Origin of the sequence: Amaricoccus sp. W119, from assembly GCF_047275745.1 — a bacterium.
Classification (GTDB): Bacteria; Pseudomonadota; Alphaproteobacteria; order Rhodobacterales; family Rhodobacteraceae; genus Amaricoccus.
In genome coordinates, this window is sequence record NZ_JBKQWU010000015.1 from 1 (window position 1) to 57039 (window position 57039).

A 57039-nucleotide genomic window follows, 5' to 3' on the forward strand; every position below is an offset into this window, starting at 1 on the left:
TCCCCTGTCCCTCCTGCGTTCAATGCAGAAGGGAAATAGGTGGCCGGATTTTACTCCGCCCGCGGCCGGACTATCCCGCCGCTACCGTGGCCGGTTTTTGCACCGCCGCTCTCAGAGACGCGGGTGACGGGGGCTCCACCGGCGCGCGCTCCTCTTCGGCGCTCCTGCCGACCGAGAACTCGTAACTCCCCTGCGCCTCCAGGAACCGCAGGTACGCCGTCAGATGGTCCCGGCGGGCTATCCTGATCTCGTTCAGCAGCGTCGGGCCGCGCGTGGTCGCCAGCGAGGCAGGCATGCCCAACCGCTCGCAGTAGCCGGGAAGACCGCTCTGGCCGCCCGTCTCGGGGTCCATGAGATCCCAGTAATCCGCTGTGGTTTCGCCGCCGCAGAAAGCGAGGTCGTCCCGCAAACGCGCGATGCGCTCTTCCGAGGGTGGCCCGACATCCTCCACGTGGGCAACCTGCTGCTCAAGGCAGCGCTGGTGGTACGCCTTGATTCGCGCTCTGATATCTGTGTGACGCATGCTTCTCGACTCAGGATTCTGAGTGAGCGTCAGCGCAAAAGATGAAAGATGTCTGGCCGTGGATCCAGCGATCCGGCGGCAGCGGGTTCCAAGAGACAGCCGGATCGTCGTGCGGCGTCCGGGCTGATCGGGAAGGCACTGAAAGGGCCAGCGGAAGTAGAAGATTCCATGTCGTGACCGCGAGAGATGGGCGTCCAGTTTCGTCCTTGTGTCTCACTTGCGTGTCACACCGGAATTCACCGACTCAAGTCATTGATATCTCAGGAGATGGTAGGCCCGGAGGGATTTGAACCCCCAACCAAAGCGTTATGAGCGCTCTGCTCTAACCGTTGAGCTACAGGCCCGGCCCGCCTTCTGCTAGACGGCGGCGCCGTTCGGGTCAAGCGGCGCCGGTGAGGATGCGGCTCAGCACCTCGACGATCTCGGTGGCATCGTAGGGCTTGCGGACCAGCGCGCCCTCTCGGTCCTCGCCCGGCAGCGTCGTCAGGTCGTTGTACCCGGTCGCGAAGGCGTAAGGCACCCCCCGCGCGCGGAGCGCCTCGGCCACCGGCAGCGAGTTCTCGCCACCGAGATTGACGTCGAGCACCGCGACATCCGGCGCCCGGGTCTCCAGCATCCTGAGCGCCTCGGCGGTGGATCGCGCGACGCCCATCACCGCCATCCCGGCGTCCTGCAGGATCGTCTCCAGATCCATGGCGATCAAGAGCTGGTCCTCGACGATGAGCGCGACCTTGCCGGTCAGGTCGGTCTCGACGCTCTTTCGCCGCGTCCGGACCTTCGGCGCCGCGACACGACTGCCGCGCGGAACGCCCACGAAGCGCGCGGGAACGCAGAAGCGTCCCTCGATGCCTTCCGGGGCATAGGTCACTTCGCTCTCGCCGCCGAGATCATAGGGAATGCTGCGATCGATCAGCGTGGTCCCGAACCCCGCCCGCGTCGGGGGACGCACCACCGGACCGCCGGTTTCGCGCCATAAGAAGGTGCAGGACCCGTCCTCGTTCAGCTCCCAGCTCACATGCACCGCGCCGCCGGGCCGCGACAGCGCCCCGTATTTCGCTGCGTTCGTGGTCAGTTCGTGAATGACAAGCGCCATCACCGAATAGGCCCGAGCCTCCAGCCAGACGGGTGGCCCGTCGATCTCCACCCGTGTGGCACTCGTCCGGTAGGGAGAAAGCTCGGCGGCGAAGAGCTCGACCGGCTCGCCTCCGCCGTCGCCCCGGATCACCTGGTCATGCGCGAAGGCGAGCGACTGGATGCGCGCCCGCAGGGTTCCGACATATTCGCGCAGTTCGTCACCGCCGCGCTGTTCGGAGGCGACGATGGACTTCACCGCTGCGAGAATGTTCTTCACGCGGTGGTTCAATTCGTCATTGAGCACGCGCTGGCGCGTCGCGGCCTTCTCGCGCTCGTCGGCCAGAAGCTCGCTCTGACGCAACAGGATCTCGGTCAGCGCGATGCGCGCCGCCTCGGCGAAGTGGCGTTCCTCGTCGGACCAGGGCTCCGACTGGCCGTGTACCGTTTCCTTCCAGAGGGCGAAGCTCTTGCGCGGCGTCAGCCGGTCGCCAAGCGGTCCGGACTCCCGCGCCTTCTCGGGGATGCCCGCCCAGTCCACCGTCCGCGTCACCTCCCGCCGGAAGAAGAAGAGGTAATCGCCCGGCCGGCTCGACAGCGGAATGATCAGCACGCCGGCCACCTGATCCGCGTAGCGCGCCGCCGCGGGCAACGGTTGGGACAGGCAATGCGTCGCCCAGACCGCGCCATCGGCGACGTTGGCCGCGAAGGCGGTGATCGCGGCGATCTCGCTCGCGGGCGGCGTGACACCTTCCGTCACCCACTGGCCGCCGATCCAGATCCCCGCCCCGTCGCAGCGGATGAGGCGTGCGAGATCGCCGAGCGACTCGCGCAGCACCTCGGAGACTTCGCGGAAGCCGCTCGCCTGGGTGAGTATGCGGTCGAGTCGCGCCCTGGCGCGGCGCCCGGAATCGAGCGCCTGGCGGTTGCGGAGCGCGCTCAACTGCATCGAGAGGAAGTCGCCGAACATCTCCGCGCCGAGCCGCTCCGCCATGCTGAGGACACGCGGCTCGTAGTGATGGCAGGCGACGAGCCCCCAGAGTTCGCCGTCGATGCGGATCGAGATCGACATCGAGGCCGCGACGCCCATGTTACGCAGGTATTCGCAGTGAATCGGCGAAACGCTGCGGAGATGCGCGAGCGAGAGGTCGAGCGGTTCACCCGAGGCGTCGAGGGTCGGCTGGATCGAGACAGGTTCGAAACTGGCATCGGAGATGACGCGGATCGTGCTGCGCAGATAGAGCGCCCGCGCCTGCTTCGGGATGTCGGCCGCGGGGAAATAGAGCCCGAGGTAGCTTTCGAGATCGGGCCGCCGCGCCTCGCTGACCACCTTGCCGGTGCCGTCGTGCATGAACTGGTAGACCATGACCCGGTCGTAGCTCAGCATCGCCTTGACGAGCCGGACCGTCTCCTGAATCAGGCGGTCGATCGTCGTCGCGGCGGAGACCCGCTCGATCATCGCGCGGGCAAGCTCGAGGGGCTCGGCGATCCCGCTCTCGGTCGGCTCGAACTCGACGATCGAGGTTCCCTTGAGCCGGTGCGCGGCGATATCGAACCGCCCCTCGCCGATCGCCACGCCGAAGACCAGCGCGGCCCGCGATCCGTCGCGCGAGCGTGTCAGGGCGTTCCTGATCGCATGTGCCGCTTCCCGGCCGAACACATCGCCGAGATTGGCCCCGTTCAGCGCGCGCGTCACCCCGAGCATCGCCGGCGCGTTGGCGGAATGGCGCAGGATCGTGCGCGCCTGCGCGTCGACCGCGATCAGACAGCCATGCGGCTGGATGCTGCCGGGAATATGGATCGGCTCCCGATCGCAATCACTCAGATCGACATGGCGCTTCATCGCATCGACACCTCGGCGAAAGCCCGGGTCGCGCCGTCGAAGGCGGCTCTCGCGCCCTGGAGCGCGCAGGCCGGGTCCACATCCGGCGCCCGGTCCAGCCGGGCGACGAAGACGGACCAGCGACCGACCTCCTCCGGCCGCGCCAGATGCCGCGCCCCATGGCTGACACCGAACCCGAGCCGGGCGGCTCGCCCGCGCAGGATGTTGGCGCCGATCGCGGCGCCTTCCAGCACGTACAGCATGCCCGCCGCCACCGAGGGCTCGGGTATGCCGCGCCAGCTCCCGGCCTCCGGTCTCGGCTCGGAGAGATCATCGAGATCCGCGCCAATCCGGGGCGCGAGCGGTGTGACCTGCCAGTCCCCGAGCCCCTTGGGAATACGCGCCAGCCTCAGCGCCTCCTCGATCGGTGCGCGAAACACATAGAGGCCGCGCAGGTACCGGCGATAGGCCGGCTCGTCCGCGATCCGCCCAACCGACCGGTCGAGGGCGTCATGCACACCGCGCGTCTGCTCGCGGAGCATGTCGCGCAAGGATGAGGATCGGGAGGCACTAGACCGCATATCGTCGCGATAGACCCTTTTTCCTGACAGGTCACGCGTATTCGCCGGGTTCAAGGACCGAATTCCGTTTTTCCCGTCGTATCAGGGAAGTGGCCCGGTTTGATACAATCTGACCTTGAGCCCGCCATGCGCGACCGGCGGTCCTGGCGGGGCGAAGGGCAGTCCGGTCGCGCGGGCGAGCCCCGCGTCGCTGGTGACGAGGCCGACGCGCCAGCCCCCGAACCGCTCGCGCAGCACCGCGCCGAGGCTCGCATGCAGCCCCCGCAGCGGCCCCGGAGCGCCGATGCGCGCGCCATAGGGCGGATTGACCATGACGAGGCCGGGCGGTCCATCGGGCCTGGGAAGCTCCGCGACCGGGCAGCGCTCGAACTCCGTGGCGCTGGCCACACCTGCGCGCTCGGCGTTCCCGAGGCTCATTCTGACCGCCCCCTGATCGCGGTCCGACCCGCGCATGGTGAGCCCCGGCCCGGATGCCGGTCCCGTCACGGCGCGGAGCGCGGACCAGGCGTCGGGATCGAATGTCGCCAGATCCTCGAAGGCGAAGCGCCGCGCCCGGCCCGGCGCGAGTCCGAGCGCGATCTCCGCCGCCTCGATCACGAAGGTTCCCGATCCGCACATCGGATCGAGCACCGGCTCCGTCCCGGCGAAGCCGCAGGCGCGCAGGAAGAGCGCCGCCAGCGTCTCGCGCATCGGCGCCTTGGCCACAGCCTGTTTGTAGCCCCGCCGGTGCAACGATTCGCCCGAGGTATCGACGCTGATCTGGCAGAGGTCGTCCTCGATCCGGACCTTCACCACCAGCCGGGCCTCCGGATCGACCGCCGCGCCAAGCTCCTCGCGGATCGCCCGCTCGATGCGCTGCTGCGCCGCCCCGGCATGGTAGATCCGCGAGGCGCGGGTCGTCACCTCGACCCGGACGGGAGTATCGGGCCGCAGGGTCTCGCCCCAGGGGAACTTCCGCGCCCGCTTGTCGAGTTGCGCGAGATGCATGGCCCGGAAGGCGCCGATCCGCGCCAGAACCCGCCCGGCGCCGCGCAATTCGAGATTGGCCCGCCAGACCTCGGGCCAGCCACCCTGGAGGTTCACGCCACCGGGCACCGCCTCGGCCGGAGCGAAGCCGCGCTCCAGCGCCTCGGCGCGCAGGATGGGCTCAAGCCCGGGCGCGGTGGCGAGGAAGATCTCGAATCTGGCGGCGGTGTCCATGCCGCCTCGCTATCTCGGCGAACCGGGGCGCGCCATCGAAACTTCACCCTCGCGACCGCGTTGGGTCAGAGACGGCGCCGGCCCCGCCGCGCGTCGTCGAAGGCAAAGGTTGACCGGAGGATGACGACATGACTCGCAGAACACCGCTTCTCGGCGCCGCGATCATCACCGCGCTCTGCGCCACGCCCGTCCTCGCGCAATCGGAAGGGTCCGACATGCCCGCTCCGGAGGCCGCCGCCTCCGCGTTGACGGCGCCGATCGCGAGCGCGGAGGGCACGCAACTCGGCACCGTGGAGCTCAGCTTCGCGCCATCCGGCCTCGCGGTGGTGACGATCGCGCTGACCGGCGCGGCGCCCGGCCAGCACGCGGTGCATTTCCACCAGACCGGGGTCTGCGAGGCGCCGTTCGACTCGGCGGGCGGGCATCTCGCCGGAACCATGGATCACGGCGTCATGAGTGCGAGCGGCCCGCACCCCGGCGACATGCCCAATGTCAACGTCCCCGACGCGGGCGCGGTCGAGCTCACCTATTTCGTGCCGAACCTGACCGCGGATCTGGTCGAGGACGAGGATGGCAGCGCCTTCATCCTGCATGAGGTGGCCGACGACTATGCCTCGCAGCCGAGCGGGAATGCCGGGGGCCGCATGGGCTGCGCGGTGATCGCGCCCGCGAACTGAGGGCGGGGCCTCCGCCTACTCGGGCCAGGCCCGCAGCCGCACGAAGATCGCCGCCCCGGCCAGCCCGGCGGCGAGGGCGAACCAGGTCAGGGCGTAGCTCAGATGGCTGTTGCGGAACCGGATCACCGTCAGCCCGCCGACCGGGAGGCCGCCCGGATTGGGCGTCGCATCGGCGTCGATGAAATAGGGCGCGACCGGTCCCTCCAGTCCTTCCGCCGCCGCGATCGCCGCGATGTCGCGCGAGTACCACCGCCCCGCGCCCGGGTCGTTCGCCCGGAGAAAGCCGCCGCCCGGCTCGGTGACGCGCAGAAGTCCCGCGACGCTGACGGGCCCCACGACCTCCCGCCGCGCGGCCGGGTCGCGGCGCTCCGCCGGCACGAAACCCCGGTTCACCAGCACGGTGAAGGCGCCGGTGTCGAGCGGCGCCAGCACCCAGTAGCCCGCGCCCAGGTCCGTCACCGCCTGGACCGCGACCTCCTTGCCGGAGAGGAATGTACCGGTGGCACGGATCCGGCGGTAGGCATCGCGCTCGGCGGAGATCCCGGCCCAATCCTCCGGGCCCGGCGCCGCGACCGGCGCCGCCGCGACCCGGGCATCGACCCGGGCGATCAGGTCGAGCTTCCAGGCCCGCCGCTCGATCTGCCAGACCCCGAGCGCGAGAAAACCGAGGATCGCGAGCGAGACCGCCAGCAGGGCCAGAATTGAACGCGTTCGCATCACGGAAGACGACCATCGCACATGGAACGGGCGCCGGCCACGACCGGCCGACGCCCGGAAAGTTGACCCGCGGGACTTCGCGGCTATTCCTGATACGGCCGTTCGAACCGCATGTCGTCCATCACCGGCATCATGTTCCGGTTGAGGTGGAACACGATCCAGAGCGACCCCGAGAGCGTGATCACCACCAGGACGATGGTGAAGGCCGTCGAGAGCAGCAGCCAGCCGCCCTCGGCCTTCGGCGTCATGTGCAGGAAGTAGACCATGTGCACCAGGATCTGGATCAGCGCGCAGGCGAGAACGATCGCGGCGGTATAGCCGGGGCTCTCGATCGGCCGGGCCATCACGAGCAGGAAGGGGATCGCCGTCAGGATGACGGAGAGCACGAATCCCCGCATGTAGGATTCGTAGCTGCCGTGCGGCATCCCGTGCTCGTCGTGGTCATCATGCCCATGATCATGCCCGTGACCATCGTGACCCGCGTGGCCGGCGCCATGCGCGCCCTGTGCTTCTTCGGTCTGCGTGCTCATCGCAGCACTCCCAACAGATAGACGAAGGTGAAGACGCCTATCCAGACGACGTCGAGGAAATGCCAGAACAGCGACAGGCAGGCCACCCGGCGCTGGTTCGCCGGAATGAGTCCCTTGGCGCGAATCTGGAAGATCAGCACGATCAGCCAGACGATGCCGAAGGTCACGTGCAGCCCATGGGTGCCGACGAGCGCGAAGAAGGCCGAGAGGAAGGCCGAGCGCCAGGGCCCCGCCCCCTCATGGATGAGATGGGAGAACTCGTAGAGCTCGATCGCAAGGAAGGCCGCGCCGAAGGCGCCGGTGATCGCGAGCCACTTGATCGTCTGCTTCTGATCGTCGCGGTGCATCGCCAGCATCGCGAAACCGTAGGTGATCGAGGAGAGCAGCAGCATCGTCGTGTTGAGCGCGACGAGCCCGAGGTCGAAGAGGTCCCGGGGACCGGGCCCCCCAGCGAGGCTGGCGCCGAGCACGCCATAGGTGGCGAAAAGGACCGCGAAGATGAGACAGTCGCTCATCAGGTAGATCCAGAAGCCGAGGTTGGTGAACCGCCCTTCCGGATGGTGCTCCTCCTCCGCGAGGTAGAACCGGGGCACGGCCGCCCCGGTGGCCGCACCCGTGGCCGCCGGGGTCACGGTCGAAGTGTCAGCCGTCATGTCCGTCATCGATCAGACCCTCCCGGCCAGCATCTGGCCCCGCGCATCCTCGGTCGCGGTCACTTCGTCGACCGGGATGTGATAGTCGCGGCTGTAGTTGAACGTGTGCCAGATCGCATAGCCGATCACGCCGACGAAGCTGAGCGTCGCGAGCCACCAGATGTACCAGACCATCGCCAGCCCGAAGACCGTGCTGAGGCCTGCGAGGATGATCCCGCTCGACGTGTTCCTCGGCATGTGGATGGGCGCGAAGCCGGCGCTCGGCCGGACATAGCCCGCCGTCTTCATGTCCCACCAGGCGTCGATGTCGCGCACCACCGGGGTGAAGGCGAAGTTGTAGGCCGGCGGCGGCGAGGAGGTCGCCCATTCGAGCGTCCGCCCGTCCCAGGGGTCGCCCGTCGTGTCGCGCAGCTCCTCGCGCTTCAGGATCGAGACGCCGATCTGGATGATGAAGGCGGCGATGCCGCAGGCGATGATCCCCGCGCCGAGGCCCGCGATCAGGAACCAGATCTGCAGGCTCGGGTCGTCGAAGACACGGGTGCGCCGGGTGATGCCCATCAGGCCGAGCACGTAGAGCGGCGTGAAGGCGACCCAGTAGCCGATGAGCCAGCACCAGAACGAGACCTTGCCCCAGAACGGATCGAGCCGGAACCCGAGCGCCTTCGGCCACCAGAAGTTGATTCCGGCGAAGAGGCCGAAGACCACGCCGCCGATGATCACGTTGTGGAAATGCGCGATCAGGAACAGCGAGTTGTGGAGCACGAAGTCGGCCGGCGGAACCGCGAGCAGCACGCCGGTCATGCCGCCGATGGTGAAGGTCAGCATGAAGGCGACCGTCCACATCATCGGCACTTCGTAGCGGATGCGGCCGCGGAACATGGTGAAGAGCCAGTTGAAGAGCTTCGCACCCGTCGGGATCGAGATGATCATCGTCGCGATCCCGAAGAACGAGTTCACGCTCGCGCCCGAGCCCATGGTGAAGAAGTGGTGCAGCCAGACGATATAGGCGAGGATCGTGATGCAGATCGTCGCGTAGACCATCGAGGAATAGCCGAAGAGCCGCTTGCCGCAATAGGCCGCCGTCACCTCGGAGAAGATGCCGAAGGCCGGGAGGACGAGGATGTAGACCTCCGGGTGTCCCCAGATCCAGACGAGGTTCACGTACATCATCGCATTGCCGCCATTGTCGGCGGTGAAGAAGTTCGTGCCCACGTAGCGGTCGAGGGTCAGCAGCACGAGAAGCGCCGTCAGCACCGGGAAGGACGCCACGATCAGGATGTTCGAGCAGAGCGCCGTCCAGGTGAAGACCGGCATGCGCATCATGGTCATGCCCGGGCAGCGCATCTTCACGATCGTCACGATCAGGTTGATGCCCGACAGTGTCGTGCCGACGCCCGCCACCTGCAGGCCCCAGATATAGTAGTCGACGCCGACATAGGGACTCGACTGGATACCCGAGAGCGGCGGATAGGCGAGCCAGCCGGTCTGCGCGTATTCGCCGATGAAGAGCGAGACCATGGTGATGACCGCGCCGCCGACCGTCATCCAGAAGCTGAAGTTGTTCAGGAAGGGGAAGGCCACGTCGCGGGCGCCGATCTGCAGCGGCATGACGAAGTTCATGAACCCCGTCACCATCGGCATCGCCACGAAGAAGATCATGATCACGCCATGGGCGGTGAAGACCTGATCGTAGTGATGCGCGTTCAGGTAGCCTTCGGAGCCGTTGAACGCCATCGCCTGCTGCAGTCGCATCATGACCGCGTCGGCGAAGCCGCGCAGGAGCATGATGATGCCGAGGATCATGTACATGATCCCGATCTTCTTGTGGTCCACGCTCGTGAACCATTCATTCCAGAGATAGCCCCAGAGTTTGAATTTCGTGATCAGCCCGACGACCGCGAGGCCGCCGATCACCACGCCGATGAAGGTGACGACCAGGATCGGCTCCTGGATCGGGATCGCCTGCCAGGTCAACCGTCCGAAGAGGAAAGTGGTGGGAGTCGGTTCTACAACAGCCATTTAGCTCTGCCCCGCGTTCAGAAGGTTTCGCCAGATTGTCCGCTCGGGGCGGGCGCGAGCGGAGAGAGCAGCGCGAGGCTGTCCGCCCGCGGTTCCTCGGACGGCAGCGGGGCGCAAAGCTCCGCGACGTGGAACGGCGTCATGCCGAAGGGCGCGGTCGGCTTCGCCGGCGCGGGCATCAGGTTGATCGTCCCCGCGAGGCCGGTGCCGCCCTGGGAATCGAGCCAGGCCATCTCGTCGATGCACATCCGGCCCTCCTCCACGCAGCGGTTCACGATCCGGCCGAAGAGCCCCGTGGAGACCGAGGCGTAGCGCGACGCCGGTACCTTCTCGCTCGGCTCGGCGAGCGCGAGATATTCCTGACGGTCCAGCGTCCGGCCGGTCGCGCGCGCCTCGCCGATCCATTCGACGAAATCCCTCGCCTCCAGGCCGCGGAAGGTAAAATGCATGTTCGAGAAACCCGCGCCGCTGTAATTCGCCGAGATGCCGTCATATTCGCCGGGCAGGTTCATCACCGCGTGAAGCTGCGACTGCATGCCGGGCATCGCATAGATCATCCCCGCGAGCGCCGGGACGTAGAAGGCGTTCATGACGGACTGCGAGGTGAGCTTGAAGTTGATCGGCCGGTCGACCGGGGCGGCGGCGTCATTGACCGTGGCAATCCCGTATTCGGGGTAGATGAACAGCCATTTCCAGTCGAGCGCGACCACCTGGACCTCGAGCGGCCGCACATCCGCCGGGACAGGCCGCCGCTCGCCGATGTTCTCGAGCGGACGGAACGGGTCGAGCATGTGGGTGCTGACCCAGGTCAGCCCGCCGAGACAGATGATGATGAGCAGCGGCGCGGCCCAGATGATCAGTTCGAGGCTGGTCGAATGGTGCCAGTCGGGATCGTATTTCGATTTGCGGGAGGCGGCGTAGCGCCAGGCGAAGAACCCCGTCAGGCCCATCACGGGAATGATGATGAGCAGCATGAGCAGCGTCGCGGTAACGAGGACGTCGGCCTGCTGCGCCGCGACATATCCCGAGGGGTTCAGCACGACCATGTCGCATCCGCCGAGAAGTACCAGGATCGGCGGCGCCCATAGCAACGATCGTCTCAGTTTCATGTTCCCCCACTCCCGCGGTCGCGTCGTTCGAGCGGTGCCTCGTGACACCCGAGTCCGATTCATCCTTAGCATACTGAGAATCGAGAGCTATAAGAGAAAGGCGCCGGGCCGACGGATCGGCCCCGAAAACACTGAACCGGAGGCACACGCGATGTCCCACGAATCCACTGTGCCGGCGGCGGCCGAGAAGCATGGCCATGCCAGCCTTCCCGAGCTCGCCGTCGGTGTGGTCATTGGGCGAAGCTCTGAATTCTTTGACTTTTTCGTTTACGCGATCGCTTCGGTTCTGGTCTTCCCGCGAGTGATGTTCCCCTTCGCCGATCCGCTCACAGGGGTGCTCCTCTCCTTCGCGGCCTTCTCCCTCGCCTTCATCGCGCGGCCGTTCGGAACGCTTATCTTCACCGAACTCGACCGCCGCTACGGGCGGGGAATCAAGCTCACCGTGGCGCTCTTCCTGCTTGGTTGCGCCACGGCGGGCATCGCCTTCATGCCGGATTATTCCGTCGCGGGCGGCTATGCGATCCTCATCCTCTGCGCGATGCGGATCGCGCAAGGCCTTGCGCTCGGGGGCACTTGGGACGGTCTCGCCTCGCTCCTCGCCATGAACGCGCCGCCGAAGCAGCGGGGCTGGTATGCGATGATCCCCCAGATCGGCGCCCCGGTCGGGCTCTTCGTCGCGAGCGCGCTCTTCATCTACCTGATCACCGGGTTGAGCGAGGAGGACTTCCTCGCCTGGGGCTGGCGCTATCCGTTCTTCGTCGCCTTCGCGATCAACGTCGTGGCGCTCTTCGCGCGGCTCCGGCTCGTCGTCACCGACGAATACGAGCAGCAGTTCCAGGACTACGACCTGCGCCCCTCGGGCGTGCCGGAGACGATCAGGGCCGAGGGCACCAACATCCTCATCGGCGCCTTCACCCCGCTCGCCACCTTCGCGCTGTTTCACCTCGTGACGGTCTTCCCGCTGTCCTGGGTCTATCTCTCGTTCAGCGAATCGGTGACCGGCTTCCTCGCCATCGAGATGGGCACGGCGGTGGTCGGCCTCGCGGCGATCCTCGTCTCGGGCTCGCTCGCCGACCGCTTCGGGCGCCGGCGGCTGCTCTTCGCCTGCTCGGTCGGCATCGCGATCTTCGCGCTGGTCGGGCCCCTGCTCCTGAACGGCGGACAGGGCGGTGAGTTCCTGTTCATGGTGGTCGGCTTCGCGCTCCTCGGTCTCAGCTTCGGCCAGTCCTCGGGCGCGGTCGCCTCGCGCTTCGAGCGCGGCCATCGCTACACGGCCTCGGCGCTCACCTCCGATCTCGCCTGGCTCTTCGGCGCGGGATTCGCGCCGCTCGTCGCCCTTCTGCTCGCCTCGCAGTTCGGCCTCTTCGCCTCCGGCATCTACCTGTTGTCGGGCGCGATCTGCTCGCTCGTCGCGCTGGTCCTGAGCCAGCGGCTGGAGGTCGGCGAAGGCATCGAGTGATCGCCCCGGCCGGGAGCGCCACCCGCGCTTCCGGCCGTCCGGTCAGTCTCCGCGTCCGGTGTCGCGGTCGTTATCACGACTGAGCGCGGCGATGCAGATCCGCGTCGCCTCGCGGACGCGGCGGAAGCGATCGCCGCCGAGGTGCTTGCCGCCGAACCAGCGGATCACCACCACCAGATGCTCCGTCAGGCCCTCGCGCTCCAGTTCGCGCAGGATGACGGCCCCGGCGCCGGCCTCGCCATCGTCGCCCTTCAACACCCCCTCGCGCCCGATCAGCGCCCAGGAATGATGCGTCGCCTTCGCGAGCCGCCTGTCCCGGCGCAGCGTACGCAGGAGTTCGCGGGCCGCCGCGCCGTCGGCGCACGGCCCACCCGCGACCGCGTAGCGCGATCCCCGGTCGGACAGGACATTCTCGAGCACCAGCATCGGCCGTCGCTATCCTGACCCGGGCCCGGGATCAATCCGCGAAACCCCCTCGGTCACTGACGGTCGGCCCGACGGACAAAAGCGCGTTGACAGTCAGGGCGGCTTTTCCGACTATCGCGACCGCGCATGGCGCCGCCCCGGCTTGTGCTTCACCGGCATCTCTCCGGGGCGGACCGCGCGGAGACGACCGTGGCATGTTTCTGTTTCCCGAGTACAACAACGTCATGAGTGCGAATCATTCGCCCCGGGTGTCGCCCGCTCGCGCGATCGGAACCGCGATACGCGGAGTTCCGGCGGTCACGACGGACCGGCTCCCCTCGATCCGACACGGAACGAAACCGATGACCGGCCGCTCGTCCTCGGACCCCGGCGCCATGTCCGGAGCGATCGGGACCCCACGCGGGTACCCGCCCCGTTTCACCACCCCTCCGCTCCCGGGTCGTCCCGGGTCCGAGGACGAGCGGCCGGTCAGGGCAATGTCCCGCCCGGCGGAAAAGGATGTTTCAATGACCCGATTCGACGTAGCCCTCTCGCCTCAACCGGCCGCGCCCATCGGAGACGGCGCGATCGTACCGATCGTGCTCTGCGGCGGGTCGGGGACGCGGCTCTGGCCGATGTCGCGGCGCGACTATGCCAAGCAGCACGCGCCGGTGCTGGGCGCCGAGTCGCCGTTTCAGGAGACGCTGCGCCGGCTCGCGGCCAATCCGATCTTCGCCGCGCCGATCGTGATCACCAGCGTCGGCGGGCGTTTCATCGCGGCCGAGCAGGCCGCGGCCGTCCGCGTCGGGATCGAACTGGTGCTGGAGCCCGAGGGACGCGACACGCTCGCAGCGGCGACGCTCGGCGCGCTCGTGCTGGCCGAGCGGGGCGGGACCGAGGCGATCGGCCTGCTGCTCCCCTCCGATCATCTCATTCCCGATCCTGAGGCCTTCGCGGCGGCGGCGGCGGCGGCGGCCACGGCGGCCTCCGGCGGCGACCTCGTGACCTTCGGCCTCACCCCGCGCAATCCCGCGACCGGCTACGGCTACATCCGGCCCGGCGCTCCCGCCGAGAAGGGCGGCTTCCATGTCGGCGCCTTCGTCGAGAAGCCGGACGCCGAACGCGCCGAGACGCTGGTGAACGAGGGCTATCTCTGGAATGCCGGCATGTTCTGCTTCAAGGCGGGCGCGGCGCTGCGCGAGATCGACCTCCACGCGCCCGAGACGCTGCATGGTGTGCGGAACGCGATCGCCGAGGGCGGGATGGATCTCGGCTCGCTCCGCCTCGGCGACAGCTATGTCGAGGTGCCGAAGACCTCCATCGACTTTGGCGTCATGGAAAAGACCCGGCGCGCGGTCGTCATGCCCGCCGATTTCGACTGGTCCGATGTCGGTGACTGGCGCGAGATCTGGGCGGTCTCGCCGCGCGACGAGACCGGCGTCGCGACGGTGGGTGACGTGGTGGTCCGCGACAGCCGCGACAGCTATATCCGCAGCTCCGGTCGCCTGGTCTGCGCGGTCGGCGTCGAGAATCTCGCGGTGATCGAGACGCCGGACGCGGTGCTGGTCTGCCCGATGGACCGCACGCAGGATGTGAAGGCGCTCGTCAGCGCGCTGGAGCGCGATGGCCGCGTCGAGGCGACCGCCTCGGCCCGCTCCTACCGGCCCTGGGGCTGGTATCAGACGATGGACATCGGCGCCCGCTTCCGCGTGAAGCGCATCGTTGTGACCCCCGGCGCGAAACTCTCTCTGCAGCGCCATCACCACCGCGCCGAGCATTGGGTGGTCGTGAAGGGCACCGCCGAAGTCACGCGCGACGCGGAGGTGATGCTGGTGCACGAGAACCAGTCCGTGTACCTGCCCCTCGGCTCGGTCCATCGCCTCGCCAATCCCGGCAAGATCCCCTGCGAACTCATCGAGGTCCAGACCGGCTCCTATCTCGAGGAAGACGACATCATCCGGATCGAGGACGATTTCGGCCGGGGCTGAAACCGCCGGAAGGGGGGCGGTTCGCCCCCTATCCGAAGATCCCGCGCGGCATGTAGAACGAGACCACCCAGTTCGGCGCATCCACGACGCAGGAGATCCTGAGATCGCCCGCGACCGAGCAGAGCATGTAGGCATCGACCGGGCTCATCTTCTCCCGCGCGGCGAGGAGGTCGATCATGCCTGAGACCGCGTCGCGCGCCCCGGCCATCAGGTCGGGGCCGATGCCCATCGTCACGTCGTAGCCGGCGCCGTCATTGTGCCGCGTCACCGGCCCCGGCGTCCGGAACCGCGGGAAGGCGAGGTTCGCGCCCTTCTCCAGCTCGAAGGTAAGCGTCACCGCCATCGCGCTTTCGATCGCGGTGCCACAAACCTCGCCGTCGCCCTGCGCCGCATGCGTGTCGCCGACCGAGAAAAGCCCGCCCGCCACCTCGACCGGCAGCCAGAGGGTGGAGCCGGCCGAGAGGTCACGCACGTCGAGATTGCCGCCGACACGGCGCGGCGGGATGATCGAATGCCGCCCCGGCTCAGCCGGCGCGAGCCCGATGGTCCCGGTGAAAGGCTTGAGCGGAACACGCGCCCCCGGCCCATAGAGCGCGGGCGCCCCGGCCTCGTAGCGCCACATGTGGAGCGCGGGCTCGGTGAACTGGTCCGCGAGCAGGCCGAACCCCGGGATATTGGCGGTCCAGCCGAGCCCCGAGGGCTCGAAATCGCCCAGCGTCACCTTGATCGCGTCGCCCGGCTCGGCCCCGTCGATCGCAATCGGTCCGGTCACCGGATTCACCTGTCCGGCATCGAGGGTCGCGATCTCCGCCGCGGTGCTCCCGGCCGAGAAATGCCCATTGGCCGCGTCGGCGCATTCGAAGCGCAGGGTGGTGCCCGGCGCGATCGTCTCGACCGGCGCGATCGTATTGTCCCAGCCGAAGTGCTTCCGGCAGGCGTGGATCGTGTATCGCTGATCGTGCATCGCGCGCTCCGATGACCGGTTGCCGCGGCGGTCCTCCATGGCATCGCGAAAAGGACACGCCGGGGCCGATCGTCGCATGGCCCGCGCGAAGCTGTCCAGCCCCGCGCCCGGCTGGCCGGCCGCCGCCGTCAGCCGGGAACCGCGCGTCTCACCAGCCCGTCAGGCGCCCGGAGGCCGACAGGCCCCGGTTCCGCCCCGGGATCGCGCCGGTCGAGGCGAAGGTATCCTCATCCCGAGGGTCCTGTCCGCCGGCGCCATCATCAGCCTCCGCGGGCGCGAGCCGGTCCACCACCGCGGCGTTGACGGCGTAATCGCCGTCCTTCTCGATGATCGCCTCGCCGAAGTTCTTGTCGGACCAGGCGTTCAGCGATTGGCACACACCACCCGGCGCGACCCTGTGCCGGCGCGCCAGGGCTTCGAACTCCAGTTCGGACCAGTGCTCCCTGCGGACCAGTTCGGCGGCGAGCCGCGCGGTGGCGGGATCGAGGCCGGCGAGCCGGGAAGGGTCGATCGCCCGCGCCGGCCGCGGGCCAGCCGAGGTGGCGGATGGCGCGTCGGACGACGCACCGGGCGGCGGTGTCGATGGCGGGCCGTCGAGGCTCACCGGATGCCGGCCACGCGCCTTCCGGATCGCCTCCATCCGGCGCCGAACCTCCGTCCAGTCGAGACCGACGATGCCGCTGGCGCGCCGCGCTTCACCCGCGGGCGCCCGGAACTCCACGCCGGCGGGCGCGGCGGGGCCCGCCGTTCGGCGCTCCCCCGTGCCGCGACCCCTCGTGTCTCCTCCGCGCGGGGTATCGGCCGCGGGTTTCGCCCGCTCCGATGGCGCGGCCATCGCACGGGCGATCGCGCTTCCAAGCGGGACGAGCCGCCCGCCATCGGCATCGGTGGCGATGTCCCGTTCGACCGCCGCGCCATGACCGAGCGACGACAGCGTGATGAGCTCGCCCGGGTCGAGAGGGCCGGCCGATTTCCGCGGATCGGGACTGATGCCGAAACCGAGGTGGGTCAGCGCGTCGGCGACATCGACAAGCCGCTCCGGCTCCGAAGGCACCGCCCGTCCGCCGTCGAGCCGGAACAGCAGATCCCCGAGCAGCGCATGGCCGCCCGCGCCGACGCGCTCCCGCGCCCAGGCGAGGAAGAGTTCGCTCTCCCGCGATGCGTGGTAGGGGCGAAGTCCGGCGGGCAGGAAGGCATAGGCGATGATCGAGCCACGCGCCGCCGGATTCTGCCCGAGAAACCGGCTCAGCCGTTCAAGCTCGTCCATCGCGCCATCCGCGATCTCCTGTGCCACGGTCGGCGGATCGCGCAAGTCGGCGATATCGGGGAACGGCCCACCATAGGCGTCGAGATCGATCGGATGCTCGAACGCCCCGGCGGCGGAGCGGTAGACCGGCCGGAGCTCCTTCCAGAGCAGCCGGACCCGCAGCCCTTCGGGAAAGCGCTCGACGAAGCGCAGGCCGAAGAGCGCGCGGAAGTCGGCCGGGCACCGGGTCGCCGCCGTCCTGAGCTTCCGGTCACGATCGCAGGACCACCAGCTGAACAGCCATTCATGGGTGAGCGTGATCCCGTCCATGATCATCGCGCCGACGGGAACCTTGAGCGCGAGCGGCAGGCCGAATTCGCCGGCGCCCGCCGGCGGCTCCACGAGATCGGGACGGCAGAGCACCACCCGGCCCGCATCGATGAACCGGTCGAGCGCGATCCGCGCCATCGGGCTGTGCTCGACAACGCCCCGGAGGCGGAGGGCTTCGTCGAGGATCGTCTCGCGCTCTGCTTCGGAGGTGTCGTCATCGACGAAGAACCGCCGTTCGAGCCCCTGAAAATAGAGCAGCGCATAGCCGATGCCAAAGGCGCGGTCCTCGCGGCCCGTCGCGAGCCAGCGGAGATAGGCGCTGCGCGCCGCGGGCGACAGATCGGCGTAACGCGGCCATTCCGGCAGGCCCTGCCCCGCGATATCGGGTTGCGTCCGCGCCACGGGCAGCGTCGGGTCGATCCAGGAAGCGGTCGCCACGCCTTCCGCAGGCGGCGTTCCGACATGGATCATGCCCCCGACGGGCAGGCCCGCGATCATCAGGGGCTCGCCCCGCTCAAGCCATCCGTTGATCTCGGGCGCCGGGTTCACCCCGTCCGCCGTGACCGAGGGAGCCGCCGGACCGCGGCGTCGAAGGCGGAAAACCGCCGAGGCGATGATCAGGAGGGCGAGAACGATCGAGGACGCGATCATCGGCACTTCCTCCGCCACGGTTGAACCACCACAGTGAAACTATTGAAATCAACCGGGAAAGCATCTATAGGTGACAATTGTGCCCGCGCGCGCCCTGAATCTTCATCGCGGGAACATATCGATTGTCCCTCCGGTTGCCAAGGCACCGGGGTTTTCTTCGTGGAGCATAGGCGGATCGGCGACCAACCGCCCAGTCGCCCGTTCCACCACCCGGCCCTCCGCCCATCGCAGCGCCCGCTACGTCGCCCATCGCGCCGCCCGACCCAGCGCCCGCCTGCCCGCGCCTCCCGGCCCGCGCCCGATCGCTCGGGGGCGGGCCGTGTTCCTCGCATCGCTGGGTCAGGGCACATGGCACTCTCCTCAGGCGGCCGGCGCCTTCTCCCGCGTCGGCACGCGGTCGGGCGGAGGCGAGGGCATGTCGGTGGCGGAGGCGACAAGCTTCACCACCCGGTCGTAGAGCCCGGTCGGCGTCCGCCGTTGCGATATGTTGAGTACCGCCGTCTCGCGGAGTTCCTCCGCGAGGATCGACAACAGCATTTCACGGTTGATCTCGTCGTGGGTGTCGAGCCCCTCGTCGCTGACCAGCCATTTCGGCCGGCCGAGGAGCAGGCGCGCATAGCCGAGCCTTTCCTGGTCGCCGAGACTGAGCTCATGCTCCCAGCGTGCCACCCTGTCGAGACTGTCCTCCATCTTCCCGAGCCCCACGCGCCGCAGGGCGACGCGCAGTTCCTCGTCCCCGGGCATCCGGCCATCGGTGCTGAGCGCCTCGCGAAGCGGGCCCATCGGCAGGAAGGGGCGCTGCGTCAGATAGGCGACCTCGCGGTCGGGGGGGACCACGATCCGGCCGGAGCCGGCGTTCCAGAGCCCGGCGATGGCGAGAAAGAAGCTCGTGCGCCCCGAGCCGGGCTGGCCGAGGATGAGCACGCGCTCGCCCTCCCCCACCTCGAGCCAGGGCAGTTCGAGGGAGGTGGTCCCGTGTCGCGTCTTCACGCGGACGGCGTCGAGCTCGAACCGGTCGGTCGGCCCCTCGCGGCGCTCGATCAGCCCGGCGGAGGCTTCCACCCGGTCGAGGTCGAGCAGCGCCTGGCGGAAGTTCATGACGCGCAGGAGCGTCGCGCGCCATTCGGCGATGGTGTCGGTATTGTCCACGAACCAGCGCAGCGACTGCTGCACCTGGTTGAACGCGCCGACCACCATCATCAATTCGCCGAAGGTCAGGCGCCCGGCGAAATAGCCCGGCGCCGCCACCACGATCGGAAAGACCAGCGCGACCCAGCCGTAGCTGGCCGTCACCCAGGTGAGGCGCGCGCGCGCGAAGGCGACCCGCCGCAGCATCCGCACGAGCGAGGCGAGACTCGCCTCCAGCCCGCGCAGGCTGTCCGCCTCGCCATTGCTGAGCGCGATGCCCTCGGCGCGTTCCGAGCTTCGCACCAGCGCGATGCGGAACTCGGCCTCGCGGGAGTAGCGCTCGGCGCCGAGCGGCACGAGCCGCCGACCGACCCGCCAGGAGACGAGCGAACCAGAGAGGGCGTAGATGAGCGCGGCCCAGACCATGTAGCCGGGGATCTCCATGTCGCGACCCGCGATCGGGATGACCACGCCTTCGGAGAGAATCCAGAGCACGCCGATGAAGCTCAGGAGCAGGATCGAAGACTGCACGAGGCCGACGCTGAGATCGGCCGAGAGCTCCGTCAGATGCTGTGTGTCGGCCTGGATGCGCTGGTCGGGATTGACGCCGATCTCGCCCGCGCGGCTGATGCGCGCCGCCCGCTTGCGCGTCAGCCAGTTCTTCAGCAGGTCGCGTGTCGCGAGATCGCGAAGCCTGACCCGGATGAGCTGGTTGCAGCCGGTCTGGGCCACGTTCAGCACGAGAAGCGCGGCGGCGATCATCAGGAACACGCCGAGCTGCCGGAGGAACTCGTTGAAATCGCGCCGCTCGATCGCGTCGTAGAACGGCTGGTTCCACGCATTGAGCCGGACCTGCATCACCGCGGTCAGGATGATGACGATGACGATGATGACGGCGAGCAGGTAGAGGCTGTTCCGGCCGGGCGTCCGGTGTACCGCGCGAAGCAGGACGCTGACCTGATGGGTCACTCGGTTGTCGTAGGGGGCGATCGGCGCGTTCGGCATGGGTCTGCACTGCCCTCTATGCGTAGTGGGCCACTATCGGGCAGGTCGTCGCGCCGGAACAGGCCAAGTCGGCATTCTCACGTCGATGCTTCGGCGCCCGTGTTCCCGCGGCAACGCATCCGCCGGGTTCTCGGAGATCTACGGCACGAGGGTAAACGAAAGCACCCGCGGGTCCTCGCCGAAGCGCTCGATGGCGTCGAGCGCCTGGCCCTCGTGCTGGACGAGGAACAGCCGGTCGGGATTGGCCGCCGGATCGCGATCGGGCCAGACCCGCCGGCCGCCCGCGGCCTCCCGCCCGTGTTTCGCCAGCATGTCGGCCGCGACGGTGAAGGACAGCACCTCCGAGGCGCCGGGCTCGAGCGTGACCTGCCGGTGCGCGAGCCGCTCCAGGAGCCGCGGCGTCCGCTCCTCGCAGACCATGTCCTGGTAGTAGAGATGCACCGTCTCGGTGCCGCGGCGCTCGCCCGTGTTGGTCACGCGGACGCTGGCGGTGAGCGGCGTATCGCCCGAGGCGGACAGGCTCTGGCCGTCGAGCGCCCAGTCCGAGAGCGCAAAGCTCGTGTAGGAATAGCCCTCGCCGAAATGATAGGCGGCCGGCCAGCGCGCACCGAGGCCGAGATAGTAGGCGCACCAGTGATCGCGCTGCCGCCGCGCGGCCGAACCGCGCACCACCGGCACCGGCGGGCGGTCGATGCGCTCGCGCTGCGAGTCGAAACCCGAGGTGATGCCGTCGCCGATCGGCAGCCCGTGCGACAGGCGCGCGGTCGGCGCGCGGACGCCGGCGAGGATGTCGCCGATCGCATCGCCCGCGAAAGTGCCGAGATGCGAGGTCCAGAAGATCGCGTCCGCCGCCGCCTCGATCCCGGCGGGGATATGGAGCGCGCGGCCCGCGGTCACGAAGACGATGAGCTTCGCCTCCGGATTGGCGCGGCGCGTCTCCTCGACGAGACGGCGCTGCGGATACGGGAGCCGCGGATCGGCCAGCGCGGCGGATTCGCCGCTCCAGGAATGCGGCTCGCCGAGGAAGATGACGATATGGCTCGCCGCGCGCGCCAGTTTCTCCGCCTCCGTCGTCTCGCCCGGATCGGGGTCGCGGTCGTAGTCGCAGCCCCGCGCGTAGGTCGCCTCCGGCCAGTGCCGTCTTATCCCGGCGAGCGGCGTCGTCACGAGGTCGAGTCGATGGAACGCATGGCTCGAATAGGCGCCGAGCCAGTCCTCCGGGTCCTGCTCCGCGAGCGGCCCCAGCACGCAGACCCGCGCATCCTCCGGGATCGGCAGCGTGGCAGGGTCCGGCCGGGTCGGCCGCAGCATCACGACCGAGGCGGTGGCGAGGTCACGGTAGACCTCCGTCGGGCCGGCGAGCAGCGCCTGCTCATGCTCCGGCCCGGTGCCGAGAAACGGATCGTCGAGCAGGCCGAGCCGCTCCTTCAGCGTGAGCATCTCCGCCGCGCGGACCATCAGATCCTCTTCCGGGATACGGCCTTCCTCCACCAGCTCCGGCAGATGCAGCAGGTAGAGGAGCGAGCAGAGGTCGATATGCACGCCCCCCTCGGCGAAGGCGCGGTAGGCGGCTTCCTTCGGCCCCGCCGCGTAGCCGAAACCGCCGTAAAGCTCGTAGATCGCGTCGTAGTCGGATTCGATGATCGCGCCCGGCCCGGCGTTCGCCTTGGTGAGATCGCGCAGATACGGATCGGCATGGGCCGGGACGCCGTTGAGCGCCACGAAACTCATCATCACGCCATCCGCGCCCGCCTCGAAACCGCCCGTATACCGCGTCATCACCGTATCGAGGAACTCCACCCGGCTAATAGGGAGCGCGGTATAGTCGGGACCGGCGGTATACTGATAGGGGCCGAGATGCTTCAGGATCACCCCCACGCGGTCCTCGGCCGCGAGCCCCTCGGTGCTCGCCCGCGTCACCTCGCTCATGAACTTCGGGCAGGAAATGATGCCGCCCTCCTGCGTGCGGCCCTGCCGCTGCGCGAAGGCATAGTCGCAGGTGATGCGGATCAGCCGCACGCCGGCCTTGTTCGCGTCGATCGCCGCCTGTTCATGCGCGCGGCGCACGCGCTCCATGTCGAAACAGTAGAGCGGAAACGGGCCGACGAGATAGAAGCCCCGGCGCCCGTCGTCCTTGATCAGGAGCGGCGGATGGCCGTTCTCGACCGCGATCCGCTGCAATTCCCCGAGCCGGTCGCCGACCAGCCCGGACCCGCCGATCTCGCCCCGCGCCACGGCCTGCGCGATATCCTCGCCGGCGAGCGCCTGGTAGCGGCCGGGGTCGATCGAGGTCAGCTGTCCCGCGAGCTGCCGAAGCGACATGCCGTCCGCGAGCGCCCAGGCGCGGTCCGTGATATGCGGGGGCTTGGAGAAGGTCCGGTGTGTCATCGCTACCTGCGGGAATTCTGAAAGGATACCGTGTGACGATAACCTCCAGGCTGAGCACGACAAGGGCGCTTCCACCCGGCGTCGGCCTTTGCGAGACTGGTCGGGGCCGCGGGGACCGGGCACGGGTATGGACACACGCGCCCGGCATGACTGAACTGGCATGACTGAACTGGCGTGGAATGGACTGACGGGAGACGCGACGCATGAACATCGGGACCAGGACGAGCCACCCCGCGGACCGGGCCGATTTGGACGACGATGCCCTGCTCGATCTCGTCCAGCGCCAGACGCTCCGGTATTTCTGGGATTTCGCGCATCCGGTCTCCGGCCTCGCCCGCGAGCGGAGCAACATCACGCCCCGCTACGGGCACGAGGCGGTGACGACGGGCGGCTCCGGCTTCGGCGTCATGGCGATCATCACGGGCGTCTCGCGCGGCTGGATCGACCGCGCCGAGGCGGCCGAGCGGCTCTGGACCATGACGAAATTCCTGGAGAAGGCCGATGCCTATCATGGCATCTGGCCGCATTTCCTCCATGGCGAGACCGGACGGACCATCCCCTTCAGCCGCAAGGACGACGGCGGCGATCTGGTCGAGACCTCGTTTCTCCTGATGGGCCTGCTCTGCGCGCGCCAGTTCTTCGACGGAACGGACGCGACCGAAACCCGGCTGCGCGCGCTGATCGACTGGCTCTGGCGCGAGGCCGAATGGAGCTGGCACACGCAAGGCGGGCGGAACGTGCTCTACTGGCACTGGAGCCCGAACAACGGCTGGAGCATGAACCACGAGATCCGCGGCTGGAGCGAATGCCTGATCACCTATGTCCTGGCAGCTTCCGCGCCGCGCTACGCGGTCTCGCCCGAGATCTACCACCGGGGCTGGGCGGACGGGCGGCATTTCACCAACGGGCGGAGCTATCTCGGCACCACCCTGCCGCTCGGGCCGGACTGGGGCGGGCCGCTCTTCCTGTCGCAATACTCGTTTCTCGGGATCGACCCGCGCGGCCTCAGCGACCGCTACGCCGACTACTGGGAGCAGAACGTCGCCCATGCCGAGGTCAACCGCGCCTATTGCGTGGAGAACCCGCTCGGCTTCAAGGGCTACGGGGCCGATTGCTGGGGCCTCACCTCCTGCGATGGTCCGCTGCACTATGACGGGCATTCGCCGACCAACGACCGGGGCGTGATCGCGCCCACGGCGGCGCTCGGCGCCTTTCCCTATACGCCCGAGGCGTCGATGCGCGCGCTCCAGCATTTCTACCACGATCTCGGCGACCGGCTCTGGAGCGACTACGGCTTCATCGATTCCTTCAGCGAGACCGCGGACTGGTACGCGCCCTCGCATCTCGCGATCGATCAGGGGCCGATCGTCGTCATGATCGAGAACGCCCGCTCCGGCCTCCTGTGGAAGCTCTTCATGAGTTGTCCGGAGGTCCGCGCAGGCCTCGGGCGGCTCGGCTTCGCGAGCCCGCATCTGACCGACGCCCTCGTGAGTTGAGGCCCCGATCAATCGGCCAGAATATCCCGTCGCTCCGCCCGGCCGTCGATCACGCGCTCCAGCGTGATCCGCCCAAGGCGCGCGGGCAGGACCGGCTTGACGGTCGTCTCCCCGAACCGCCGCCGGATGCCGAGGGCATGGCCGAGCAGCAAGTTCATGAAGAGCCCCGGCCCGCTCGAATAGATCCGCCAGCCGCCGTCGACCGGGATGGTCCCGTCCCGCGCGCGCTGCCATTCCGAGGAGGCGAGATAGCGGTCGGCGAAGGCCGCGTCGCCGCTGCTGAAATAGGCGTTGCGCTGGCGTGGCGTGGCATTCGCGACGCATTCGGTGACGGAGACCGGATTGGCGGCGCCGATCGCCTGCCAAAGCGCCTCCGCCTCACCGAGCCGCGCCAGCGCCTCGCCGTAGCGCAGATGCGCATGGACATACATGAGCCCGATCTCGCGCCCGAAGAAGGCGGCGGATTCCGCGCGGCGGAACACGCGCTCGATGCCGCCATGATAGCCGACCGGCTGCTCCATCAGCCGCGCGCCATCGGGAAACAGCAGATGCTCGCGGATCACGCCGAGATGGTGCCGCGCCTGCGCCTCGGTGAAGATCCCGCCGATGATCCCGCGCGTCATCGGCAGGAGCGAGTACCGGAGCCCGGTCCGGCTGTCGCTGGGATGCAGGAGAAGCTCCGGCGCGCCGCCCTCCGCGTCGAAGAGCGCATAGCCCGCGACCGTGTCGTCGCGGATCAGGTGGCGGTTGAAATCGGCGCGCATCGCCTCGGCGAGCGCATGGAGATCAGCTGCCTCGCCGTCGCGTCCCGCGCGGGTCAGCACCTCGGCATAGCGGTTCACCTGCTGATAGAGCAGCGCCACGGTCCAGCCGCTGACCATCCAGTCGCGCATCCTCGGATCGACGGGCTGGAGCGAGTCGTTCCAGTCGCCCTCGCCGTAGCGGATAAGGCTGGTTCCCGGAATGAAGCGCGCGCGCACCGTGGCGATGAGCTTCTCCACATGCGCCGAGATCGGGGCCGCTTCCTCCGTGGGCGAGGCATCGTCCTTCCGCCAGGCCACGGGCTCGTCGAGGAAGGCGAGATCGTTCGTCGCCTCGACATAGTCGCAGAGCGCCTTCAGCGGCCAGACGATCACGTCGCCATGGCTGTGCCGGTCGCGGATCGTCCCGTAAGGTTCGAGCATGAACCACTGTGGCCAGTCGCCTTCGGTCTCGTTCTGCTGCGCGAAGACGATCCGGAGGATCTCCTTCACCGTCGCGTCGTGATCGAGCGCGAGCAGCAGTTCGACCGGCCCCTGGCAGACATCGCGGGTGCCCCAGGCGGCGCCGCCCGATTGTTCGAGCCCGTGCGGCACGGTGAGATGCACCATCGCATTCTGCGTGAACCAGGGCAGGGCCGCGTTCACCGCCGCCAGTTCCTCCGCCTCCCCGCTCAGCCGGAGGTCACGGGTGACACCGCGCCAATAGGCGGCCGCGGCGGCGAGACCCTCGGCCTCCGCTACCCCGGCGGCGTATTTCGTGGCGAGGCGTTCGGCGGCATCGGGATCGGCCAGCGCGCCCACGACCGCGAAGGCGAGATCGCGCGTCGGCGAAGTCCTGAGCGCCACATGCCCGCAGGACCGCCGTTCCCCATCGGGATGAAGCAGTTCGTCGCCCCCGATCGCCTCGACCTCGCCGGGCGTCGATGTGACGAGGTGATAGACCGCCTCGGGATAGCGCTGGCCCCAGAGCGAGGCCGGATCGGGGCGGAAGGCGATCCGCCGCCGCTCCGCGTCGATCTCGACCCGGCCGGCATGGTCGAACTCCCGATCGCCGAGCGCGAGCCCGCCGAAGACGATGAAGCGCCGCGCCGCCCCCTCGACGGTGACGCGCCACTGCATCGCCGGATCGGCGCCCGAGGCCACGGCGTCGACCGTCACCGTGTCCGCGCCGAGGCGATAGATCCAGCGGCAGTCGCTCAGCCCCATCTCGAAGAGCGATGGCTCGCCAAGCAGCCGCCAGCCCTCGCCGGTTTCGACCAGGATGCGAAGCCCGCCCGAGCGGGTGATGTTGTAGGGATCACGCGACGCGGAGAAGAGCCGGTGGAACGAGGTGTTGCCGATCGAGAGCAGCGAGGCGAAGACGCCGTGCATCCAGGCGGTGATGCACATCGTCGTCTCGTCGAGCAGCATCCCCTGCCCCGTCCGCGGGATCGCGCCGTGGCGCCGGCGGAGCGTCTTTTCCTTCTCGCGCAGCACGACATGGCGGTTCGCCCCGCCGTCCGGGACGAAGAACGAGAGCAGGCGACCCTCCTCGTTTTCCTCCAGCATCCGGTCGGGATGGCGCGCGGCGAGATCCGCGGCGTCGAGCGGATCGCCTGCGAGTGGGGCGGCGTCCCGGAGCAGGCTCCGGACGGGCGCCGCGAGCGTCACCGGCGGTGGCGCCGGATCGGCCGCGGCCTCGGAGATCCCCACGAGCCGCCCGAGATCGGCGTCGCCGGAGGCCTCGGGATGATCCGGTTCGAAGAAGCCGAAGAAGGTCCAGGCCGTCGCCTCGCCCGGCTTGAGGGTCTCGGTCCGCGAGCGCAGCATCGGACAGGCGACCTCATGCTGGAGCCGCTCGCCCGGGAGCGGCCGGTCCGGATCGATCCGCCCCTCGTCACGGAAGCGCGGTCCGAGAAGCTGGCCCGCGTCGGTGGCGAAACCGGCGGCGCCCTCGAGACAGCCCTGAGCGACCCAGGGGTGCGCGCCGCGTTGCGCGAGGTTCTGGCGGCTCATCACCACCGGGCCCCAGATCGGATGCCGGGCGACATGATGGTCGATGTACTGCGAGGCGAAGGCCTCGTTGCCGGTGACGAAGCCGAATTCGCCGAGGCCGACATCCTGAACCAGCGTCGCATCGCAGCTGAGCGGCATCGTGCTCGTGTTCGTCACCTCCACGCGCCAGAGCCAGAGGTTCCGGGCGGGATGGACACGGAGCGAGACGCGGTGGCGCAGGCCCTCGGCGGCGCCCTCCCAGACGAAACGATCCGCCGAGGCGCCGACCTCGACCTTCGCGCCGGGACCAACCGCCTCGACCACGGCGGACCCCGCGCCAAGCACGCGCAGGAACAGCCGGCCGATCCCGCCATCGAGCGGCGAGCCCCTGACCTGGCTGATCAGCGTGCGCCCGTTCTCGCGCCGGTGCTCGATCGCGAAGAGGCAGCCGTTGGGCAGCAGGCTGATCGCGAGGCCCGCGGAGCCGGCCAGCCGCCGCAGGCCGAGGTCGCCCTCCCGCGGGGTGTCGAAACTGTCGCGCGGCGTCATTGCTGTCTCCTGTTCCGCTGGAACGTCATCGAGGGGCGCGGCCAATCCCGGCCGCCGGCCCTGTCCACCCGGAGATCATCTCGCCCGGAACAGGCCGCCGAGGATACCCCGCACCAGCGCCTGTCCCTGACGCGTGCCGAGCTGTTTCACCACCGCCGTCGCGATCTCCGCCCCGAGCGAGGGTCGCGCCCGGGCGGTGCCAGCCCGCGCGGGCGACGCCGTCTCCCTTGGCGCCCTGGCGCTCTTCTCCTGCGCCTCGCGCAGCATCCGCTCGGCCATCTCCTCGGACTTGCGCCGCGCCTCGGCCTCCTTCGCCGCCTGATCGGCGCGGTCCGCGAGCATCTCCGCGGCGGATTCGCGGTTGATCGCGGTGTCATAGCGCCCGGCGAGCGGCGAGGCCTTGAGCGTCTCCGCCCGCTCCGCGCCGGTGACAGGGCCGAGACGCGACTGGGGCGGGCGGATCAGGCAGCGGCTCACCATCGCCGGCACGCCCTTTTCCTCGAGCAGCGACACCACCGCCTCGCCGGTCCCGACCTCCCTGATCGCGGTCTCGGTGTCGAAGGCGGGGTTGGGGCGGAAGGTCTCGGCCGCCTGCCTGAGCGCCTTCTGGTCGCGCGGCGTGAAGGCGCGGAGCGCATGCTGGACCCGGTTGCCGAGTTGTCCCAGCACCTCGGGCGGCACGTCGTCGGGGTTCTGCGTGACAAAATAGACCCCGACCCCCTTGGAGCGGATCAGCCGCACCACCTGCGCCACCTTGTCGACCAGGGCCTTCGGCGCGTCCTTGAAGAGCAGATGCGCCTCGTCGAAGAAGAAGGCGAGGACCGGCTTGTCCGGATCGCCGACCTCGGGCAGCTGCTCGAAAAGCTCCGACAGGAGCCAGAGCAGGAAGGTCGCGTAGAGCCGGGGCGATTGCATGAGCTTGTCGGCCATCAGCACGTTGATCCGGCCCATGCCCTCGTCATCGACCGCCATCAGGTCCTTGAGCTCGAGATGCGGCTCACCGAAGAAGGCGCGCGCGCCCTGGTTCTCGAGCACGAGCAGCGCCCGCTGGATCGCCCCGACCGAGGCGGGGGCGATGTTGCCATAGCTCCGCCCGACCTCGGAGGCATTGTCCGAGAGCCAGGTCAGCATCGCCGTCAGGTCATCGAAATCGAGCAGCGCCATGCCCTGTTCGTCGGCGACGCGGAAGGCGATGTTGAGCACGCCCTCCTGCGCGTCGGAGAGTTCGAGGATGCGTGAGAGGAGCAGCGGGCCCATCTCCGTGACCGTCGTCCTGACCTGATGGCCGTCCTCGCCGAAGAGATCCCAGAAGACCACCGGATAGCCGCGGTAGGCGAAATCGGCGAAACCGATCTTCTCCGCGCGTTCGCGGAGCGCGGCGTCGAGTTTGCCCGCCGGATCGCCGGGCCGGGACAGGCCCGAGACATCGCCCTTGGCGTCCTGGACGAAGACCGGCACGCCCGCCGCCGACAAGCCCTCTGCCAGCACCTGAAGCGTGACGGTCTTGCCCGTCCCGGTCGCGCCGGCGACAAGTCCGTGGCGGTTCGCGTAACGCAGGAGAAGCTCGCGCGGATCGGCGTAGCCCTCGCCCGCGCCGCCAACCAGTATCCGGTTTTCGTCCATCGTCTCCACCAGTTGCTCGCGGGAAAAATATGGCGCGTGGCCGAGGGAAGGGCAATCGTCTCCGACCCGCTCCGCCCCGAACGCCTCTCGCGGGTTCGGCGGACACACGCGCTTTATCGTCGCGGCGTTGACTTGCGCGGCGATGAGTGACAAGCCGCTCGCAATCTTACGGAAGGATGCGAGCAGACCATGTCGTTCGACGCACAACGCCTGATTCTGGCCGCGGCCCTTGGTCTCGGCCTCGCCGGCCCCGCGCTGTCCCAGGAGACTCCGCCCGCGGCCGAGGGAGCCCCCGAAACGCCGGCTCCGGAGGCGGCGCCCCCCGCGGCGACGACCCCCGAGACGCCGCCCGCTCCGGCGCCGGAGGGGCAGGCCCAACCTTCGACCGGGGACCCGGCCGCCGCCGAGCCGCGGGAGATCGTGCGCGAAACCTTCGGCGACTGGCAGGTGCGCTGCGCCCCTGAGATCAACGAGTGTTACATGTACCAGCTCGCGCTCGACGAGGCGAACAACCCGGTCGCCGAGGTGAGCTTCCAGAAGCTGCCTGTCGGCGGCGAAGCAACCGCGGGCGCCACGGTGGTGAGCCCGCTCGGCACGCTGCTGACCACCGGTGTCGCGCTTCAGGTCGACACTAACCCGGCACGGCAATATCCGTTCAGCTGGTGCACCCAGATCGGCTGCTTCGCCCGTTTCGTAATGACCGAAGATACGATCGACGCGTTCAAACGCGGCAGTTCAGGCAGACTCTCGCTCGTCTCCGTCACGCAGCCAGACCGCCCGGTCACTCTGAACCTGTCCCTGACGGGGTTCACCGCCGCCTATGACTCGCTCGACCCGCCTGCCGGCGCGCCGATCCCCACGACCCCGGCCACACCGCGGGCCGCCCCGGCGCCGACGATGCCGTCGCTCGCCCCGAGCAACAACTAGACCCCGGCGGGTCGGGAGCAACTGCGCGAAGCAGGCGCCCCCGACCCTCACCGCGCTCGCAGCCAGCACGACCTGGAACGAGCCAACGCAAGTCAGACGCGCCGCAGCACCAGCACCGCGTTCAGCCCGCCGAAGGCGAAGGCGTTGCTCATCACGGCGTCGGGACGCGCCTCGCGCGCCACATTCGGCACCACATCGAGATCGCAATCGGGATCTGGCGCGTCGTAGTTGATCGTGGGCGCGATCACGCCCTCGCGGAGCGCCATTACGCAGGCGAGAAGCTCGACCGCGCCGGTGCCGCCCATGATATGGCCGTGCATCGATTTGGTCGAAGACACCATCAGCCGGTCGGCATGGGCGCCGAAGACGGCGCGGATCGCCGCGCATTCGGTGCGGTCGTTGACGGTCGTGCCGGTCCCGTGCGCGTTCACATAGCCGATGGTCTCGGGCGGCAGGCCCGCGTCGCGCAAGGCCCCGCGCATCGCCCGTTCCGCCCCTTGCTGGTTCGGCGTGACGATATCGGAGGCGTCGGAGGTCATGCAGAAGCCCGCGACTTCCGCGAGGATCTCGGCGCCGCGCGCCCGGGCGTGCTCGTAGTCCTCGAAGACGAAGATCGCCGCCCCCTCGCCCTGCACCATGCCGTTCCGGTTCGCCGAGAAGGGCCGGCAACCGTCCTTCGACATCACCCGCAGCCCTTCCCAGGCCTTGATGCCGCCGAAACAGAGCATGCTGTCGCTGCCGCCGGTCAGCACGACCCGGGCCTGGCCCGAGCGGATCAGCCCGAATGCCTGGCCCATCGCATGGTTCGACGAGGCGCAGGCGGTGGCGACGGCGAATGTCGGCCCCCGCAGGTCATGGACCATCGAGACATGGCTGGCGGCGGCGTTCATCATCAGCCGCGGCACGACGAAGGGATGCACCCGGTTCTTGCCGCGCTCGAAGACGTCGCGGTAATTCTCGTCCTGGGTCTGGAGCCCGCCGCCGGCGGTGCCGAGCACCACCCCGGTCCGTTCCGCCAGTTCCTCGCCGATTTCGAGCCCGGAGGCCGAAAGCGCCTCGCGCGCGGCGATCAGCGCGTATTGCGTGAACGGGTCGTAAAGCGTCAGGGCCTGCCGCGGGAAATACCGCTCGGGGTCATAGCCCCTGATCTGCGCGCCGATCCGGATCGCGAGCCGGTCGACATCGGCGAAGTGAAGTTCGCCGATCCCGGAGCGTCCCTCGCGCATCGCCGCCCCGGTCGCCGCGGCGCCGTCGCCGAGCGCGCAGAAGGCCCCCTGCCCGGTGATGACAACCCGACGCATGCTCAGGCGTTCGCGTCGATCAGCTTCTCCACGGCGCGAACCATCGTCTCGACGCTGCTGATGTCGAATTCCGAGGCCTTCGGGTCGTTCGCATTGAACGGCACCTGGATGTCGAAGGTCTCCTCGATCGCGAACACCGCCTCCACGAGGCCGAGCGAGTCGATGCCGAGGTCGGCGAGGGTCGCGTCCATCCTGACCTCGCCCGGCTCGAGAACGGCCTGTTCGGCGAGAATGGAGATCACCTTGTCTCTGACTGCGTCCTTTACGTCCTCGGACATGCTGCCTCCATCGCTCGGGATCCGAGCCGAACCTCTAATCGGTCTCCCCGGACTTTGAAACCTGTTTTTGCCCCTGCGAAAGGCGCGTGAGGACCCTCGGGAGCCGCCGGAGCGCCTTGTACATCTCGACATTCGCCTCCATCGGCACCGCGGGATAGCCCATCATGATCCGGTTCGGCGGCACGTTGGAGGCAACGCCGGAATTGCCGGTGACGACTGAGTTGGCGCCGATCGTCAGGTGATCGGCCACCGCCGCCGCGCCGCCGAGCACCACGCGGTCCTCGATCACGGTCGAGCCGCCCACCGCGACATGACCGCAGATGAGGCAGGTCCGGCCGACCTTCACGTTGTGGCCGATCTGCACCAGATTGTCGATCTTGGTCCCGTCGCCGACGAGCGTGTCGGCGATCGTGCCGCGATCCACGCAGGAATTGGCGCCGACCTCCACGTCGTCGCCGATCGTGACCGAGCCCAGCGAGTTGATCCGGACATAGCTCTCCTGCGCCTTGGCGCTGATCGCGCCGACCGCGCGGGCTTCCTCGACATTGCCGGGGGTGGGCGTGACGAAGGAGAAGCCGTCCGCGCCGATGACCGCGCCCGGCTGCGCGATGAACCGCGCCCCGATCCGCACCCGGGCGCCGATCCTGACGCCGGTCTGGATCAGCGCGTCGGGACCGATCACAGCGTCCTCGGCGATGGTCACATGGGCGAAGATCCGGGCGTTCGGGCCGACTCGGGCGTTCTCCCCGATCACCACGAAGGGCCCGATCGCCGCGCCCTCGCCGATCTCGGCCGAAGGGTCGATGACCGCGGTCGGATGGATGCCCGCCGCGATCCGGGGTGCGATGTCGAAGGCGTGGGTCACGCCCGCCATCAGGTAGCGCGCGCGCGGCGCCACGATCGCGGCCTCGAGCCCCAGCGCCTCCCAGTCCGCGCCGGGCCAGAGGACGGCGGCGCGCGCGGCGCCGAGGCGTAAGCCCTCGGCGAAGGCCGGGCTCATGGCGAGGGCGATCTGGCTGGGGCCGGCCTTGTCGGGCTCCGCCGCGCCATCGAGCGGTACACTCCCGTCGCCGAGCGCCTCCGCCCCCAGCGCGCGTGCCAGTTCACCGACCGAGATCATGCCTTCCCCCCTTCGCGCGAACGCGCCCGCGGCCCTTCGTCGCGCGATGCCCCGCGACCGACACTATCGCCGAACGCTGTCCGGTCAATCATCCTTCCGCCGCCGGGAAGTCGAGACCCGCCGCCTCCAGCGCGGTCAGCACCGCCCGATCCCGGCCATAGACGTCGTCGCGGTAGCGGATCGCCCCGCCGTCATCGACGAAAACCGTGCGGTAGACGATGTTGACCGCGATCGGATGCGTGAGCTTCACCGTCTTCTCCGACCCGGCCGCGACCCAGCCGTCGAAGGCCGCCTCCGGATCGCTGACCTGATCCCGCAGCAGGAGCCGGGCGAAGCCGTCGGGGTCCTGGACCCGGATGCAGCCGTTCGAATAGGCGCGCGCGTCGCGGGCGAAATACTCGCGGTGCGGCGTGTCGTGCATGTAGATCGCATGCACGTTCGGGAACATGAACTTGACCTTGCCGAGCGCGTTGCCGTCGCTCGGGATCTGCCGGATGCGGAACGGGAAACTGTCGCCCAGCGACGCCCAGTCGATGAGCCGCGGATCGATTACCGTGCCCGACCGGGTCATGAGCTGCATGTTGGACCGCGCCAGAACGCCGGGATCGCGGCGGAGCCGCGGCACCAGGTCGCGCTTGGCGATGCTGCTCGGCACATTCCAGGTCGGGTTCACGACCATGTAGCTCATGACCTCGGAGAATTCGGTCGTCCGGGTCTCGCGCGCTTCGCCGACCACCGTCTTCGTGGTCCAGACCGGAGTTCCGTTCTCGTAGACCCGGGCGCTGTAGTCGGGAATGTTCACCATGACGTAGCGCGGCCCGAGATCGTGATTGAGCCAGCGCAGCCGTTCGAGGTTGACCACCACCTGCCCGAGGCGATCGCGGGGCGAGGCGTTGATCTGGACGAGCGTATGCTGGCCCACGACGCCATCGTCGTTGAGCCCGTGGTCGCGCTGGAAGGCCCTGACCTCGGCTTCGAGCGCCGCGTCGAAACGGTCCGTGCTCGCGATCTGCTCCGAGCCAGCGTCCATCGGGGCGGTCTCCGGCGCGACCCCGGCGGCTTCGAGGCTGTCCGCCTCGGTGGGAGTGGCTTCGGCGCTGGCGTCACCGGGACTGGTGTCCGCGGAACGGATGTCCTCGGGGCTGGTGGGTCTGGCAGCCTCGTATCCCATCCGGGCCAGCCGCGCCCGCAGTTCCCCGACACGGGCGCCCGTCTCGCCCGCGCGCAGCGTCGGCCCGCCGCTGACCGCGGCGCCCCAGGCGTCCTCCGCCAACAGGGTTTCGAGCCGGGCCTTCTCGGCGATCAGCCGGGCGTATTCCGGGGAATCCGGCGCCAGTTCCGCCAGCACTTCGCCGACCGGCGCGGCGGCGAGCCGGCCGAGCAGCGCGTCGGGGGTGAGCCGGATCGGCGCGATCGCGATCTCCGGATCGACCGCCGACGGCGTCAGGACACCGGAATCGAGATCCCGCGCGTAACCGAGGAAGGCGCGGGTCGCCGCGACCTCGCGCGGTGCCTCGCCCGCGGCGGAGAAGAGCCCGGCCAGCCCCTCGGCATCGTAGCGCGCGGCCGGCATCGCCTGCGCCGGGGCCGCCCGGAGCGCGGCGACGAGCGTATCGAGATCGGCCGTGTTCCAGTACGGGGTGAAATCCCGCTTCGCATAGAAATCCTCGATCGCCACGCGCTCGGCATCGCCAAGCGACGCCGTTCCGGCGAGAATTCCGTCGCGGAACGCGGCCTGCTCCGGCGAAAGCGGCGGAACCGGCACCTGCGTCGGCTCCGTTCCGGGATGGGTCACGTCGCCGCCCAGCTCAGGCGTCGTGACGCCGGCCGGCGTCACCGCGGCGGCGCCCATCGTCGGCTTCGTCGTCGTGGCCGTCGTCGCGTCCGTCGCGGTCGCCGTGTTCGCAGCCGCGATCAGGCTCTCGTCGACGCTCGCATCGACCGCGGGCACATCCGGCAGCACCACTTCCGTCGAGGCACCCGCCACCGGATTCGGTGACGACACCTGCGCGGCCCCCTCCGAGACCCCCGGTGCGACCCCCGGTGCGCCTCCCTGTGCAATCGCCGCCTCGCACCCGAGCCCCGCGAGCAGCAGGGCCCCGAGAACACGCGCCTTCCGTCCTGAAGCCATCTCCGCTCCTGCCTCGCCGTCCGGGACCCGCCTTCCTGGCTCGCCCTCCGGGCCTTGTTTTGCAGGCCAGCGTAACCGCCTTCGGTGCCCCTAGGCAAGATTTCCAAGGGCGCCCGCGTGCAGAACGTCCTGTAAGGTACGGGTACGCAACGAAAAGTGATCGGCGGATTTCCGCCTATGTTCGGCGCGGGCATCGCCGGGGTTGGCAGGTTCGCGCCGGTATGGCAGCTTCGGAGGCAAGGGACGGTCAAAAATGTCCCGCGGGCACATATCGAGGCAGTGAAATGAATATCGACGAGATCAAACCGTCGCGCCGGGCGATCCTTGGCGTTTTCGCAGGACTATGCACCGTGGCCGCGGCGCCGGTCTACGCGCGCGCTCCGGGGCTCATGCGCAAGGCGGGCAAGACCCGTTCCATCTCCATGTACAGCCAGCGTACCGGCGAATCGATCAAGACGATCTACCATGTCGACGGGAAGTACATCCCCGAGGCCATGTCCGAGATCAGCTATTTCATGCGGGACTGGCGCCAGAACGAGGTGCGGGCCTACGACCCCAACAACATCGACAACCTGGCCGCGACGCTCGCGCTCATGGAGACGAGCGAGCCGTATCTTATGATCTCGGGCTACCGCACGCCCCGGACCAACCGGATGCTGCGCGGCGCCGCCAGCAATTCCTACCACATGCGCGCCATGGCCGCCGACATCCGGCTGAAGAGCCGCGACGTGCGCACGATCCAGCGCGCGGCGCTCAGGTGCAACGGCGGCGGCGTCGGCTATTACCGGCGGTCGAACTTCGTGCATATCGACTGCGGCCCGGTCCGGACCTGGAACGGCTGATCAGGGGGCGGTGAAGGCCGCCCGCTTCCCCGGATGCCCGCCGAGAACCGGGCGAACTCGGGGCCGCCCCGAGTTCGCCCTCGATGCCGAACGGACGGTTCATCCCGCCCGCGTTCACCGCGCTCGCGGGTCAGGCGCGGATGGCGCCGTCCCCTTCCACGAGATATTTGAAGCTCGTCAGCTGCTCCGCGCCGACGGGCCCGCGCGCGTGGAGCTTGCCCGTGGCGATGCCGATCTCGGCGCCCATGCCGAATTCGCCGCCGTCCGCGAACTGTGTCGAGGCGTTACGCATGAGAATCGCGCTGTCGAGGCGCTGGAAGAAGCGCTCCGCCACCGCGTCGTCCTCGGTGATCACGCAATCGGTGTGATTCGACCCGAAGCGCCGGATATGCTCGATCGCGCCGTCGACGCCATCGACCAGCCGGGCCGCGATGATGCTGTCGAGATATTCGCGCCCCCAGTCATCCTCGCCCGCCGGGACCACGCCCGGCAGCGCCTGCAGGTCGTCGTCGCCCCGGACCTCGACCCCGGCGCCGATGAGATCCGCGATGAAGGGCGCGCCCTCGGCCTCGAAGAAGGCGCGGTCGATCAGCAGGCATTCCGCCGCGCCGCAGATGCCGGTGCGCCGGGTTTTCGCGTTCAGGATGACCTTGCGCGCCTTGGCGAGATCGGCGGCCTTGTCGACATAGACATGCACGATGCCTTCGAGATGCGCGAAGACCGGCACGCGCGCCTCGGCCTGGACGCGGCCGACGAGGCTCTTGCCGCCGCGGGGCACGATGACGTCGATATGTTCGACCATTCCAAGCATCTCGCCCACCGCCTCACGGTCGCGCGTGGGCACGATCTGGATGCTGGCCGCCGTCAGGTTCGCGGCCTCCAGCCCCTGGACGAGGCAGGCATGAATGACCTGCGACGTGCGGAAACTCTCGGAGCCGCCGCGCAGGATCGCGGCGTTGCCGGCCTTGAGGCAGAGCGCGCCCGCGTCCGCGGTCACATTGGGCCGGCTCTCGAAGATGACGCCGATCACGCCGATCGGTGTGCGTACCCGGCGGATGCGCAGGCCGTTCGGCCGGTCCCATTCGGTGAGCACGGCGCCGACCGGATCGGGCTGCGCGGCGATGGCGCGGAGCCCGTCGACCATGCCGCGGATGCGCTCCTCGTCGAGTTCGAGCCGGTCGAGCATCGCGCCCGACAGGCCCTTCGCCCGCGCATCCGCCATATCGGCGGCGTTCGCGGTGAGAATCTCCTCGCGCCGGTCCCAGATCGCCTGAGCGGCGGCGCTGAGCGCCATGTCCTTCTGCTCGGAAGACGCATAGGCGAGCTCGCGGGAGGCGGCGCGCGCCGCGATCCCGATCTCCCGCATCTCGGCCTTGACGCCGAAGGTCCCGTCCATGTCGTCTCTCCCCTTCGCGCGTCAGAGCGCCATGTCGTCGCGGTGAACGAGCGCCGCCCGGCCCGGATAGCCGAGCAGTTCCGCGATCCTGTTGGACCGATGGCCCATGATGCGCCGGGCCTCATCCGAATCATAGCCCGCGAGCGCCTTCGCAACCACCTCGCCGTCCGGCCCGGCGATCTCGACCGGATCGCCGCGCAAGAAGCCGCCGTCGATCGCGCGCACGCCCGCCGGCAGCAGTGACTTGCCCCGTTCGAGCGCCGCGAGCGCGCCCGCGTCGATGGTGAGCCGCCCCTTCGGCTTCATGCCTAGAATCCAGCGCTTGCGCGCCGCGCGCGGGTCGCCCACGGGCTCGAACCAGGTGCAGTTCGCCCCCTCCTCCAGCGCCCGGATCGGCCGGTCGATGGCGCCGAGGCTGATCGACATCGCGCAGCCCGCCCGCGTCGCCACACGGGCCGCCAGAAGCTTGGTCTTCATCCCGCCCTTCGACAGCGCCGAGCCGGTCCCGCCCGCCATCGCCTCGATCGCGGGCGTGATGCGCTCGACCACCTCGAACCGCCGCGCCGAGGCGTCGTCGCGCGGATTGGCGGTATAGAGTCCGTCCACGTCCGAGAGCAGCAGGAGGTGATCGGCGCTCGCCATGCTCGCGACCTGCGCGGCGAGGCGGTCATTGTCGCCGTAGCGGATCTCGTCGGTCGCGACCGTGTCGTTCTCGTTCACGATCGGCACGACACCGAGTTCCAAGAGCGTGCCGAGCGTGCGGCGCGAGTTGAGATAGCGCCGGCGCCGCTCGCTGTCCTCGAGCGTGACGAGGATCTGCGCCGTGGTGATGCCATGCGGCGCCAGCACCGTCTCATAGGCCTGGGCGAGCCGGATCTGCCCCACCGCCGCCGCCGCCTGGCTCTGTTCGAGCGACAGCGCGGTCGCCGGCAGGCCGAGGACACGGCGGCCGAGCGCGATCGAGCCGGAGGACACGAGGATCACCTGCTTACCGCGTCGGCGCAGGTCGGCGACATCGGCGGCGAGCCCTTCGACCCATTTCATCCGGAGCCCGCCGGTCTCCTGCGAGACGAGCAGCGCCGATCCGATCTTGACCACCACGCGCCTGGCGCGCGCGAGCCGCTCGGCGGAGCCGGAACCCGCCGTGTCTCCGGCGAGCCTCGCACCCGTGACGGTCCCGGCGTTGCTTCCAGCCATGGTCCCGGGCCGCGTCAGGGAGTCCACGGCGCACGCTCCCGCCGCGCATCCTCCGTGATGGCGCGGCTCTCATGAATGATGGCGCGGAGCGCGCGGAGGATCTCGGTGACGCCTTCGCCGCTCGCCCCGGAGAGCGCGAATATCTTCTGGCCGCCGCTCGCCTCACCCAGCGCGTCGAGCGCCGCGTCGCGGGCTTCCGGATCGAGGGCGTCCACCTTGTTGAGCGCGGTGATCCGCGGCTTCCGCGCCAGCCCCTCGCCGTAAAGCTCCAGCTCCTCGATGATCACCCGGTAATCCTCGACCAGCGTCTCCGAGGTTCCGTCGAGGAGATGCAGCAGCACCGCGCAGCGTTCGACATGGCCGAGGAACAGATCGCCGAGCCCCTTGCCCTCATGCGCCCCCTCGATCAGCCCCGGAATGTCGGCGAGCACGAATTCCGCGCCATCGACGCTCACCACGCCGAGGTTCGGGTGAAGCGTCGTGAAGGGATAATCGGCGATCTTCGGCTTCGCATTCGAGGTCGCGGCGAGAAAGGTGGACTTGCCCGCGTTCGGCAGTCCGACGAGCCCCGCGTCGGCGATGAGCTTCAGCCGCAGCCAGATGGTGCGCTCGACGCCCTCCTGCCCGGGATTGGCGAGCCGGGGCGCCTGATTGGTCGAGGTCTTGAACCGGAGGTTGCCCCAGCCGCCATTGCCGCCCTTCCCAAGCAGCACCCGCTGGCCGACATGGGTCAGATCGGCGATCAGCGTCTCGCCATCCTCCTCCAGGATCTCGGTCCCGACCGGAACCTTCAGCACGACATCCTCGGCGCTCTTGCCGGTGCGCTGCGCGCCCATGCCGTGCTGGCCGTTCTTCGCGAAGAAATGCTGCTGGTAGCGGTAGTCGATCAGGGTGTTGAGCCCCTCCACCGCCTCGGCCCAGACATCGCCGCCCGCGCCGCCATCGCCGCCGTCGGGACCGCCGAATTCGATGAACTTCTCCCGCCGGAAGCTGACGCAACCCTGCCCGCCCGAGCCGGAACGGAGATGTACGCGGGCCAGATCGAGGAACTTCACCGCCCGCCTCCTACGAAACTGCCCGCCTCGCGGCGATAGCGGAAGGTGGGCACCATCGCCGCGCGCGCGACCGAATGCGCCTCTCCCGCGCCGAGCCAGGCGAATCCCGCCCGTGTCAGCGCCCGCGCCGCGCGTTCGTTGTCCTGAAAGACCTGCGCGACCAGAACCGGAATCCCGGCCGCGTCGGCGAAGTCCACGATCGCGTGCACCGCCTCGGAGGCGTAGCCCGCGCCCCAGAAGGCGGGCGCGATCCAGTAGCCGAGCTCCGCCGTGCCGTCGCCGAGCACCTTGATCGCGCTCGTCCCGATCAGGCCGTTCTCCTCGTCGGCGCCGCTGTCGATCGCCCAGACCAGCTCGCGGCCCTCGCGGCGGCGCACCCGCTCGATGAAGGCGTCGGCGAGGCCGGGCGGATAGGGATGCGGGACACCGGTCGTCATCTTCGCCACCCGCGCGTCGCTCGCATAGAGGCTGATCAGCGCGGCATCGGCCGGCCGGAGCCGCCGGAGCCGGAGCCGGGCGGTGGCGAGGTCATCCTGATGCAGCGTGATCTCGGACATGACGGAAACCCCGATCCGAAAAGCAGAAGGCCGGCGTCTCCGCCGGCCTTCTGGGAGATATTCTGCCCCTGGGACCGGCTTACTCGGCGGCCTCCGCCACCGGAAGCACCGATACGAAGGTACGCCCCTTCAACCCCTTGTGAAAGGTGACGGTTCCCTCGGTCACGGCGAAGATCGTGTGGTCCCGGCCGAGGCCGACACCCGCGCCCGGCCACCACTTCGTGCCGCGCTGGCGGACCACGATGTTGCCGGGAATGACGCGCTCGCCACCGAACTTCTTGACGCCGAGCCGACGTCCCTTGCTGTCGCGGCCGTTCCGGGACGAGCCGCCTGCCTTTTTATGTGCCATCGAACCCTACTCCTCACTCGGCCGCGTCGGCGCCGTTCTTGTCCTCGCCCGACTTTTCCTCACCGGACCTTCCCTGGCCCGAGGCGAGGATCTCGGTGATCCGCACGCGGGTGAGCTGCTGCCGGTGCCCGCGGGTGCGCTGCGACGAATGCTTGCGCCGCCGCTTGACGAAGGAGATCACCTTCGGACCCTTGGTCTGCTCCAGCACCTCGGCCTTCACGATCGCGCCTTCCACGAGCGGGGCGCCGATCGTCACGGACTCGCCGCCGAGCACGAGCACTTCGTTGAACTCGACCGTCTCGCCGGCCTCGGCCGAGAGCTTCTCGACCAGAAAGACATCGTTCTTGGCGACCTTGTATTGCTTGCCGCCAGTCTTCACCACCGCGAACATTCGCGTCTCCTTCGTATCCCGCGTCCTGTGGCCCCGGCTTCGCCGGCGTTTCGCGGAGCCCATCGGTCCCGCGCCTCGAACTGCGCTTTCACAAAGCCATACCTCCCGCCACCCATCGAGGGCCCGGGAGAGGCGTCTATCGCGAAACTCGCGTGGCCTGTCAAGCTCTGGCGTCAAGCTCTGGCGTCAAGCTTCGGCGTCAGGCTTCCACGTTGGAAGTCGCGGCGCTGGAGATCGCTGCGTTCGAAGACGCCGCGACGGCGCCCCCCTCCGCCTGGGGGAACTCGCGGCCGTAGGGTCGGACGCGGATGTTCTCGCGCCGGAGCCGGTCGACCACGGCGAAATTGATATCCGACCGCGCCGTCAGCGCGAAATTCACGTCGCGGAGCCAGACGCGGATCTCGAAATCCATCGTGTCGGGCCCGAGATTCATGAGCAGCACGACGGGCGCCGGATCGCGGACGCCAAGCGGATGATCCTCGGCGATCTCGAGCAGCATGGCCGCGACGGCCTCCGCGTCGGCGTCGTAGGTCACGCTGACCGGGACCTCGATCCGGCCGACCATGCCGGTATGGGTGCGATTGAGCACCGTCCCCGAGATCAGGTCCGAATTGGGCAGGATCACGCTCGCCCGGTCGAAGGTCTCGATCTGGGTCGCGCGGACCGAGATGCGCCGGACGTAGCCCGCGAAAGTGCCGACCTCGATCCAGTCGCCCTCCTTCACCGGACGCTCCACCAGAAGGATGATGCCGGAGACGAAGTTCGAGACGATTGTCTGCAGCCCGAAGCCGATCCCGACCGAGAGCGCGCCGGCGACGATCGCGATGCTGGAGAGATCGAGCCCGGTCGCCGAGATCGCCACCAGCGTCGCGACGGCGTAGCCGAGATAGCCGATGCCCGAGGTCAGCGCGGTCTTGCCGCCCACGTCGAGCCGGGTGCGCGGCAGGACCGAGCTCACGAGCACGGATTGCGTCGCGCGCGTGATCGCGACGCCGATCAGGAAGACCGCCGTGAAGGTGAGGACGATGCCGAGCGAAAGGTGAACGCCGCCGAGCGTGCCTCCCTCCCGCAGCCAGAGCCAGACGCTCGCGAGGTCGGAGGGCCGCGCACCCCATGTGAGCGCGAGAAGCGGGGCCGCGACGATGAGCAACAGGGCCACGAGGATGACGGGCCCGAGCCCGCGGTCGGGCGCGGTGTCGGGCAGCGACAGGAAGCCGCGCAGCGTCTTGCTCATCAGGTCGAAGAGCACGATCGCGGCCCCGACGAGCCCGAGCGTCAGGATCATCGGGTAGAGCGTGGCCTGCGAGGCGGCGAAGAAGCCGGTCGCCGCCAGCGCCGGAGCGCCGATCCCGATGAGCCAGACCGCGCGCTCCAGGAAGCTCACGAGCCTGAGCGTGAGGGCGCTGGTCCGTTCCTCGGGTGGCAGCGCCTCGTCGCGCAGTTTGATATTCGCCTGGATCTCGGCCAGAAGCCCGGAGATGCGCCAGAGCCCCCAGCCGCCGATCAGCGTGACCGGGAAATGCAGCACGCTGTTCGCCGCCGGGCTCAGTTGCCAGCCCGACAGGCTGTCGATGACGAGATAGTGCCAGCCGAGCACGCCCCCCAGGAGGTAGATGAGCCGCGCGCCCCGTCGCGCCCCGGCGTTGTCGAGGTGCACGAGGCGGAACGCCGGAAGACGCGGCGCGAAGACGCTGCTCGCGAGCCAGCCGGCGCCGATCCCGACCAGCACGAACCGCGGCAGGTTGTAGATGCGGATCGAATCGGAGCCGAGCAGCAGTTCCGGATCGAGCGCGGCGAAAAGGAGCACAGCCCCGACCGCGGGCACCAGAAGCCGGATGATGTTGCGGAGCGCGACGAGCCAGGCGATCATCCGCGCGCCCCTCGCCCGTTTCAGCGACCGTTCGGTCCAGTTCGTGAGCCGGGACCGCAGGCTCACGATGATGGCGATGCCGAAGACGATCACTGCCAGGCTGCGCGGCACGGTGCGCGTCACGGTCGAGGCCGTGTCGCTGTCCCAGGTGAGCGCTGCCTCGGCGGACCGGCGAAGCTCGTGCTGGATCTGGCCGAATTCCTCCAGCGCCTCGCCCCAGTTGCGCGGGAAGAGCGGACTCGGCCCCATGGCGCGGAGCTCGACGGAAAGCCGCCGCCAGACCTCCTCGTCGATCTGGGTCACCAGCGTATCTATCTCGCTCGCCGCTTCCTGGGCGCGCAGCAGCGGAACCTGCGCCTGGGCGGCGGCGGCGGCGAGCGTCTCGCGATGCTGGGCGAGTTCGGGCGGCTCCTCCGCGCCATCGGCGGGCGCGGGTTCGAGCGCCTTCAGCCGCCCGTTCGCCTGGTCATAGACGCTCTGCGCCCGGCGGATCGTCTCGCTCACCTCGCCGCGCAGCGCGAGGAGTTCCTCGCGCAGCTGCTCGACGGACTGGCTGTCCGCGTCCGGCGACGCCAGCAGGACCCGCGCGGCCGCGGCGACGTTCCCGAGGCGCGCGTCGAAATTCCCCTCGGCGGTCGGCGTCGTCTCGGACTCCGCCCCGGCCGCGGTCTCCTCGGAGGCCGACGGGGTGATCGTCTGGACGAATGCCGGACCGGCGAGCCAGACCAGCGCCGCGAGCAAGACTGCCCCGACGATGATCCGTCCGGTGAACCCCAGTCGCCCGATCGTGTCAGGCCACCTGAACATCCGGAATATCGCTCCTCGCCGCCTCCAGCCATTCCGGAACCGGCAGGTTCTTGCTCCGGAGGAAGTCGGGGTTGAACAGTTTCGACTGATAGCGCGTGCCGTAGTCGCAGAGCACGGTCACGATCGTATGTCCCGGGCCCATGTCGCGCGCCATGCGCATCGCGCCCGCGACGTTGATCCCCGTCGAGGAACCCATGCAGAGGCCCTCCTCGCTCAGCAGGTCGAAGACGGTGCTCACCGCCTCGTCGTCGTGGATGTTGTAGGCCATGTCGACGGTCAGCCCTTCGAGATTGGCCGTGATCCGCCCCTGGCCGATCCCCTCGGTGATCGAGCTCCCCTCGGCCTTCAGCTCGCCATGCTGGTAATAGTTGTAGAGCGCCGCGCCGTCGGGATCGGCGAGGCCGATCCTCACGTCGGGCTTGCGCGCGCGCAGCCCCTCGGCGACGCCCGCGAGCGTTCCGCCGGAACCGACCGCGCAGATGAAGCCGTCGACCACGCCGCCGGTCTGGTCCCAGATCTCGGGCGCCGTGCTTTCGACATGCGCGCGGCGGTTAGCGACATTGTCGAACTGGTTCGCCCAGACCGCGCCGTTCGGATCGCTCCTGGCGATTTCCTCAGCGAGACGGCCGGAATAGCGCACGTAGTTGTTGGGGTCGCGATAGGGCTTCGCCGGAACCTCGACCAGCGTCGCGCCGGCGAGGCGCAGCATGTCCTTCTTTTCCTGCGTCTGCGTCTCGGGGATCACGATCACCGTCCGGTAGCCCATCGAGGAGCCGAGAAGCGCCAGGCCGATCCCGGTATTGCCCGCCGTTCCCTCGACGATCGTGCCTCCGGGCCGAAGTTCGCCGCGCGCGACGGCGTCGCGGATGATCCAGAGCGCGGCGCGGTCCTTGACCGACTGGCCCGGATTCATGAACTCGGCCTTCCCGAGGATCTCGCAGCCCGTCAGTTCGGACGCCTTGCGGAGCCGGATGAGCGGCGTGTCACCCACGGCCTGAGCCAAATCCAACGCGGTCTTCATTGCCAACCTCGGCGCACTGGTCACGATCAGCCCCGCTTACCCGCTCGGACCCCGCGCTTCAAGCGGCGCCCCAGTCCCGCCGGAGCCGCCCGGCATGCTTCTCCAGCCACAAAAGCGCGATGATGGCAGGCGCGTTGCTCACTTCTCCGTTGGCGACGGCGTCGAGCGCGGTCCGGAGCGGCACGACTAGGCTCCGGATGTCCTCGGCCTCGCTGTCGAGTCCGAAGGTGCCGCCCGCCTCCGACAGATCCGCCTCGCCGACATAGGCCTCGAGATGTTCCGCCAGCACGCCGACCGAGGAATAGTAGGAGCCGATCCGCTCGATCCGACCGAGCGTCAGCCCGGCTTCCTCGCTCGCCTCGCGCCGAGCGGTCGCCTCGGGGGTTTCCATCGGATCGCACCGCCCTGCGATCACTTCGAGGCACCAGGGATTGGGGTCTCCCCGGCCGAGGGGTCCGGAGCGGAACTGCTCGACCAGCATCACGAGGTCGCGCTTCGGATCGTAGGGCAGCACGGTGACGGCATCGCCGCTCACGAAGACCGCGCGATCGACGACGGGCGAGAAGCCGCCGTCGTAGCGGCGGAACCGGAGCGCGTATTCCTCGACGGCGAAATAGTTCGTGTAGACCGGATCGCGGCTCAGCACTTCGACATCGCCCGGGCCGAATTCGGAGCGGAGCGTCACGGGCGTGCGCCGCGCGCGTCCCCGGGCACGGGCGAGCGCGCGGAACGCGATGCCGGGCAGGAGCGCGGGCATGTCCGCCGCGGCGTGCCGGCCCCTCAGCCGCGCGATCTCCTCGGCCGCCTCGCAGACCAGATCATGCCATTCGCCGTCCCAGTCCGCCCGCGTCCAGTCGCGGCTCGCGGCGGCGGCGGGCAGGACATAGGTGTCGACGATCCGGCGCCGCCCCTCCGCCTGGACGCCCGCGACCAGCGGCGCGGCGCCGATCGCCGCCATGAAAAAGTCGAGCCGCTCCCGCGCGGGCCGGTCGAGGTCGAGGACGAAACCTCGCGCGTGCGCCCCCGGCCGCCGGGTCGGCGCCAGCCCTATGCCATCCCGCGCCGCGGCGATCGCATGATCGCCGAGCGTCGCGGCGATGCGCTCTCCGGGATCGGTGCCCCCGCCGATGCCCCCCGTGATGCCCCCAGTGATGCCACCGGTGACCGCGGCGAAGAGCCGCGGATCGCACACTGGCTCGGACAGAAATACCTCGCGCATCCTACCTAAGAACCCGTTGCCTTCCGTTGAACTTCGGTTCACTCGCCAGGAAGACGGTGATCCGAAACGCTGTCTGGCTCGTAGCAGTGCCACGAGAGGATGAACAAGGTCTGCCATGAACAGGGGGCATGTACCCGCCGAGGTTCTCGCCAGCTACGCCGATGGCTCGCTTGCCGACGGGATGTGCCTCATCGTCGCCGGGCACCTGACGTTCTGCCCGCGCTGCCGCGACCACCTCGACCGCCTCGAGGCGCTGGGGGGCGCGCTCCTGACCGAACCGGCGCCGGGGTGCTGCGCGAAGCCCGATCTCGGCAAGATCCTCTCGCGGATCGAGCAGGCGGAGACCAACCCGGCGGATCGCAGTCCACCGAACTCCGATCGGCCGGACCCCGACCAACCGGACCTCGATCAGTCGGAGACCAGCGGGGCGGACGCGGAACGAGCGGGATCGGAACGAGTGGGATCGGAAAGGGCGGAAGCGGAACGGGCGAGCGCGGCCAGCCCTCCCGCGACCGGCTGCGCCGCGTTCGACGCTCTGCCGCGCTGTCTCAGGGGCAGGCTCGGCTCGGCGGTCAGCGCGCCGGGATGGCAGGCACTCGGCGAAGGCGTCTTCGTCGTCGATATCCCGATCACCGGCCCGGGCACGCTGCGTCTCTTCCACTGCGACCCCGGCGTGGCGCTACCGGAACATGAGCACAGGAGCCCCGCGGCCGCGCTGATCCTGCGCGGGCGGCTCTGCGAAGGCGTGCGCGGCGTCGGACCCGGTTCCGGGCTCAGCTTCGGGCGCGGCGACCTGATCCTGTCCCGGCCCGGCGAACGTCATGCCCCGGTGATCGACCCGGACGGCCCCTGCCTCGTGCTGACGCTCGACGAGGGCGGGCCGCTCGACATCATGCCGTCCGGGCCATCGTCACCTGGGTGACATCCGTCTGGCCGCCCCGGAAGGAAGCGGCGCAGGCGGTGAGATAGAGCGTCCACATGCGCCGGAACCGCTCGTCGAACCCGAGCGGGCGGATCTCCTCCCAGGCGTTCTCGAAGGTCGCATGCCAGCGGCGCAGCGTCTCCGAATAGCTCTGGCCGAATTCGACCGAGCCGACGAAACGCAACCCCGCGCGCTCGATCTCGGAGCGCAGCGCCGAGGGGCTCGGCAGCATTCCGCCCGGAAAGATGTACTTCTGGATGAAATCGACGGTCTTGCGATAGGTCGGAAAGAGCGAATCCGCCACCGTGATCACCTGGAGCGTGGCCTGCGCGCCCGGCCGCAGGCGTTCCCGCACGGCGTCGAAATAGACCGGCCAGTATTTCTCGCCAACCGCCTCGAACATCTCGATCGAGGCCACGCCGTCGAAGCGGTCCCGCTCGTCGCGATAATCGCGCAGGACGATCTCGACCTGCTCGTTCAGCCCCTGGCGGAACATCCGCTCTCTGGCGAAATCGTGCTGTTCCCGGCTGATCGTGAGGCCCCGGACCTTCGCGCCGCGTTCCTTCGCCGCGTATTCCGCGAAACCACCCCAGCCGCAGCCGATCTCGAGCAGTTCGGACCCCGGACGCACGCCGATCCGGTCGCAGACGCTCGCATACTTGCGCCGCTGCGCCTCGGCGAGCCGCTCCTCGGGGGTCTCGAAGATCGCCGAGGAATAGGTCATCGTCTCGTCGAGCCAGCGGCCGTAGAACTGGTTCCCGAGATCGTAGTGATGGGAGATGTTCCGGCGTGCCTGGTCGCGCGTGTTCCGGTTCATCCAGTGGCGCGCGCGCGCGTAAGCCCGCACCAGCATCGCGAAGGGGTGATTCCGCCTCACCCAGTTCTGGCTCGACAGCAGCACGTCGAGCAGCAGCTGAAGATCCGGGGTATCCCACCATCCGTCGAGATAGGCCTCGCAGAAGCCGAGTTCGCCCTCGCGCGCGACCCGTGCGAAAAGCTCCGGGTTCCGGATGTCGAGACGCGCGGTCGGCCCCTCGCCGCCCTCGACCCGGAAGACCCGGCCATCCGGCAGGGCGATATCAATGCGCCCAAGCTCGATTCCCTTCAGCACCTCGAACGAGGCGGCGAACCAGGGGGGAAGATCCTTCTGGCCCTTCAGTTCGGTTATCACCCGCATCGCACACCAACCCATGTCCAATGAGGAAAACTTGGCACCTATTTTACAAGTCTGCAACAATTCGTGAACGTTACCGCGAGGAAGCTTCACCTCCGAGGCTTCAACTCCGTCGGACCGCCTCATAGGCGTCGAGCGCGCGCCGTCGTGTCGCCGCGAGGTCGGCCAGCGGCTCTGGCGGCTCCCGATCCGGGTCGAGCTTCCAGGATCGCGGAACGGCGTCGAAGAAATCGAGTGCCGGGCGGCCCGATTGTCCCGCGCGCGTGATGTAGCGGCGGCGGTATTCTCCGTCCGGATCGAACTTCTCCGCCTGCGAGCGGGGATTGAAGATCCGGAAGAACGGCGCCGCGTCGGGGCCCGAGCCCGCGACCCATTGCCAGTTGAGCGCGTTGGACGCGGGGTCCCAGTCGGTCAGGCAATCGGCGAACCAGTCGAGCCCGACCTTCCAGTGCGTGAGCAGGTTCTTCGTCAGATAGCTCGCGACGATCATCCGGACCCGGTTGTGCATCCGGCCGGTGACGTACATCTCCCGCATCCCCGCGTCGACCATCGGCTCGCCGGTCATGCCGCGCCGCCAGGCCTCGGCCTCCTTGTTGTCGCGCCGCCAGCGGAAGGCGTCCCAGTCATCGCGCCAGTTCCGCGTTGCGATATGCGGCGTGTGCCACAGAAGGTGCCAGGCGAACTCGCGCCAGAGCAGTTCGCGGCGGAACGCCGCCGCTCCCCCCGAAGCGCGTTCCGCCGCGTGCCAGATCCGGCGCGGCGAGATCTCGCCATAGGTCAGGTTCTCCGAAAGCCCCGAGGTCCCGTCGCGGTCCGGACGGTCGCGATCACGCGCGTAATCGCGGATCGGCCCATCGAGGAAGGCGTCGAGCCGGTCGAGCGCGCGGACCTCCCCCACGGTCGCGTATCGCGCCACCACCGCCGCGCCCCGGTTCATCGAAGCGCCCAGCGCCCAGTCGCCCAGCGCCTCCGTGTCCGGCCAGGTCCGCGGCGCGCGGAGCCGGGGCGGCGGAAGGCAATCCGGCGCGCCCCCGGCAGCGGCCTTCGCGAAGGCCGTGAAGACCTTGAAATGCCCGCCGGCCCTGGTCTCGATCTCCCAGGGTTCGCGCAACAGGAAGCCCCGATGCGTGACCGCAGCCACCCCGTCGCTTTCGAGAGCCGCGCTGATCGCCTCGTCGCGGCGGGCGACCTCCGGCTCGTAGCACCGGCTCCAGTGAACCGCGCCGGCGCCGGTCTCCTTCGCGAGCGCGCGGAGCACGTCGCCCGCCGCGCCCCGGCGCAGGATCAGGTCGCGCCCCGCTTCGCGCAACCGCGCCCTGAGGTCCGCGACGGACTGGCCGAGCCGCCATTTCGCCGCCGCCCCGATCGCCTCCGTCTCGGGATCGAGCACGAAGACGGGGACGACCGGCCCGCCGTCGGCGGCGGCGGTCAGCCCGTCGTTGTCGCCGAGCCTGAGGTCGCGGCGGAACCAGAAGATGCGCGGGCGTGGATCGGTCATGCGCCGTCAACCGGCGCCGGGCCCGCTGGTTCCGCTCGAAGTTTGCTCAAGCCACGGAGGGGACCGTTGATCCTCGGCCTGGACATGCCGGAACAACGTCTCCAACAACCGAACTGTCATCGAAACGGCACCCCGGGCCCTTCCGGCATCGATCAGACAGATGCGTTGAGGCTTGGTCAATCCGCCGTACCGACCCGAGGTTGAGAACGGTGATGCGAGAACCAACCGACGCGCTGGTGGAACGGAACATCCGGCTTTACGAACGGCCGCGATACCGGAAGACCGGGCAGCGGCCCAACCCCCAACGGCCAGCCTTCACCAGCAACGGCGCGGAACGAACGTCGTCCCCGCTTCGCCCGGCGTGGCCGAGGTTCAGAGGATGAACGGCAGGTCCGTCGCGCCGGTGTCCTCCCCCGCGCGCGTCAGGAGCGCGTGGACCTGACCCCGGTGATGGGTCTGATGGTTGAAGAGATGGATCACGCAGATCGCGCGCGGCGTCGACATCTCGCGCTCCATGAGGCCGCTCCTCCAGACGAGATCGCCCGCGAGATCCTCCGGCCTCAGGGCCCGCGCCCAGCCGAGAAGATCCGCGTCGAAGGCCTCCCGCCGCAGGCGCAGATCCGAGAAATCCTCGACATGACGGTCGCTCCCGCCATGCTTCCCCGCCGGCCTGCCCCAGCCCGCGAAGCGCGAGAGCCACATCTCGTCCGCCCACAGGACATGCGACAGCGTGCCGTGGATCGATGCCCAGAACACGCCCCGGTCCGCCCGGCGCTCCGCGTCCGGAAGCCGGGCCGCGGCGCCGTAGACGCGCCGGTTCATCTCGGCGTTGTACTCGGCCATCGTGAGAACATAGCCCGGTTCGATCATGACCTCTCCCTCCACCTCGCAAGCGACCCGTTCCCGTGCGATCCGGCCCGGAACGCGGCCGTTCCCGGCCCGATCACGCCATCGTGGCCACACCTTTGCTGCGCCGCGGCATAAATTCGCAATCCGGCCGCCGTCGCGCTTTGACGCTTCCGCGCCGCGCTGATAACACCCCACCGTGTCGAATCAGTACAAGGGTATTTCGATGTCCGCCCCCAATCTCGCCCCCATTCCCGAGCTCTTTGTCTCCTACGACAGCGCTGCGAAGCTGAAGCACGAGGCGGGCGAGCTGGTCTCCTGGGACCTCACCGCTCGTCAGGTCTGCGACCTCGAACTTCTGATGAACGGCGGCTTCCACCCGCTGAAGGGGTTCCTGACCGAGGCGGACTACGACGGCGTGGTCAAGGACATGCGTCTGGCCGACGGCACGCTCTGGCCGATGCCGATCAACCTCGACGTCTCCGAGGCCTTCGCCGAGAAGGTCGAGCCCGGTCAGGACATCGCGCTCCGCGACGCCGAGGGCGTGATCCTCGGCATCATGTCGGTGACCGACAAATGGGTCCCGAACAAGTCCGTCGAGGCCGAGCTGGTGTTCGGCGCCGACGACATCGCCCATCCGGCGGTGAACTACCTGCACCACAAGGCCGGTTCGGTCTATCTCGGCGGCCCGATCACCGGCATCCAGCAGCCGGTGCATTACGACTTCAAGTCGCGGCGGAACACGCCGAACGAGCTGCGCGCCTTCTTCCGCAAGCTGGGCTGGCGCAAGATCGTCGCGTTCCAGACCCGGAACCCGCTGCATCGCGCCCATCAGGAACTGACGTTCCGCGCCGCGCGCGAGGCGGAGGCGAACCTGCTCATCCACCCGGTCGTCGGCATGACGAAGCCGGGCGACATCGACCACTTCACCCGCGTGCGCTGCTACGAGGCTGTGCTCGACCAGTATCCGGCCTCGACCACCACGCTGTCGTTGCTCAATCTCGCGATGCGCATGGGCGGCCCGCGCGAGGCGGTCTGGCACGGCCTCATCCGCCGCAACCACGGCTGCACGCACATGATCGTCGGCCGCGACCACGCCGGCCCCGGCAAGAATAGCGAGGGCAAGGACTTCTACGGTCCCTACGACGCCCAGGACCTGTTCCGGAAGTACGAGGCCGAGATCGGCATCCAGATGGTCGACTTCAAGCAGATGGTCTACGTCCAGGAGCGCGCCCAGTACGAGCCCCGCGACGAGGTCGAGGAAGGCGCGACCATTCTCGACATCTCCGGCACCGAGCTGCGCCGCCGCCTGCGCGAGGGGCTCGACATCCCCGACTGGTTCTCCTTCCCCGCCGTGGTCGAGGAACTCCGCCGCTCGAAGCCCCCGCGCGCGGAACAGGGCTTCACGGTCTTCTTCACCGGCTTCTCCGGTTCGGGAAAGTCGACGATCGGCAACGCGCTCATGGTCAAGCTCATGGAAATGGGCGGGCGGCCGGTGACGCTGCTCGACGGCGATCTCGTGCGCAAGCATCTCTCCTCCGAACTCGGCTTCTCGAAGGAGCACCGCGACATCAACATCCGCCGCATCGGCTATGTCGCCTCGGAGATCACCAAGAACGGCGGTATCGCCATCTGCGCGCCGATCGCCCCCTATTTGGCGACTCGCGCGGCGGTGCGCGAGATGGTCGAGAGCTACGGCGCCTTCCTCGAAGTCCATGTCGCGACCTCGATCGAGGAATGCGAGCGGCGCGACCGCAAGGGCCTCTACAAGCTGGCCCGCGAAGGCAAGATCAAGGAATTCACCGGGATCTCCGACCCCTATGAGGAGCCGAAGGACCCCGAGGTCCGGCTCGAGACCGAGATGAACGACATCGACTACTGCGCGCAGCAGGTGATCCTGAAGCTCGAGAACATGGGCCTCATCCGCGGCTGAGTCCGCTCGATCCCGCGATGAAGATGAACGCCCCGCCTCGACGGCGGGGCGTTTTGCGTTTCAGGGGCCGGCCTCGGAGGCTGGCGGTGTCCCGATCCTCCGGGGGTTCGGTCGCCGTTGCTTCGCCGCCGAAATCGCCTCGACGGGGAACTTTGGCGGACGCGGGCGTCGCGCCGGAGTGACGGCCGCGTTTCGCCTCTTGAATCCGAAGGGTTTTCCCCGACATTTCGAGGGACAGAATGCAAAGGGAGCACGGGATGGCGACGGAAGCCAAAACCTACAAGGTCAGCCACAGCGACGAGGAATGGCGGCGGATCCTGACGCCTGAACAATTCGCAGTCATGCGCGGTCACGGCACCGAGCGCCCGGGCAGCTGCGCGCTTCTCGCCGAGAAGCGTCCCGGGACCTTCGCCTGCGCCGGCTGCGGCGAGCCGCTGTTCGAGGGCAAGGGGAAGTTCGAGAGCGGCACCGGCTGGCCGAGCTTCAACGAGCCGATCGAGGGCTCGGTCGAGACCGAGACCGACCGGAGCCTCGGCATGGTGCGGACCGAGGTGCATTGCGCGACCTGTGGCAGCCACCTCGGGCATGTCTTCCCCGATGGCCCGCCGCCGACAGGCCTGCGCTACTGCATCAACGGCGTGGCGATGAACTTCGAGCCGACCTGACAGCCGGCGATGCCCGGATGACCCCGCTCCGCGGCCGGGTCATCCAGACAAGCGCTCGGCTCAGCCGCCGTCCGCGACGCGGACAAGGTACCGGCCGTATTCCGTCTTGAGATAGGGCGCGGCGAGCGCGCGAAGCTCGTCCGCCGTGATCCAGCCCTGGGCGAAGGCGATTTCCTCCGGGCAGCCCATCTTCAGGTTCTGCCGGTCCTCGATGGTGCGCACGAAGTTCCCCGCCTCGATCAGGCTCGCATGGGTGCCGGTGTCGAGCCAGGCATAGCCCCGGCCCATGCGTTCGACATTGAGAAGCCCTTCGGCGCGGTAGGAATTCAGGAGTTCGGTGATCTCCAGTTCACCCCGTACGCTGGGCTTCACCCGCGCCGCGCGTTCGGGCGCGGTTCCATCAAGGACGTAGATCCCCGTCACCGCGAAGTTCGACCGCGGCGTCTCCGGCTTTTCCTCGATCGAGAGCACCCGGCCCTCGGCGTCGAAATCGACGACGCCGTACCGCTCGGGGTCAGACACGCGGTAGCCGAAGACCGTGCCGCCCGCGGGCCGCGCGGCGGCGGCGCGCAGGAGATCGGGCAGGCCGTGGCCGAAGAAGATGTTGTCGCCGAGCACCATGGTCGAGGCGGCGCCGCCGAGGAAGTCCTCTGTCAGCAGATAGGCCTGCGCCAGGCCCTCGGGCTTCGGCTGCGTGACATAGGTGAATTTCATGTTCCACTGCGACCCGTCGTGGAGCAGACGCTTGAACTGCTCCTGATCGGCCGGGGTGGTGATGATCGCGATCTCGCGCAGCCCCGCCAGCATCAGCACCGACAGCGGATAGTAGATCATCGGCTTGTCGTAGATCGGCAGAAGCTGCTTCGAGAGCGAATGCGTGATCGGGTAGAGCCGGGTGCCGGAGCCGCCGGCGAGAACGATGCCCTTGCGGGTGGTCATGATTGGGCTTCTTCCTTGGAGAGTTCGGCGACGACACGGGCGAGACCGGCGCGCCAGTCCGGCTGGGCGATGCCGAAGGCGCGCGAGATCGCGCCGCAGTCGAGCACGGAATTGGCCGGGCGCCGTGCCCGGGTCGGCCAGTCGGCCGTGGCGATCGCGGTGACGCGCGGCTGATCGGCCCAGCCGCTTTCCGCGAAGACCGCCTCGGCGAATTCGGCCCAGCTCACGGCGGGCGCGCCGGCGAAATGATAGATGCCGGGCGTACCCCGCCGCGCCAGGCGCGCGCGGGCGATGGTCCAGAGCGCCTCGGCGATGTCGCGCGCGGGCGTGGGGCCGCCCTGCTGGTCGCCGACGACGCGCATCTCGTCGCGGCCCCGGCCGACGCCCAGCATCGTCTTGACGAAATTCCTGCCGTGGCTCGAAAAGACCCAGGCCGTCCTGAGGATCACGGCGTCCCCGCCGGCTGCGAGCACCGCTTCCTCGCCCGCCCGCTTGCTCGTGCCATAGGCGCCGAGCGGACCGGTCGGATCATCCTCGCGCCAGGGCCGGCCGGGGGCGCCGTCGAAGACATAGTCGGTCGAGACATGCAGGAAGGGCACGCCCTTAGCCGCCGCCGCGCGGGCCATCGCGCCGGGAGCCGCGCCATTGATCGCCTGTGCGAGCGTCGGTTCGTCCTCGGCCTGATCGACGGCGGTATAGGCGGCGGCGTTGATGACGACATCGGCCTCTCCGCCCGCCACGGCGGCGGCGCAGGCGGCCGCGTCGGCCAGATCCACCTCCGCGCGGCCAAGCGCGGTCAACTCCACGCCGGCGGCGGTCAGCGCGAGTTCCCGGGCGACCTGCCCGGTCGTGCCGAAGACCAGCGCCCGCATCAGCCCGCCGCCTTCAGGCCCAGGCGTTCGAGCTTGTGGCCACGCTCCTGGATCGCCTGCCACCACGGCCGGTTCTCGAGATACCAGGCCACAGTTCGCCGCAGCCCCTCGTCGAGCGTGACCGAGGGCTCCCAGCCCAGTTCCGCCCGGATCTTCGAGGCGTCGATCGCATAGCGCAGATCGTGGCCCGGGCGATCCTTCACGAAGGTGATGAGCCGGTCGTGCGGCGCACCCGTCGGGTTCATCTCGTCCATGAGCGCGCAGATCCGGCGCACGATGTCGATATTCGTGGCCTCCGCGTCGCCGCCGATATTGTAGCTCTCGCCGAGCCTCCCCTTCGTAACCACGGTCAGGAGCGCCGCCGCGTGATCCTCGACATAGAGCCAGTCGCGCACGTTGATCCCCTGGCCATAGACTGGGATCTCGCGCCCGGCGAGCGCGTTCAGGATCACCACCGGGATCAGCTTCTCGGGAAAGTGATACGGCCCGTAGTTGTTCGAGCAGTTCGAGAGCACGACCGGAAGACCGTAGGTCTCGCCCCAGGCACGGACCAGATGATCGCTCGCGGCCTTCGAGGCCGAATAGGGCGAGTTCGGCGAATAGGGTGTCGTCTCGCTGAAAAGCCCGGTCTCGCCCAGCGTGCCGAAAACCTCGTCGGTCGAGATGTGATGAAAGCGGAAATCGCGCCCGCGCCCATGCCCGCCGCCGTGATAGGCCCGCGCCGCCTCGAGCAGCGTGTAGGTGCCGACGATATTGGTGTCGATGAAATCCGCCGGACCGTCGATCGAGCGGTCGACATGGCTCTCGGCCGCGAGATGCATCACCGCGTCGGGCTCATGCGTCGCGAAGACCCGGTCGAGTTCTGCCCGATCACGGATATCGACCTGTTCGAAGGCGTAACGGTCGTTCCCCGCGACTTCGTCGAGATTGGCGGGATTGGCCGCGTAGGTCAGCGCATCGACATTGACGACCGCGTGTCCGTCGGCGATGGCCTTGCGCACGACAGCCGATCCGATGAATCCCGCGCCGCCGGTCACCAGCAACTTCATGACTTACTCCATACTCACAACCCGGCGGATCACGCCCCGCCGCGCGGGGCGAACATGCCTCCGTATCAACCGCTGTGCAAGCACCGCCGGTCCCGGAGGTGAACACGCCGGATACACGGGCGGCGTTGCCGAATTGCAAAGGTCAAGCGAAACCAGACCCGCCCGAACCGCGTTAGGGTTGAGGCACCGGGCGATTCCATTAGTGTAGCGCCCCAACAAGAAACTGTTGTGAGAGCAGGAGGCAGGGAGTGTTCAAGGCCCCGTCGCGCCGTGGCGGCATCGTCGCCGGATTCCTCATGGGCGCCGCGGTGATCGCGCCCGCCACCCCCGCCGCCGCCTTCTCGCTTTTCGGCATCCACCTCTGGGGCGAGGAGGAAGAGGACCCGAACCGCGTCGAAGTGATCGATCCGCTCGATTATACGGCGGAACTCAACGTCACCGGCGACACCGACCTTCAGGACGCGATCGAGAACGCCTCCGCGCTCTATGCGAATCGCGAGGAACCCGCCTCGGGCCGGGCGGGACTGATCTCGCGCGCCAAGGCCGATTATCGTCGCATCCTCGCCGCCCTCTACGACGCCGGCTACTACGGCCCGGCCATCAGCATCCTGGTCGCCGGGCAGGAAGCGGCCGATCTGACGCTCGCCATCGACCTTCCCGCCGAGGTGCCGGTGGAGATCAATGTCGACACCGGCCCGCCCTTCGAGTTCGGCCAGCTCTCGATCGTGAATCCGCCGCCGCTGGTCGACAGCCGGCGCCAGCGCGTCGCGGCGCGGTCCGAGCTCGGATTCCAGTCGGGTGAGATCGCCGAGGCGGGCGCGATCGGCGAGGTCTCGCAGCTCGCCGTCGCGCATTGGCGGCTGCGCGGCCATGCGAAGGCGGCGGAATCCGGCCGCGAGGTCCTGGCCAACCACCCCGAGCGCGAACTCGACGTGGCGCTGACCTTCGATCCCGGCCGCGAGGCGCGCTATGGCCCGACCTCGGTCGAGGGGGCGACGCGGACCGATCCCGAGTTCATCCGCTTCATGACGGATCTGCCCGAGGGACACCGGTTCAGCACCGCCGAGATCGCCCGGGCGCAGGCCCGGCTCGGGCGGCTCGGCATCTTCCGCTCGCTCAGGATCAACGAGGCCGACGAGATCCTGCCCGACGGCAGCCTGCCGATGACCGTGGCGGTCGAGGACCGCAAGCCGCGCACGCTCGGCTTCGGCGGCACCTATTCGACCATCGACGGGCTCGGCCTCGAAGCCTACTGGATGCATCGCAATCTCTGGGGCAAGGCCGAGCGGCTGCGCTTCGACGCCAGCATCTCGGGCCTGCTCGAAGAGCTCGACCCGGCCAATTACGACTACAACGTCGGCGTCACCTTCACGAAGCCAGGCATCTACAAGCCTGATACGAGCTTCGTGACCGGGCTGACCGCGAAACAGCTCGACTACGATAACTATCGCGAGACCTCGCTCAGCGGCACCATCGGCGTCTCGCAGATGTTCGGCGACCGGCTGACCGGCGACATCGCGGCGACCTTCTCGCGGGCGCGGTTCGAGGACATCTACGGCACGCGCGAGTTCTTCACGCTGGGCGCGCTCGGCAATCTCGCCTACGACATCCGCAACGACCCGCTCGACGCGACGCGGGGCTACTACGTCTCGGCGATGCTCCAGCCCTTCTACGAGGTCGAATACGGCAATCCGGCGCTACGGGGGACGCTGGAGGGGCGCTATTACTATTCGCTCGTCGGGCTTGACACCCTCGTCTTCGCCGGGCGGGTGAAGATCGGCAGCTACTATGGCCCGGGCGCTTCCGAAAGC

44 protein-coding genes, 1 tRNA gene and 1 pseudogene (1 of these 46 only partly in view) are annotated in these 57039 nt (G+C 68.8%); 10 read left to right on the forward strand and 36 right to left on the reverse strand.

All coding sequences use genetic code 11. The annotated features are described in order from the left end of the window. Window positions 1–70: 70 nt before the first annotated feature. From ACLJK8_RS10285 to ACLJK8_RS10305, 5 genes are all read right to left on the reverse strand, one after another. On the reverse strand, window positions 71–523 hold the full coding sequence (locus ACLJK8_RS10285) for a hypothetical protein (protein ID WP_413150142.1): 453 nt from the start codon (window positions 521–523) through the stop codon (window positions 71–73). 268 nt (window positions 524–791) lie between these two features. Next, a tRNA-Ile gene (locus ACLJK8_RS10290) sits at window positions 792–867 on the reverse strand. 35 nt (window positions 868–902) lie between these two features. Beyond that, window positions 903–3437, reverse strand: coding sequence for an HWE histidine kinase domain-containing protein (locus ACLJK8_RS10295; RefSeq protein ID WP_413150143.1), 2535 nt, complete (start codon window positions 3435–3437; stop codon window positions 903–905). Beyond that, entirely contained in the window at window positions 3434–3967 is a 534-nt protein-coding gene (locus tag ACLJK8_RS10300) for a biliverdin-producing heme oxygenase (RefSeq protein ID WP_413150145.1), read from the reverse strand. The genes ACLJK8_RS10295 and ACLJK8_RS10300 overlap by 4 nt, the downstream gene beginning before the upstream one ends. Before the next feature lie 111 nt (window positions 3968–4078). After that, a complete protein-coding gene (locus ACLJK8_RS10305) occupies window positions 4079–5197 on the reverse strand; it encodes a THUMP domain-containing class I SAM-dependent RNA methyltransferase (protein WP_413150147.1) in 1119 nt (372 codons plus the stop codon). A gap of 128 nt (window positions 5198–5325) precedes the next feature. On the opposite strand from ACLJK8_RS10305, the gene ACLJK8_RS10310 reads away from it, so the two are divergent. Further along, window positions 5326–5874 (forward strand): superoxide dismutase family protein, encoded by a 549-nt coding sequence (locus tag ACLJK8_RS10310; protein WP_413150148.1) that lies wholly within the window; start codon window positions 5326–5328, stop codon window positions 5872–5874. Between the two features lie 15 nt (window positions 5875–5889). On the opposite strand, the gene ACLJK8_RS10315 is transcribed toward ACLJK8_RS10310, so the two are convergent. The 5 genes from ACLJK8_RS10315 to cyoA form a co-directional block, all read right to left on the reverse strand. Next, window positions 5890–6591, reverse strand: coding sequence for an SURF1 family protein (locus ACLJK8_RS10315; RefSeq protein ID WP_413150149.1), 702 nt, complete (start codon window positions 6589–6591; stop codon window positions 5890–5892). A gap of 83 nt (window positions 6592–6674) precedes the next feature. Then, entirely contained in the window at window positions 6675–7121 is a 447-nt protein-coding gene (gene cyoD, locus ACLJK8_RS10320; protein WP_413150150.1) for a cytochrome o ubiquinol oxidase subunit IV, read from the reverse strand. Further along, window positions 7118–7783, reverse strand: a complete 666-nt coding sequence (gene cyoC, locus ACLJK8_RS10325; RefSeq protein ID WP_413150152.1) for a cytochrome o ubiquinol oxidase subunit III — start codon at window positions 7781–7783, stop codon at window positions 7118–7120. Before cyoC ends, cyoD begins: the two co-directional genes overlap by 4 nt. A 3-nt stretch (window positions 7784–7786) precedes the next feature. Next, window positions 7787–9793, reverse strand: a complete 2007-nt coding sequence (cyoB, locus tag ACLJK8_RS10330) for a cytochrome o ubiquinol oxidase subunit I (RefSeq protein ID WP_413150153.1) — start codon at window positions 9791–9793, stop codon at window positions 7787–7789. Between the two features lie 17 nt (window positions 9794–9810). Continuing rightward, window positions 9811–10902: a ubiquinol oxidase subunit II gene (gene cyoA, locus ACLJK8_RS10335; protein WP_413150154.1), complete on the reverse strand. Its 1092-nt coding sequence runs from the start codon at window positions 10900–10902 to the stop codon at window positions 9811–9813. Between the two features lie 151 nt (window positions 10903–11053). On the opposite strand from cyoA, the gene ACLJK8_RS10340 reads away from it, so the two are divergent. Continuing rightward, window positions 11054–12361: an MFS transporter gene (locus ACLJK8_RS10340; RefSeq protein WP_413150155.1), complete on the forward strand. Its 1308-nt coding sequence runs from the start codon at window positions 11054–11056 to the stop codon at window positions 12359–12361. Between the two features lie 42 nt (window positions 12362–12403). Here the strand turns inward: ACLJK8_RS10340 and ACLJK8_RS10345 are convergent, their stop codons facing one another. Then, complete coding sequence (locus ACLJK8_RS10345) at window positions 12404–12787, reverse strand: YigZ family protein (RefSeq protein ID WP_413150157.1); 384 nt, start codon at window positions 12785–12787, stop codon at window positions 12404–12406. 506 nt (window positions 12788–13293) lie between these two features. Between ACLJK8_RS10345 and ACLJK8_RS10350 the strand changes: the two genes are divergently transcribed. Then, entirely contained in the window at window positions 13294–14754 is a 1461-nt protein-coding gene (locus ACLJK8_RS10350) for a mannose-1-phosphate guanylyltransferase/mannose-6-phosphate isomerase (protein WP_413150158.1), read from the forward strand. 28 nt (window positions 14755–14782) lie between these two features. Here ACLJK8_RS10350 and ACLJK8_RS10355 read toward each other — a convergent pair whose 3' ends face one another. From ACLJK8_RS10355 to ACLJK8_RS10370, 4 genes are all read right to left on the reverse strand, one after another. Next, window positions 14783–15718, reverse strand: coding sequence for an acetamidase/formamidase family protein (locus ACLJK8_RS10355; protein WP_413150160.1), 936 nt, complete (start codon window positions 15716–15718; stop codon window positions 14783–14785). A 148-nt stretch (window positions 15719–15866) separates the two neighbouring features. Continuing rightward, window positions 15867–17945, reverse strand: a complete 2079-nt coding sequence (locus ACLJK8_RS10360) for a TerB N-terminal domain-containing protein (RefSeq protein WP_413150161.1) — start codon at window positions 17943–17945, stop codon at window positions 15867–15869. Between the two features lie 360 nt (window positions 17946–18305). After that, complete coding sequence (locus tag ACLJK8_RS10365; protein WP_413150162.1) at window positions 18306–20078, reverse strand: ABC transporter ATP-binding protein/permease; 1773 nt, start codon at window positions 20076–20078, stop codon at window positions 18306–18308. 138 nt (window positions 20079–20216) lie between these two features. Continuing rightward, a complete protein-coding gene (locus ACLJK8_RS10370; RefSeq protein ID WP_413150163.1) occupies window positions 20217–22466 on the reverse strand; it encodes a glycoside hydrolase family 3 C-terminal domain-containing protein in 2250 nt (749 codons plus the stop codon). Window positions 22467–22669: 203 nt separating this feature from the next. On the opposite strand from ACLJK8_RS10370, the gene ACLJK8_RS10375 reads away from it, so the two are divergent. Further along, entirely contained in the window at window positions 22670–23962 is a 1293-nt protein-coding gene (locus ACLJK8_RS10375) for a glucoamylase family protein (protein WP_413150165.1), read from the forward strand. A gap of 8 nt (window positions 23963–23970) precedes the next feature. Here ACLJK8_RS10375 and ACLJK8_RS10380 read toward each other — a convergent pair whose 3' ends face one another. Continuing rightward, window positions 23971–27246, reverse strand: coding sequence for a GH36-type glycosyl hydrolase domain-containing protein (locus ACLJK8_RS10380; RefSeq protein ID WP_413150166.1), 3276 nt, complete (start codon window positions 27244–27246; stop codon window positions 23971–23973). A gap of 75 nt (window positions 27247–27321) precedes the next feature. After that, window positions 27322–28869 (reverse strand): helicase HerA-like domain-containing protein, encoded by a 1548-nt coding sequence (locus tag ACLJK8_RS10385; RefSeq protein ID WP_413150246.1) that lies wholly within the window; start codon window positions 28867–28869, stop codon window positions 27322–27324. 189 nt (window positions 28870–29058) lie between these two features. On the opposite strand from ACLJK8_RS10385, the gene ACLJK8_RS10390 reads away from it, so the two are divergent. Then, complete coding sequence (locus ACLJK8_RS10390; protein WP_413150167.1) at window positions 29059–29796, forward strand: invasion associated locus B family protein; 738 nt, start codon at window positions 29059–29061, stop codon at window positions 29794–29796. A gap of 92 nt (window positions 29797–29888) precedes the next feature. On the opposite strand, the gene ACLJK8_RS10395 is transcribed toward ACLJK8_RS10390, so the two are convergent. From ACLJK8_RS10395 to ACLJK8_RS10410, 4 genes are all read right to left on the reverse strand, one after another. Beyond that, window positions 29889–31097 carry a beta-ketoacyl-[acyl-carrier-protein] synthase family protein gene (locus ACLJK8_RS10395; protein ID WP_413150168.1) on the reverse strand — a complete coding sequence of 403 codons (1209 nt, stop codon included), beginning with the start codon at window positions 31095–31097 and terminating at the stop codon, window positions 29889–29891. A 2-nt stretch (window positions 31098–31099) separates the two neighbouring features. Beyond that, window positions 31100–31375 carry an acyl carrier protein gene (locus ACLJK8_RS10400; RefSeq protein ID WP_413150169.1) on the reverse strand — a complete coding sequence of 92 codons (276 nt, stop codon included), beginning with the start codon at window positions 31373–31375 and terminating at the stop codon, window positions 31100–31102. Window positions 31376–31409: 34 nt separating this feature from the next. Further along, window positions 31410–32495: a UDP-3-O-(3-hydroxymyristoyl)glucosamine N-acyltransferase gene (gene lpxD / locus ACLJK8_RS10405; RefSeq protein WP_413150170.1), complete on the reverse strand. Its 1086-nt coding sequence runs from the start codon at window positions 32493–32495 to the stop codon at window positions 31410–31412. A gap of 88 nt (window positions 32496–32583) precedes the next feature. After that, on the reverse strand, window positions 32584–34626 hold the full coding sequence (locus ACLJK8_RS10410) for a L,D-transpeptidase family protein (RefSeq protein ID WP_413150172.1): 2043 nt from the start codon (window positions 34624–34626) through the stop codon (window positions 32584–32586). A 284-nt stretch (window positions 34627–34910) separates the two neighbouring features. On the opposite strand from ACLJK8_RS10410, the gene ACLJK8_RS10415 reads away from it, so the two are divergent. Then, a complete protein-coding gene (locus ACLJK8_RS10415) occupies window positions 34911–35468 on the forward strand; it encodes a YcbK family protein (RefSeq protein WP_413150174.1) in 558 nt (185 codons plus the stop codon). 130 nt (window positions 35469–35598) lie between these two features. Here the strand turns inward: ACLJK8_RS10415 and ACLJK8_RS10420 are convergent, their stop codons facing one another. The 9 genes and pseudogenes from ACLJK8_RS10420 to ACLJK8_RS10460 all read right to left on the reverse strand — a co-directional run bounded on the left by ACLJK8_RS10420 (window position 35599) and on the right by ACLJK8_RS10460 (window position 45330). Next, window positions 35599–36864, reverse strand: a complete 1266-nt coding sequence (locus ACLJK8_RS10420) for a glutamate-5-semialdehyde dehydrogenase (RefSeq protein WP_413150176.1) — start codon at window positions 36862–36864, stop codon at window positions 35599–35601. A gap of 21 nt (window positions 36865–36885) precedes the next feature. Next, window positions 36886–38088, reverse strand: a complete 1203-nt coding sequence (gene proB, locus ACLJK8_RS10425) for a glutamate 5-kinase (RefSeq protein WP_413150177.1) — start codon at window positions 38086–38088, stop codon at window positions 36886–36888. Beyond that, a complete protein-coding gene (obgE, locus tag ACLJK8_RS10430; protein ID WP_413150179.1) occupies window positions 38076–39116 on the reverse strand; it encodes a GTPase ObgE in 1041 nt (346 codons plus the stop codon). Before obgE ends, proB begins: the two co-directional genes overlap by 13 nt. Next, on the reverse strand, window positions 39113–39673 hold the full coding sequence (locus ACLJK8_RS10435; RefSeq protein ID WP_413150180.1) for a GNAT family N-acetyltransferase: 561 nt from the start codon (window positions 39671–39673) through the stop codon (window positions 39113–39115). Before ACLJK8_RS10435 ends, obgE begins: the two co-directional genes overlap by 4 nt. A 79-nt stretch (window positions 39674–39752) precedes the next feature. Beyond that, window positions 39753–40022 carry a 50S ribosomal protein L27 gene (gene rpmA, locus ACLJK8_RS10440; protein ID WP_413150182.1) on the reverse strand — a complete coding sequence of 90 codons (270 nt, stop codon included), beginning with the start codon at window positions 40020–40022 and terminating at the stop codon, window positions 39753–39755. A 19-nt stretch (window positions 40023–40041) separates the two neighbouring features. Continuing rightward, window positions 40042–40413 (reverse strand): annotated as a pseudogene (gene rplU, locus ACLJK8_RS10445) (50S ribosomal protein L21); the annotation flags it as partial. Between the two features lie 199 nt (window positions 40414–40612). After that, window positions 40613–43090 (reverse strand): DUF3772 domain-containing protein, encoded by a 2478-nt coding sequence (locus ACLJK8_RS10450; protein ID WP_413150183.1) that lies wholly within the window; start codon window positions 43088–43090, stop codon window positions 40613–40615. Beyond that, window positions 43074–44111 carry a cysteine synthase A gene (locus ACLJK8_RS10455; RefSeq protein WP_413150185.1) on the reverse strand — a complete coding sequence of 346 codons (1038 nt, stop codon included), beginning with the start codon at window positions 44109–44111 and terminating at the stop codon, window positions 43074–43076. Before ACLJK8_RS10455 ends, ACLJK8_RS10450 begins: the two co-directional genes overlap by 17 nt. 58 nt (window positions 44112–44169) lie before the next feature. Further along, window positions 44170–45330 (reverse strand): NUDIX domain-containing protein, encoded by a 1161-nt coding sequence (locus ACLJK8_RS10460; protein WP_413150187.1) that lies wholly within the window; start codon window positions 45328–45330, stop codon window positions 44170–44172. A gap of 115 nt (window positions 45331–45445) precedes the next feature. Between ACLJK8_RS10460 and ACLJK8_RS10465 the strand changes: the two genes are divergently transcribed. After that, complete coding sequence (locus tag ACLJK8_RS10465; RefSeq protein WP_413150189.1) at window positions 45446–46252, forward strand: hypothetical protein; 807 nt, start codon at window positions 45446–45448, stop codon at window positions 46250–46252. On the opposite strand, the gene ACLJK8_RS10470 is transcribed toward ACLJK8_RS10465, so the two are convergent. The 3 genes from ACLJK8_RS10470 to ACLJK8_RS10480 form a co-directional block, all read right to left on the reverse strand. Next, window positions 46221–47429, reverse strand: a complete 1209-nt coding sequence (locus tag ACLJK8_RS10470) for a class I SAM-dependent methyltransferase (protein ID WP_413150191.1) — start codon at window positions 47427–47429, stop codon at window positions 46221–46223. The two genes, ACLJK8_RS10465 and ACLJK8_RS10470, sit on opposite strands and share 32 nt — an antisense overlap. 100 nt (window positions 47430–47529) lie before the next feature. Next, window positions 47530–48924 (reverse strand): cryptochrome/photolyase family protein, encoded by a 1395-nt coding sequence (locus ACLJK8_RS10475; RefSeq protein WP_413150194.1) that lies wholly within the window; start codon window positions 48922–48924, stop codon window positions 47530–47532. 372 nt (window positions 48925–49296) lie between these two features. Then, complete coding sequence (locus ACLJK8_RS10480; RefSeq protein WP_413150196.1) at window positions 49297–49794, reverse strand: DinB family protein; 498 nt, start codon at window positions 49792–49794, stop codon at window positions 49297–49299. 202 nt (window positions 49795–49996) lie between these two features. Here ACLJK8_RS10480 and ACLJK8_RS10485 point away from each other — a divergent pair, with 202 nt between their 5' ends. Both ACLJK8_RS10485 and msrB read left to right on the forward strand, forming a co-directional pair. Beyond that, entirely contained in the window at window positions 49997–51703 is a 1707-nt protein-coding gene (locus tag ACLJK8_RS10485; RefSeq protein WP_413150198.1) for a bifunctional sulfate adenylyltransferase/adenylylsulfate kinase, read from the forward strand. A 257-nt stretch (window positions 51704–51960) separates the two neighbouring features. After that, window positions 51961–52368, forward strand: coding sequence for a peptide-methionine (R)-S-oxide reductase MsrB (gene msrB / locus ACLJK8_RS10490; protein ID WP_413150200.1), 408 nt, complete (start codon window positions 51961–51963; stop codon window positions 52366–52368). A 60-nt stretch (window positions 52369–52428) separates the two neighbouring features. Here msrB and rfbA read toward each other — a convergent pair whose 3' ends face one another. From rfbA to rfbB, 3 genes are read right to left on the reverse strand one after another with little or no spacing between them, the layout of a single operon-like run. Further along, window positions 52429–53307 carry a glucose-1-phosphate thymidylyltransferase RfbA gene (gene rfbA, locus ACLJK8_RS10495; protein ID WP_413150201.1) on the reverse strand — a complete coding sequence of 293 codons (879 nt, stop codon included), beginning with the start codon at window positions 53305–53307 and terminating at the stop codon, window positions 52429–52431. Then, window positions 53304–54179, reverse strand: coding sequence for a dTDP-4-dehydrorhamnose reductase (rfbD, locus tag ACLJK8_RS10500; RefSeq protein ID WP_413150203.1), 876 nt, complete (start codon window positions 54177–54179; stop codon window positions 53304–53306). The genes rfbA and rfbD overlap by 4 nt, the downstream gene beginning before the upstream one ends. Then, window positions 54179–55228: a dTDP-glucose 4,6-dehydratase gene (gene rfbB / locus ACLJK8_RS10505; protein WP_413150205.1), complete on the reverse strand. Its 1050-nt coding sequence runs from the start codon at window positions 55226–55228 to the stop codon at window positions 54179–54181. Before rfbB ends, rfbD begins: the two co-directional genes overlap by 1 nt. Window positions 55229–55476: 248 nt before the next feature. Here rfbB and ACLJK8_RS10510 point away from each other — a divergent pair, with 248 nt between their 5' ends. Beyond that, window positions 55477–57039 carry the 5' portion of an autotransporter assembly complex protein TamA gene (locus ACLJK8_RS10510; RefSeq protein ID WP_413150207.1) on the forward strand. Its footprint extends 369 nt past the window's final position, so 1563 of the gene's 1932 nt are visible here — the first part of the coding sequence; it begins with the start codon at window positions 55477–55479; its stop codon lies off the right edge, out of view.

Coding starts and splice junctions, on each gene's coding strand:
- ACLJK8_RS10285 (WP_413150142.1), bottom strand. CDS start 523: ATGCGTCACACAGATATCAGAGCGCGAATCAAGGCGTACCACCAGCGC.
- ACLJK8_RS10295 (WP_413150143.1), bottom strand. CDS start 3,437: ATGAAGCGCCATGTCGATCTGAGTGATTGCGATCGGGAGCCGATCCAT.
- ACLJK8_RS10305 (WP_413150147.1), bottom strand. CDS start 5,197: ATGGACACCGCCGCCAGATTCGAGATCTTCCTCGCCACCGCGCCCGGG.
- ACLJK8_RS10310 (WP_413150148.1), top strand. CDS start 5,326: ATGACTCGCAGAACACCGCTTCTCGGCGCCGCGATCATCACCGCGCTC.
- ACLJK8_RS10315 (WP_413150149.1), bottom strand. CDS start 6,591: ATGCGAACGCGTTCAATTCTGGCCCTGCTGGCGGTCTCGCTCGCGATC.
- cyoD (WP_413150150.1), bottom strand. CDS start 7,121: ATGAGCACGCAGACCGAAGAAGCACAGGGCGCGCATGGCGCCGGCCAC.
- cyoC (WP_413150152.1), bottom strand. CDS start 7,783: ATGACGGACATGACGGCTGACACTTCGACCGTGACCCCGGCGGCCACG.
- cyoB (WP_413150153.1), bottom strand. CDS start 9,793: ATGGCTGTTGTAGAACCGACTCCCACCACTTTCCTCTTCGGACGGTTG.
- cyoA (WP_413150154.1), bottom strand. CDS start 10,902: ATGAAACTGAGACGATCGTTGCTATGGGCGCCGCCGATCCTGGTACTT.
- ACLJK8_RS10340 (WP_413150155.1), top strand. CDS start 11,054: ATGTCCCACGAATCCACTGTGCCGGCGGCGGCCGAGAAGCATGGCCAT.
- ACLJK8_RS10345 (WP_413150157.1), bottom strand. CDS start 12,787: ATGCTGGTGCTCGAGAATGTCCTGTCCGACCGGGGATCGCGCTACGCG.
- ACLJK8_RS10350 (WP_413150158.1), top strand. CDS start 13,294: ATGACCCGATTCGACGTAGCCCTCTCGCCTCAACCGGCCGCGCCCATC.
- ACLJK8_RS10355 (WP_413150160.1), bottom strand. CDS start 15,718: ATGCACGATCAGCGATACACGATCCACGCCTGCCGGAAGCACTTCGGC.
- ACLJK8_RS10360 (WP_413150161.1), bottom strand. CDS start 17,945: ATGATCGCGTCCTCGATCGTTCTCGCCCTCCTGATCATCGCCTCGGCG.
- ACLJK8_RS10365 (WP_413150162.1), bottom strand. CDS start 20,078: ATGCCGAACGCGCCGATCGCCCCCTACGACAACCGAGTGACCCATCAG.
- ACLJK8_RS10370 (WP_413150163.1), bottom strand. CDS start 22,466: ATGACACACCGGACCTTCTCCAAGCCCCCGCATATCACGGACCGCGCC.
- ACLJK8_RS10375 (WP_413150165.1), top strand. CDS start 22,670: ATGAACATCGGGACCAGGACGAGCCACCCCGCGGACCGGGCCGATTTG.
- ACLJK8_RS10380 (WP_413150166.1), bottom strand. CDS start 27,246: ATGACGCCGCGCGACAGTTTCGACACCCCGCGGGAGGGCGACCTCGGC.
- ACLJK8_RS10385 (WP_413150246.1), bottom strand. CDS start 28,869: ATGGACGAAAACCGGATACTGGTTGGCGGCGCGGGCGAGGGCTACGCC.
- ACLJK8_RS10390 (WP_413150167.1), top strand. CDS start 29,059: ATGTCGTTCGACGCACAACGCCTGATTCTGGCCGCGGCCCTTGGTCTC.
- ACLJK8_RS10395 (WP_413150168.1), bottom strand. CDS start 31,097: ATGCGTCGGGTTGTCATCACCGGGCAGGGGGCCTTCTGCGCGCTCGGC.
- ACLJK8_RS10400 (WP_413150169.1), bottom strand. CDS start 31,375: ATGTCCGAGGACGTAAAGGACGCAGTCAGAGACAAGGTGATCTCCATT.
- lpxD (WP_413150170.1), bottom strand. CDS start 32,495: ATGATCTCGGTCGGTGAACTGGCACGCGCGCTGGGGGCGGAGGCGCTC.
- ACLJK8_RS10410 (WP_413150172.1), bottom strand. CDS start 34,626: ATGGCTTCAGGACGGAAGGCGCGTGTTCTCGGGGCCCTGCTGCTCGCG.
- ACLJK8_RS10415 (WP_413150174.1), top strand. CDS start 34,911: ATGAATATCGACGAGATCAAACCGTCGCGCCGGGCGATCCTTGGCGTT.
- ACLJK8_RS10420 (WP_413150176.1), bottom strand. CDS start 36,864: ATGGACGGGACCTTCGGCGTCAAGGCCGAGATGCGGGAGATCGGGATC.
- ACLJK8_RS10435 (WP_413150180.1), bottom strand. CDS start 39,673: ATGTCCGAGATCACGCTGCATCAGGATGACCTCGCCACCGCCCGGCTC.
- rpmA (WP_413150182.1), bottom strand. CDS start 40,022: ATGGCACATAAAAAGGCAGGCGGCTCGTCCCGGAACGGCCGCGACAGC.
- ACLJK8_RS10450 (WP_413150183.1), bottom strand. CDS start 43,090: ATGTTCAGGTGGCCTGACACGATCGGGCGACTGGGGTTCACCGGACGG.
- ACLJK8_RS10455 (WP_413150185.1), bottom strand. CDS start 44,111: ATGAAGACCGCGTTGGATTTGGCTCAGGCCGTGGGTGACACGCCGCTC.
- ACLJK8_RS10460 (WP_413150187.1), bottom strand. CDS start 45,330: ATGCGCGAGGTATTTCTGTCCGAGCCAGTGTGCGATCCGCGGCTCTTC.
- ACLJK8_RS10465 (WP_413150189.1), top strand. CDS start 45,446: ATGAACAGGGGGCATGTACCCGCCGAGGTTCTCGCCAGCTACGCCGAT.
- ACLJK8_RS10470 (WP_413150191.1), bottom strand. CDS start 47,429: ATGCGGGTGATAACCGAACTGAAGGGCCAGAAGGATCTTCCCCCCTGG.
- ACLJK8_RS10475 (WP_413150194.1), bottom strand. CDS start 48,924: ATGACCGATCCACGCCCGCGCATCTTCTGGTTCCGCCGCGACCTCAGG.
- ACLJK8_RS10480 (WP_413150196.1), bottom strand. CDS start 49,794: ATGATCGAACCGGGCTATGTTCTCACGATGGCCGAGTACAACGCCGAG.
- ACLJK8_RS10485 (WP_413150198.1), top strand. CDS start 49,997: ATGTCCGCCCCCAATCTCGCCCCCATTCCCGAGCTCTTTGTCTCCTAC.
- msrB (WP_413150200.1), top strand. CDS start 51,961: ATGGCGACGGAAGCCAAAACCTACAAGGTCAGCCACAGCGACGAGGAA.
- rfbA (WP_413150201.1), bottom strand. CDS start 53,307: ATGACCACCCGCAAGGGCATCGTTCTCGCCGGCGGCTCCGGCACCCGG.
- rfbD (WP_413150203.1), bottom strand. CDS start 54,179: ATGCGGGCGCTGGTCTTCGGCACGACCGGGCAGGTCGCCCGGGAACTC.
- rfbB (WP_413150205.1), bottom strand. CDS start 55,228: ATGAAGTTGCTGGTGACCGGCGGCGCGGGATTCATCGGATCGGCTGTC.